We start from the raw sequence: 55436 nt of genomic DNA on the forward strand, positions 1-55436 counted from the left end.
AGGTCCGCGCGCCCCTCATCGATCTGCGCCTGGGTCTCGTCGATGAGTTCCTGCTGGGCATCGAGTTGGGCCTGCTGGGCGTCGAACTGGGCCTGAGCCTGCTCGTACACGCCCGCCGCCTGGGCTTGCGCGATCGCGGCATCCAGCTGCTCCTGACCCGCGTCGAGCTGCTCCTGCCCGGCATCGAGCTGCGCCTGCGCGTCGTCGAGTTGCTGCTCGCCGGCCTCGACCTCGGCGAGGGCATCCTCGATCTCCTGCTGCTGCGCTGCGCGCTCGGCCTCCGTCTCGAAGGGGTCGACCGTGCTATCGACGCCCTCAATGTCGGCGATGTCGGCGAGCAGGGCGCTGATCTCCTCGCGCTGCGTCTCGGTCAGGGCCTCGTCGTCTTCCGCCCGAAACACGACCGTAGCGGTTGCGCCCCCGATGCCCTCAAGGCGCTCGTTGAGTTCGTCGGTCACGCGCTCCGTCTCGGTGCCGGGGATGCTGAGGCTCGAGGTGAGCGTGCCCCCGAAGGCGAGGAACGAGCCGCCCGCGATCGCGAGCACGGCGAGCCATGACAGCAGGAATGTCCAGGAGCGGCGGCTGGCGAAGCGACCGAGCTGGAACAGGAGATTGGCCATGAAGGTGCCTTTCGGATGAGCAGGGGGAGGGCACGACATCGGGCCACAGGCCAGCCTAAACGACACGTGTCGGAAAACCGACAGCTGACGGACAACTTTGGGGAAACGCTCGGAAAGGCTGGCAGAATCAGTGTATGGACGTCCGCTCCGAGCGCACCCTGCGCAGCCTTCAGGCTGCGCTCCTCGCGCTCGCCAAGGAGCGCCCCCTCGAGGCCATCACGGTCAGCGACATCGTCGCGCAGGCCGATGTCAACCGCAGCACCTTCTACCAGCACTACTCCGACAAGGAGACGCTGCTCGCCGACGCGCTCGATGCCGCGACCGAGGATGCTGGTGCGCGGCTCCCCGACATCGACGCTCCCCTGGAGGAGCCGCCCGCCGCGCTCCGCCACTACCTCGAGCACCTCGAGGAGAACGCGGAACTCTACCGTCGTGTGCTCGGCCCCGGCGGTTCGGCTGCGGTGGCCGCGCGGCTGCGCGGCCGCATCCACAGCATCGTGCTCGAGGCGGTCGCCCGTGTCGGTGCCCCCGGTTTCGAGGGGCTCCCACTCGACGTGGTCGCGGCAGGCATCGCGGGGTCCGCGCTCAGCGTCATCGAGGCGTGGCTCGCGCGCGATCCGCTGCCCTCGGCCGACACCGCGACCGAGTGGGTCTGGCGCGTGCTCATCGGGCCGGTGGGGGTATGGATGCCGCGAGCCGACGACGACCCGAAGGAGCGCGCATGCCAGAACCGGTGACCCGCCTCGACAACCCGTTCCGCGGCAAGCGCGGCTTCTGGAACCGCGTCAACCGCATCGTGTACACCTTCACGGGCCCCGCGCAGGTCGGCATCGGGCGCCGCGAGGAGCCCTACGTCGCGCCCGCCGACCCGGCCTGCCCCGTGTGCGGCAAGCCAATGGCGAAGCACGACATCCGCCGCGGGGACGCGACGACGCGCACTCAGCTCAACTGCCCGCGCGACAGCTAATTCATCGTCCCCGGGAACGCATCCAACGAGGTGCCGCTGAGCGCCAGGGACCCGTCCTCCGCCGTCACCACCAACCCGGAGGTGCTGTCGGCCGACTTGGCCAACGTCATCAGCCACTCCTTGTTGATCTCGGGACTGCGAGACCCGGCGAACTTGAAATAGAGCGGCGTCGACGGCGAGACCCAGATCGAGCCACGCCCGTCGCCCACGCTCGGCCCGTCCTTCCATGAGACGAGGAACGACTCGTGCTTCATGAGCTTCTGCACCATCACGATCTGCAGATGCTGGAGCACCCGGTCGTCGAACTGCACTGCCGTGCCGTCGTACAGCAAATGCCCCACGTCAGTCGGCCAGCCGGTCGCGGAACTGCCGGTTGCGCAGCGCCCGCAGTCCCCGCTGCTCGATCTGCCGCACCCGTTCGCGAGAGATGCCGAACTGAACGCTCAACTCATCGAGGGTGCACGGGGCATCCCCGTCGAGTCCGAAGCGCCGACGCAGCACATCCGCGTCGCGGGTGGGCAGCTGGTCGACGCAGTCGTGGAGCGCGCGATACCGCAGCTTGCCGCTCACGATGTCGATCACCTCGGCGTCCTGCTCGTCCTCGAGCAGGTCTCCAAGGTTTGCGCCGTCATCCTCGCCGAGGGGCAAATTGAGTGAGACCGGCTGACGATCGAGCTCCAGGAACTGCCGGATCTTCGCCTCGGGCAGCCCTGTCGCGAGGGCCAGTTCGGCGTTGCTGGGGCGCCGCCCCAGCGTGCCCTCGAGCTCCCGCAGGTGCCGACGCACGGTCGCGACACTCTCGGCGACCCGCACGGGCACGCGGATGAGCTGCGCCGACTCCGCGAGCGAGCGCGTGATCGATTGGCGGATCCACCATGTGGCATACGTGGAGAACTTGAAACCCTTCGTGTAGTCATACTTCTTGACCGCGCGATCGAGGCCGATGTTGCCCTCCTGGATGAGGTCCATGAGAGGCAGTCCGAGCCCCGTATAGCGCTTGGCGACGCTCACCACGAGACGCAGGTTGGAGCGAATGAAACGGCTGTGGGCCTTCTCGCCCTCGTGCTCAAGCTGGCGGAGGAGGGCGTCATCCGGAGAATTCGGATGCGCGGAACGGTACTCGCGTGCGATCACGCCCACTTCGATCGCCCGCGCGAGTTCGACCTCCTCCTCCGGGGCGAGGAGAGGGAAGTGGCCGATGCTGCGCAGGTACTCGCCGAGAGTGTCCCGCGGGGCTGCGGTGCTGCCGAGCGGCTCAATGCTGGACATTGTGCCCTCCGCTCTGGTCGGAGTCGGCGATCAATCTGGCCTGGCCATTAAAAGACGGTGCCATGGCCATGTCCTTTCCGTTGAGGGTGAACAGATCAGACGATGAGACTGAAGTGTCTACCCCCATTAGGGGTTATCGACACCGTCTTTGGCAAGGGCTTGACAAAAAATGTCGCTTTGCTAATAAGTGACCGCGGAGTAGACAGAAGAAAACCTCCGGCGAAACGCGCTCGACGTTCCGCCGGAGGTTCACGAGAGGTTCGTCAGCCGACGAGACCGTTCTCCGCGAGCCAGTCGGCGGCGATGTCCTCGGCGGACCGCTGGTCGACCGTCGACTCCACGTTGAGGGCGACAAGACCCTCCGGGGTGAGGGCGGCGCTCACCGCATTGATCACCTCGGCGATCTCGTCCGCGATCTCCGCATTTGCGAGGGGGACGACGTTGGAGGCGAGGAACAGCCCCTCCGGGTCATCGAGCGTGACGAGATCCTCCGTCTGAATGCGCGGATCGGCGCTGTAGACATTCGCAATGTTGACCGTGCCCGCCAAGAGGTCGTCGACGGTCGTATCGCCCGTCGGCACGAAACTCACCTCGACGTCGTACGTCTCCGAGAGCCCATCGGGTCCGTAGGGGCGCTCCTCGAGTTCGGGGGCGCCACCGAGAATGAGCTCGACATCGACCTCGGAGAGGTCGGCCAAGCTTTCGAGCTCGTGCTCCTCGGCGAACTCCGCCGTCACGTTGTAGGAGTCCTGGTCGGTCGCGGGCGACTGGTCGAGCACGACAAGACCCTCGGGGAGCACGTCCTGCAGTTGCGCATAGACCTCACCCGTCTCCGTCGCCTCCGTGTCCTCGTCGTAGAACTGCAGGAGATTGCCCGTGTACTCGGGGAAGAGGTCGATGTCGCCATTCTCGATCGAGGGGATGTAGGCATCCCGCTGCCCGATGTTGAACTCGCGCTCCACATCGAAGCCGGCATCCTCGAGCGCCTGCGCGTAGATCTCGGCGATGATCTCGTTGGAGAAGTAGGCCTGCGAGCCGATCACGATCGTCTCGTCGGCTGCTGTCTCGTCATCCGTGGCCAGGGGATCCCCCGAGGCGCACCCTGACAGGGCCAATGCCACCCCGACCGCGGCTGCGCCGAAGGCGAACCGGCCCTTGTTCCTTGCTGTGTGCATCATGATTCCTCTTCGTTCTCGTGGACGTGCGGGTGTTACGGGGCGGTGGAGGTCTCCACCATCGCACGGCGCCGAGCGGGCGCGGTGCGGAGGCTGGGGGTGCGGCCGGCGGCGACACCGCGCGGCACGAAAAGACGCTGGCAGAGGGCGAGAGCCGCGTCGATGACGATCGCGAGCACGGCGACGAGGATCGAGGCGCCGAGCATCTCGTCGTAGCGACCCAGGGGCAGGCCGCGGAAGATGTAGTAGCCGAGCCCCCCGAGGCCGATGTAGGCCGCCAGGGTGGCGGTCGCCACCACCTGCAACGCTGCCGAACGGATGCCGCCGATCAGGAGGGGAAGACCCAGCGGAACCTCGACCCGCCAGAGGATCTGCCACTCCGTCATGCCGACGGCGCGCGCCGCGTTGATCGTGCGACGCTCGATCGCCTCGAAGCCGGCGTAGGCTCCCGCGAGGATCGACGGGATCGCGAGCACGACAAAGGCGGTGAAGGCGGCCGCCGGCTTGTTGGTGACGCCCATGACGAGCACGAGCAGGAGGATGAGCCCGAAGGAGGGGAGGGCGCGCGCGGCACCTGAAAGCCCGACAGCGAGCTCTCGCCCCCTGCCCGTATGGCCGATGAGGTAGCCGATCGGCACGGCGATCACGGTGGCGATCAGCACGGAGAACGCCGTGAAATAGAGGTGCTCGCCGAGTCGCACGAACAGCGAACTCGACCCCTCGAAGCGTTCAGGGGCGACAATCCAGGCGAGTGCGTCGAGGAAGAGATTCATCGGGCCGCCCTCCCCGGGCGCCGGGCCCACGGCATCGCGAGGCGGCCGAGGGCGACAAGCGCCAGGTCGATCAGGAGCGCGACGAGCATGACCATCACGACGCCGGAGAAGATCTCCTCGACGATGCGGCGCTGGTAGCCGTTCGTGAAGAGGTAGCCGAGGCTCTCGACCCCGATCAGGATGCCCACCGTGACGAGGCTCACGGTGCTGGCGGCCGCCACACGCAGGCCCGAGAGGATCACGGGCCCCGCGAGGGGCAGGTCGACCGTGAAGAAGCGGCGGAGGGCGCCGTACCCGACCGCCACCGCCGACTGCCGCACGTTCCCATCGACGGAGTCGAGGGCATCCGCCACCGACCTCGCCATGATCGCGATCACGAAGAGGGTCAGCGCGATCGTCACGTTGAGCTCGCTCAGATAGCTGATGCCGAGGATCGGCGGGATGATGACGAAGAGGGCGAGCGAGGGAATCGTGTAGAGCAGGCCCGCCGAGGTGAGCAACGCGCCGCGCGCTAGCCTGTAGCGGTGCGCGAGCCAGCCGAGCGGGATTGCGATGAGGAGCCCCGCGAGGATGGGCGTGATGCTCAGCCTCAGGTGCTCGAGAGAGAGCCGCCCGATCAGATCCAGGTTGTCGAGCACCCAGTTCACGGGAGAGATCCCTCGCTTCGACGCGCCGGAGCGGACTCCTCCACGAGCACGCCCTGAGTGCGGCCTGCGTCGTCCACCAGCACGCGCCCGTGAGGCGTCTGCTTGATCGTGAGGGCGCGGGCGCCGCGGTCCACACCGATGAAACTCGCGACGAAGTCGTTCGCAGGGTTCTCGATGATCTCGCTGGGGCTGCCCTTCTGCACGATCCGCCCGCCCTTCTCCAGGATGACCACCTGGTCGGCGAGCAGGAAGGCCTCGTCGATGTCGTGGGTGACGAAGACGACCGTCTTGTCGAGCTCGCGCTGCAACCGGATCGTCTCCTGCTGCAGCTCCGCGCGCACGATCGGGTCGACCGCGCCGAAGGGCTCATCCATCAGCAGGATGTTGGGGTCCGAGGCGAGCGCGCGGGCGACTCCCACGCGCTGCTGCTGGCCGCCCGAGAGCTGGGCCGGATAGCGGGAGGCGAGGGAGCGGTCGAGCCCGACCGTGTCGAGCAGTTCGAGGGCGCGGGCACGAGCATCCGCCCTGGAGACCCCGTTCAGGCGCGGCACCGTCGCGACGTTGTCGACGACTCGCAGGTGGGGGAGTAGACCGCCGCTCTGCAGCACGTAGCCGATGCTGCGGCGCAGGGCGACCGGGTCGCGTTCGAGCACGCTCGTGCCGTCAATCTCGACCGTGCCAGAACTCGGATCCACCATTCGGTTGATCATGCGCAGCAGAGTCGTCTTGCCGCACCCCGAAGAGCCCACCAACACGGTCGTCTTGTGGGCGGGGATCACGAGGGAGAAGTCCTCGATGACGAGGGGGCCGTCACCGAAACGCTTCGAGACGGAGGTGAACTCGATCATGCGGTGGCCGTCACTCGACGACCTCGACCTCTTTCCAGAACGCGACATACCCGGAGAAGTCCCTGCCGACCTTCTCGATGGCGCCCGGGTAGGGCTCTGGGTAACTGAAAGCGCGGTCCTTCAACTCCATGCCGCCCACCGTCACCGTGTAGTACTGGCACTCGCCCTTCCACGGGCAGGTGTAGGGGGTCGGGCTCTCGCTCAAATAGTCGCCCGTGAGGCTCGACGGGGGAAAGTACCAGTTGCCCTCGATCGAGATCAGCTCGGAGTCCTTCGCCTCCGCCAGCACAGTGCCGTCGAGTACTGCCTTCATGGGAACCTCCGGGGTTCTTGGGCCTGTGATTCCACGTTAGTCCAGACCTCCGACACTCCACAGAGGGCAAGAGAGGGCATGCACTCCCGCTTCACACCCGGCGGACGTAGCATCCGCCGCATGAGCGACCAGACGAACTACGAGAAGCCACCGGCCGACTACACCGACCTGCGGGCGATATACATCAACTGCTCCCTCAAGCCCACGCCCCAGCAGAGCCACACACAGGGCCTCATGGATCGCAGCATCAACATCATGCGCAAACAGGGCGTGCAGCTCGACGTCGTGCGCTTCGCCGACCACGACGTAGCCACGGGCGTCTATCCCGACATGCGCGAACACGGAGCCGCGACGGATGCGTGGCCAGAGGACCTGTGGCCGCGCGTGCAGGCCGCCGACATCCTCGTGGTGGGCACCCCCATCTGGCTCGGGGAGATCTCCTCGCTCGGGCGGCAGCTCATCGAGCGCCTCTATGCCATGGGGTCGATGACCAACGACAAGGGCCAGTACATCTACTACGGCAAGGTCGGCGGCGCGATCGTCACCGGCAACGAGGACGGTGTCAAAAACGTCGCGCGCCACGTGCTCTACAGCCTGCAGCACATCGGCTACACGATCCCGCCGGGGGCCGAGGCGGGCTGGATCGGGCCCGTCGGACCGGGGCCCAGCTATCTCGACCCCGAAGCAGAAGGTCCCAAGACCGACTTCACGAACCAGCACGTCACCTTCATGACCTGGAACCTCCTCCACCTGGCGAGGATGTTCAAGGACGCCGGAGGTCTGCCGTCCTACGGCAACGACGGCAACGCCTGGCAGAAGGGCGAGCGCTTCGGCTTCGAGGCCTACCCCTGATCGCTAGTCACCCAGAGGGGATCGCCTCGCCGATCGGGGTGTCGCCCCGGTTGAAGCGGATGCTGCGCCCCGCCGTCGACGGATCGGCAAGCACTGCGGCGATCACGGTGGCGACATCCTCCCGCGAGACGGAGTCCGCCTCGTCCGCTCCGACGTCGATGCGCCCCGTGCCCTCGTCGTCGCTCAGCCCACTCGGCTGCACGATCGTCCAGTCGAGCCCGCTTGAGCGCAGAGCCTCATCCGCCTGCGCCTTCGACTCGGCGTAGGCGAAGAAGGGCTCATCCTCGGGCACCCCATGGTCGGGGCCGGCGCCGAAGTACGACACCATGACGTAGCGGTTCACGCCCGCCCGCTCGGCGGCCTCGAAGGAGCGGATCGCGGCATCCCGGTCGACCGCGTAGGTGCGCGGCGGATTGCCCCCGCCGGCCCCCGCTGCCCACACGATTGCGTCGTGCCCGTCGAAGGCGTTGGCGAGGCCCGCGACGTCGAGCTGTTCGATGTCGGTGACGACGGGCGTCGCGCCGAGCTCCTCGATGTCGGCCGTCTGCTCCGGGTTGCGAATGATCGACGAGACGCCGTGCCCGTCGTTGATCAGGAGCGGGGTGAGGAGGCGGGCGACCTTGCCGTGGCCGCCGACGATCGCGATGCGCATACTGTTCCTTTCGTCGTGGGCGGCCAACGTATGACCGATGTCTGGACGAGAGCCGAGCATCCGTAACCCGGTACGTTGGTTACATGGCAACAGGGCAGTGGGTGGCCAACCCGGATGGCACACGCTGGCACTTCGACTCGGGCGCGCTGAGCCTCGACTTCGCGCTCGTGGGGGTCGACGTGCGCGAGCAGTTCGCGACGCCCGCCGACCTGCTCGAGTGGGTCGCGGAACGCTTCGAGCACCTCGACAAGACCGTCACGGAACGCGACCTGCGCGACGCCGTGCTGCTGCGCGTGGCGATCGCCCGCGTCGCTGCCGCGATCAGTGCTGGGGATGCCGCGGGGCGCGACGACATCGACACCATCAACCTCTTCGCCGCGACGCCCGACGTGCCGCCCGCGCTCGCGGGAGGCCGCCGCCGCGCCGGCGCGACCCGCATCAAGGTGTCGCAGGCGCTCTCGAGCATCGCGCGCGACGCTGTGCGGCAGTTCAGCCTGCACGGCTCGGAGCGCATCCGCTCGTGTGAGGCGGAGGACTGTTCCCACGTCTTCGTCGACGAGTCACGCGCCAACAACCGCCGCTGGTGCTCGATGCAGCGCTGCGGCAACCGCGCGAAGGTGCGGGCCCACCGGAGGCGTTCGGCCGCAGCATCCGCTCACTGACGCGCTGCGTTCGCTGGCGCTGGTGCGTGCGCTTTCCACAGCGATGTCGGTGGCGCGTTGTAGCTTTGGAAAAAAGCGGGCGACACGCCGAAAACACAACATCTAGGGGAATGACATCCGTGTGATTCCGGTTATATAGTGGGAACCCACCGCAGGCGCCGATGAGAGACTCAGCGACTGGGATCCCATATTCGAAGGCTTTGAAGGAGGTCCTCATGGACAACGACAACGTGAGTGGTTACGACGTTCCCGTCGACCCGATGGACCTGCTGCAGTGCGACTCCTGCCAGTAGGCAGCAGCGACTGACACAGTCCCCCCGAGACCCCGGCTCATGGCGAGCCGGGGTTTCGTGCGTTCGGGCGGTGCCGTGAGTTGGGGGCGGGCGCGGTACGCGCGGGGCGGGCGCGTGACACGGGGGCTGGGGTGTGGCGTGAGGGCGAGTCGCGGGGCGGCGCGTCACGCGCGGAGCGGGGTGAGCCGGGGCATCCTGCGACGCCAACCCCACTGGTCACAACAGCGCGGTGTTTTCTGCTCAACGCGGCGTTCCGAAACCGCGCGCTGAGCAGAAAACACCGCACTGTTGTGAACACGGGTGCCGCGGCCGACCCAGTGCGGATGTCGCGGCCTACCCACGCGGATGCCGCGACAGACCCACGGCGCGTGCAGCGGATGCCACGGGCAACACGTCGCACCCCGTGCATAGACTGGCGGGCGTGACTGTGAACCCCGAACTCAAGGGCCGGGCCTTCGCCCCCACCGAGCCCTACCTCGTCGGGCGAGAGAAGGTGCGCGAGTTCGCCCGCGCCGTCTCCGCCACCCACCCCGTCAACCTCGACCCCGAGGCCGCGCGCGCCGCCGGCTACCGCGATGTCGTCGCCCCGCCGACCTTCGCGGTCGTCATCCAGGAGGCGACCCTCGCGCAGCTCCTCGCCGAGCCCGACGCGGGCATCGACTTCACGCGGGTCGTGCACGGCGACCAGCGCTTCACCTACACGCGCCCAATCGTCGCGGGCGACGAGCTGACTGCGGCCCTCGCGGTCACGAGCGTCAAGTCACTCGGCGGCAACTCGATGGTGACGGCGGAATCCACGATCGTCGACGCGGAGGGCGAGCACGTCGTCACTGCCATCTCGACGCTCGTGGTGAGGGGAGACGACTGATGACCGCTCTTGAGGTCGGCCAGATCGTCGCCCAGGCCAGCTACCCGCTCACGCGGGATTCCCTCGTGCGCTACGCCGGGGCATCCGGAGACTTCAACCCCATCCACTACCGAGACGATGTCGCCCGCAATGTGGGCCTGCCCGGTGTGCTCGCTCACGGCATGCTCACGATGGGCACGGCCGTGCAGCCCGTCGTCGAGTGGTTGGGCGACCCGGGCCTTGTGCGCGACTACCAGGTGCGCTTCACCCGCCCCGTCGTCGTCGATCCCGAGATCGGTGCGGTCATCTCGGTCGTCGCGACCGTCGGTGCAGTCGACGAGGAGGGCGCGCGCATCGACCTCACCGTCAAGCACGGCGAGCAGACGGTGCTCGGCAAGGCACAGGTGAGGGTGGCGTTGCCGCGGTGACTGCGTTCTCCGAACTGACGACGACGCGCGTCGGCGGCGAGGCGAGGGAGTTCATCGAGGTCACCGACCCCGAGGCGCTGCCGGGCGTGATGCTTGACGTGTGGTCCTCCGGCGAGCCGTGGCTCGTGCTCGGCGGAGGCTCCAACCTGCTCGTCGGTGACGACGGCTTCGACGGCACGGTCGTGCGGGTGCTCACGAAGGGCATCAGGCAGACGGATGCCGCGGACGACACCGTTGTCCTCCGCGCCGAGGCGGGTGAATCGTGGGACGCCCTCGTCGCCCACACGGTCGAGGCGGGACTCGCGGGGCTCGAGGCGCTCGCGGGCATCCCCGGCTCCGTCGGCGCCTCCCCCATTCAGAACATCGGGGCCTACGGCGCGGAACTCTCGCACACGCTCGTCTCCATCGACTTCCTCGACTACCTCACGGGCGAGCGCAGCAGCATCCTCGCTGCCGAGCTCGATCTCGGCTACCGCATGTCGGCCATGAAAAAGGGGAGGCAGGGGGTTGTGCTCGCGGTCGAGCTGCGCCTGAAGCGCAGCGAGCTGAGCGAGCCCATCGGCTACGCGCAACTCGCGTCGGCGCTCGGTACCGAGCTCGGGGACCGCCGACCGATCCGCGAGGTGCGCGAGGCGGTGCTGCGCCTCCGCGCCTCGAAGGGCATGGTGCTCTCCGACAGTGACCCCGACTCGGTCAGCACGGGCTCCTTCTTCACCAACCCGATCGTGACCGGCGGCTTTGCGGCGTCACTGCCTGCGGATGCCCCACGCTGGAGTCTCGACCCGGAACCCGAAGACACGATCGTGCCGCTCGAGCAGGCTCAGCTCCTCGATGGACTCCCGCCCGCGGGACCCGCCGAGTCTCGGGTGAAACTGAGCGCGGCGTGGCTGATCGAGCGGGCGGGCATCCGTCGTGGCTTCTCCCTGCCGGGTTCACGCGCGGCGATCTCGAGCAAGCACACGCTCGCGATCGTTAACACGGGCGGAGCGCGCGCGGAGGAGATCGCGGAACTCGCGCGCTTCGTGCAGACGCGCGTGCTCGCCGAGTTCGGCGTGGTGCTGCAGCCGGAGCCGGTGTTAGTCGGCCTCGAGCTCTAGCGCGGGCGCTCGTCGCGCGCCTCGTGCGCCGCGGGCTGCTCGCCGCGCGCCGTGCCCCGCTCGCCGCGCGCCGTGCCCCGCTCGCTGCGCCCAAAACAGGCTCGGCGCGCCCGAAGTTTTGGGCGCGGCGAGCGTGTTTTGGGCGCGGGGAGCTCTCCCGCCGGTGGAGTAGCGAGCGTATCGAAACCCGCGCAGCGGCTACAGCAGCCCGAGCTCCATCGCCTTCGTCACGGCGCGCGTGCGGTCGTTCACCTCGAGCTTCTCGAAGGCGTGCAGCAGGTGCGTCTTGACGGTCGCCTCGCCGAGGTACAGGCGCTGCGCGATCGCGGGGTTGCTGAGGCCCTCGGCCACGAGCCGCAGCACCTCGGTCTCGCGAGGGCTCAGGGTCGGGGCATCCGCTCGCCTCATGCCCTTGACGAGGGCGGCCGCGACGGAGGGCGCGAGCGCGACCTCGCCCCGCATGACAGCCCGGATTCCCGCGAGGATCTCCTCCTGCGGCGCCGCTTTGAGCAGATAGCCGCTCGCGCCGGCCTCGATCGCGCGCAGAATCGTGTCGTCACTCTCGTAGGTGGTCAGCACGAGTACGCGCACCTCGGGCGCGGCAGCGAGGATGCGCGCGGTCGCCTCGTCGCCGTCGAGGCCGGGCATCCGCAGGTCCATGAGCACGAGGTCGGGCCGCAGTTCGAGCGTGCGGTCGACCGCCTCAAGTCCCGTCGCGGCCTCGCCCACCACCTCGATGTCGTCGGCGGTGCCCAGCAGGGCGACGATGCCGCCGCGCACGATCTGGTGGTCGTCGGCGACCAGGATGCGGATGCTCATGCTGTCGGCTCCTTGGCTGGGCTCACGGTGGGCAGGGTGAGTGCCGGCGGCGTGAGCGCGGGCAGGGTGACGGTGACGACGGTGCCCGACTCGTCGCTCTTGACGGTGAGACTGCCGCCCGCGAGCCTCGCCCGGTCGCGCATGCCGGCGAGGCCGACGCCCGCCGTGGGGCTCGCCGGGTCGAAGCCGTGGCCGTCGTCGCGGATGCGCAGCGTCGCGCCCTCAAGCTCGACGTGGGCCGACGACGCACCGGAGTGACGGCGGATGTTCGTGAGCGCCTCCTGCGTGCACCGCAGCAGCACGACCTCGGCATCGCGGTCAACGGATGCCGCAGCATCCGCCTGCACCGTGACGGCAATGCCCGTGTCCCGGCTAAACCGCGCGGCGACGCGCTCGATCGCCGCGGCCAGCCCCGCGTCGAGGGACGCGGGGGCGCTCGCCGCGACGAGGGCCCGCGTCTCCTCGAGCGCGTTGCGGGCGCCGTCGGCAACCTGGGCCAGCAGGGCGTCGCGAGCCGCGGCATCCGTCGTGCGCCTGGCCTGCTCGGCGAGCATGACGAGCCCCGTGAGGTCCTGAGCGACGGTGTCGTGGATGTCGCGGGCGAGACGTTCCCGCTCGGCCGCGATGCCCGCCTCCCGGCTGACGGCCACGAGCTCCTCCTGGGTCGCGCGCAGTTCGTCAAGGAGGCGCTGCCGTTCCTCGCCGAGCTCGGCGATGTGCGAGATCCACAGTCCGAAAGCGATGCTGAAGGCGAGGGAGAGGGCGGCTGTGAGCAGACTCGAGCCGATCCACTGGCCGGAGAAGGGCCCGCCGATGATGAAGCCCGCGCCGACCGCGATGGCCACCGCGGAGCTCCAGGCGACGCCGCGGGCCTTTGACGACGAGAGCACCCAGGCGAGCGGATGTGCGAAGCACTGGAAGAAGGCGAAGTTCGGGTCCGCGATGCAGCCGAGCAGGGTCGTCGCGACGAGGGCCACCCTGAGCCAGCGCGAGGCGAGGTTGCCCTCGACTGCGCGAGGGGCGAGCAGCAGCCAGCTGGCGGCGAAGAGCGCGACGGCGCCGAGCCCGAGGGTGACGTCGGCCGCGGCATCCGCGCTCCACACGACCAAGGCGGAGCACGCGGCGAGCGCTGTCGCGATCGCCGCGTGCCACCACCGATTGATCGTCATTCAGCCATCCTTGCGGATCCAGCGGAAGGTGACACGCGCGAGCACGAGTCCGACGACGAGCCAGACGATGAGGGCGATCGCGACGCCGCCGAGGTTCCAGACCTCGCCGGCCTCGAGCATCCGGTACTCCTCGGGCAGGAACGCCGCCCGCATGCCCTGCGCCATCCATTTCAGGGGGAAGACGGATGCCACGTTCTGCAGCCACTCGGGCAGCGCCGAGAACTGCAGGTACACGCCCGAGATGAACTGCAGCACGAGCACGATGGGGATGATGACCGCGTTGGCGCTCTTGGCGCTGCGCGGGATGCTGCTCAGGCCGATGCCGAGGATCGCGCTTGTCGCGATGCCGAGCAGGAACACCCACGCGAAGGTCGCCCAGCGATCCGGGTCACTCGGCAGCTCGACCCGGAAGGCGAGTGCGGCGAGCGTGAGGAGGAGCGCCGCCTGCACGACACCGGAGACGAGCACCTGCCCGATCTTGCCGATGAAGTAGCTGATGACGGGGAGGGGAGACCCCGCGAGACGTTTGAGTGTGCCGTCGCCCTTCTCCGCCGCGATGTCGAGCGCCATGTTCTGCAGGCCGCTCAGAAGCACGCCCGCCGCGAGCATCGCCGGCAGGTAGTAGTCGGCGGCCGTCACGACAGTGCCGTCCGCTGTCGTCCCGAAGTCGCCCTCGCTGAACGCGACCGAGAAGATCGTCAGCATGACGATGGGGAACAGGAAGCCGAAGAACACGGCGTCGCCCTGGCGGAAGTACGCCTTGACCTCGTAGCCGATCCGGCGGATGCCGAGGGTCAGGGTGCGGCCGGCGGGGAGGGCGGGAATCGCGATCGTGCTCATGCTGTGAGCTCCTTCTCTTCGCTCGGGGCGGCGTCCTGTGCGCCGATCAGCCGCAGGTAGATGTCCTCCAGGCTCGGGCGGATCACCTCGAGCCCCTCCGGCTCGCCCAGTCGCGCGGAGAGTTCCGCGACGAGACGGGCGGGTTCTGTCGTGCGCTGCTCGCGGGCCACGCCGTGCTCGCGCCAGCGGACGACAGGGACACGGGCATCCGCGCCACCGACCTCGTCGACCGTGCCGATGTCGACCAGCCGGCCGCCCGCGATGATGCCGACGCGGTCGCTCAGCTGCGCCGCCTCGTCGAGGTAGTGGGTCGTGAGCAGGATGCTCGTGCCCTCGCTCTTGAGACCGCGAATGACCTCCCAGAACTGGCGCCGCGCCTGCGGGTCGAAGCCGGTCGTGGGTTCGTCGAGGAAGAGGAGCTCGGGGCGGCCCACCATGCCGAGTGCGACGTCGACGCGGCGCCGCTGGCCGCCCGACAGCTTGCGGATGAGCGTGCCTGCCTTCGCTTCCAACCCGACCGCCGCGATGAGTTCGTCGATGGGGCGCGGGTTCGGGTAGAAGGCGGCGAAGTGCGTCAGCTGCTCGCGGACGGTCACGTTGCCGCTCTCACCCGAGTCCTGCAGCACGATGCCGAGCCGGGCCTTCCAGGCGAGGTTGCCGCGCTGCGGGTCGACCCCGAGCACGCGAACCTCGCCGCCGCTGCGATCGCGGTATCCCTCGAGGATCTCGATCGTGGTCGACTTGCCCGCCCCGTTGGGGCCGAGCAGGGCGAAGGTCTCGCCGCGGGCAATCTCGAAGTCCACGCCGTCGACGGCGGTGAACTCGCCGTACTGTTTGCGCAGGCCCCGCACGCTCACGGCGAGGTCGTCAGTGGTTGTCATGCCTCAATGCTGGCGATGCGGCATCCGTCGCGGCAGCCGTGCACCGGATGATTCGGCCCTCCACCGGTCGGTGGATGCGTGCCGCGCCGCCTCCCGCCCCCGCTGCCGCTCGCCGCGCCCGATCCCTGGTCCCCGCCACCGAAACAACCGGCGCGGGGAGACGGTATCGGGCGCGGCGAGCAGCATCGGCTCCTGCCCAGGCCGCCGCGTGCACCAGATGCCCACAATCACGAGAAGTCGCGGCATCCGTCACGGGATGCGGCGGCAGGCTGAGGATCATGTCTCCACTGGTCGGCTCCGAGTCACTCATCCTCAGCACGGACCTCCGCCGCGCAGGTCGCCCCGACGATCAGCTCATCCGCGCGGCGCACCGCGGCGAACTGGTTCGACTCCGGCGCGGTGCCTACTGCGACGTGTCGGAGTGGGCGGCGATGAGCGATCGCGAGCGGCACGTGCTGCGCATGCGAGCTGTGGCAGCGGCTGCGGAAGCACCACTCGTTTTCTGTGGGCCCTCGGCGGCGGCCCTTTGGGGCATGCCGAGCCTCGACGGCTTTCCCCGAGAGGTACACGTTCTCTCGGAGCCGGCATCTGGCGGCCGGTCGAGGAACGGTGTGCGACGCCACCCGCTCACGGGTAGTGTTCCGCCCGTCGAGGAGCGGGAGGGCCTGCTCGTGACCTCGCTCGCTCGCACCGCCGTCGACGTTGTGCGACTGTCTTCCTTCGCCGAAGCGGTCGGATGCCTCGACTGGGCTCTGTGGCGTCGCAACCCCCATCGCGTGACCCAGGAGGAGGTGCGACGTGAACTCGAGCGGAGCGGCATCCGCTATGGAGTTCGACACAGCAACGCCGTTCTCGACTTCGGTACGCACCTCTCTGACTCCTTCGGGGAGTCGATGGGTCGGGCGGTCAGTCACGAGCTCGGCTTTCCCACACCCGTGCTCCAAGCCCGCTTTGTCGACGCGCAGGGAGAGATGTTCACCGACTACCACTGGCCAGACGAGGGCGTCATCGGTGAGTTCGACGGGGTGGGCAAGTATCTGCGCGACAGCGGCGGCAGGGATCCCGGTGCCGTCGTGGTCGCCGAGAAGAAGCGCGAGGATAGATTGCGGCGGATGCCAGGGGTCACCGCCGTCGCCCGGATCATCTGGCGCGAGGTACGCAACCCCCGGGAGCTCGACGTGCTTCTCCGAGACACGGGGCTCCGCGCCATCCGCCGACGGTGAACGCTCCCCGCGGCCAAAACTGCTTCCCCGCTACGCAAACGTTGGGGGCGTCGAGCGTGTTTCGGGCGCGGGGAGCACGGCCCGGGGGCACACAGCAGGCTGGGCCGCCGTCAGAGGCCACCGCTAGGCTGTGCGGGTGCAGGAAATAGAGATCGGCCGCGCCAAGCGGTCACGCCGCGTGTACGCGTTCGACGACATCGCGATCGTGCCGAATCGGCGCACCCGCGACCCCAAGGATGTCTCGGTCAACTGGACGATCGACGCGTTCACCTTCGACATCCCCTTCCTCGCGGCCCCCATGGACTCGGTCGTCTCGCCGGCGACCGCCATCCGGATGGGCCAGCTCGGTGGTGTCGGCGTGCTCGACCTCGAGGGGGTGTGGACCCGCTACGAGCACCCCGAGCCACTGCTTGAGGAGATCCGCACCCTGCCCGCCGCTGAGGCGACGCGGCGCATGCAGCAGATCTACGCCGAGCCGATCAAGCCCGAGTTGGTGACGGCCCGCATCGCCGAGATCCGCGCGGCCGGCGTCGTCGTTGCGGCATCCCTTTCCCCGCAGCGCACTCAGCAGCTCTACAAGACGGTCGTGGCGGCGGGCGTTGACCTCTTCGTCATCCGCGGCACGACCGTGAGCGCCGAGCACGTCTCCCAGAATCAAGAGCCCCTCAACCTCAAGAAGTTCATCTACGAGCTCGATGTTCCCGTCATCGTGGGCGGCGCGGCCGGCTACACCCCCGCCCTGCACCTCATGCGCACGGGCGCGGCCGGTGTGCTGGTCGGCTTCGGCGGCGGCGCAGCCTCGACCACGCGGGCGAGCCTCGGCATTCACGCCCCCATGGCGACGGCGGTCGCGGATGTCGCGGGCGCCCGTCGCGACTACATGGACGAGTCGGGCGGCCGCTACGTGCACGTCATCGCCGACGGCGGCCTCGGCACGAGCGGCGACATCGCCAAGGCGATTGCGATGGGCGCCGACGCCGTCATGCTCGGTACGACGCTGGCGAGGGCGACGGATGTTCCGGGCGGCGGGTACCACTGGGGTGCCGAGTCGCACCACCCCGAGTTGCCGCGCGGCCACCGCGTCGAGGTTGGCCAGGTCGGCCCGCTCGAGCAGGTGCTCTTCGGTCCCTCCGAGACGGCGGACGGCAAGTCGAACCTCGTGGGGGCGCTCAAGCGTTCGATGGCGACGACGGGCTACTCCGACCTGAAGGAGTTCCAGCGCGTCGACGTGGTCGTCGCACCCTACGTGCCGCACTAGCCCGCGCCGGTTCAGCCTGCCGATTCCCGCGCTGGTCGGGCCTGTCAAAACCCAGCCTCCGTTCTCCCGCCCGGGCTAGCATCGGCATCACGAGAGAGCGAGGGATCGTGGCAGCACGCAAGACCGTGACGCATTCGTCCAAGCTGGGCCCGGAGGAGCGGGCGGCAGCGATCGAGGCCCTTCGCACGAAGGAGCTCGACGTGCTCGTCATCGGCGGCGGGATCGTCGGCACGGGCTGCGCGCTCGACGCCGTCACGCGCGGTCTCAGCGTCGGCATGGTGGAGGCACGGGACTGGGGCTCGGGCACCTCGAGCCGGTCGTCGAAGCTTGTGCATGGCGGCATCCGCTACCTGGAGCAGCTCGACTTCAGGCTCGTGCGCGAGGCACTCGTCGAGCGCGGCCTGCTGCTGCAGCGCATCGCGCCCCACCTCGTCAAGCCCGTGCGCTTCCTCTATCCCGTGCGCAACATCGTCGAACGCTTCTATGTCGGCGCCGGGATGCTGCTCTACGACCTGTTCGCGCGAACGGGCGACCACCCGCCCGGCGTGCCCCACCATCGTCACCACACGCGACGGCAGGTGCTGCGCGGAATCCCCAGTCTCAAAAGGAGCGCCTTCGCGGGCGGCATCACCTACTACGACGCACAGGTCGACGACGCCCGCTATGTGTCGACGCTCGCCCGCACGGCCTCGTTCTACGGGGCGAAGGTCGCGAGTCGGGTGCGGGTCGAGGGTTTTCTCAAGGTGGGTCAGCGGGTCGTCGGCGTGACGGCGCGCGATTTGCTCACCGATGAGACCTTCGAGATCCGCGCCCGCCAGGTCATCAACGCGACGGGCGTCTGGACGGATGACACGCAGCGCATGGTGGGGGAGCGCGGCACTTTCAAGGTGCGCGCGTCGAAGGGCATCCACCTGGTCGTGCCGCGCGACCGCTTCCAGTCGAAGGTGGGCCTGCTGCTCCGCACCGAGAAGAGCGTGCTCTTCGTGATCCCGTGGGGTCGCCACTGGCTCATCGGCACGACCGACACCAAGTGGGACCTCGACAAGGCGCACCCCGCCGCGACCGCCGCGGACATCGACTACCTGTTGGCGCAGGTCAACCGGGTGCTCGCGGTGCCGCTCACGCGCGACGATGTCGAGGGCGTCTTCGCGGGGCTGCGACCGCTACTGGCGGGCGAGTCTGATGAGACGTCGAAACTCTCACGGGAGCACATCGTGACCCACACCGTGCCGGGGCTCGTGGTCGTGGCCGGCGGCAAGTGGACGACCTACCGGGTCATGGCGAAAGACGCGGTGGATGCCGCATCCGCCGCTCTCGACGGCAAGGTGCCGCGCAGCACGACGGAGGACATCGCGTTGCTCGGAGCCGAGGGGTACCAGGCCGCGTGGAACAAGCGCGCCAAGATCGCCCGCGCCTTCGGGGTGCACAAGGTGCGGGTGGAGCACCTACTCAACCGCTACGGAACCCTGACGGATGAGCTGCTCGACCTCATGCGCGAGGACCCGACCCTGAACACCCCGCTGCCCGGTGCTGACGACTACCTTGAGGCGGAGGTCGTCTATGCCGCGTCCCACGAGGGCGCCCTGCACCTGGACGATGTGCTCGCCCGCCGCACGCGCATCTCGATCGAGGCGTGGGATCGGGGCGTGTCGGCGGCACCCGTCGCCGCTCGGCTGATGGCCCGAGTGCACGGCTGGAGCGAGGAGCGGGTCGAGCGGGAGGTGCAGCACTACCTGCGCCGGGTCGAGGCGGAGCGTGCCAGCCAGCAACAACCGGATGACGCATCCGCCGACCGCGTGCGGCTGGAAGCCCCCGACATCACGGCCTAGCGGCGACGGAAGCCCACAGCCACCCCCGGATAGGCTGGGGGCGTGAGCAGCATGTGGTCGGTGGCGCGTCGGCCGCGCTGGATCGCCGCGCTTGTGCTCGCGCTCGGCATCGCCGCGGCCTTCGCGGCCCTCGGCCAGTGGCAGCTGGAGCGCAGCGTCGCGTCGGGCGAGATCGTGACCCGGGTCACCGAGACGCGGGTGCCGCTTGACGAGTTGGCCGAACCGCAGATCCCCGTCGCGGCCGCGCACGACGGGCAACTCGTGTCGGTGGCCGGCACGTGGGTGCCCGGCGATGCAGTCATCCTGAGCGGGCGGCTGCACGAGGGCGAGCCGGGTTTCTGGCTCGTGGGACACCTCACCACGGTCGACGGGGCGGGGCTCGCCGTGGCGCTCGGGTGGTCCGCCGAGCGGGACGCGGTGGCGGATGCCGCAGCCGAACTTGAGGCGGCAGCATCCGCCGATCATGGCCCCGTGCAGATCGACGGGCGCTATCTGATGGGGGAGGCCCCCCAGGAGACCGATTTCGAGGCGGGGGAACTGAACTCCCTCGCGCCCGCGACCCTCGTCAACCTCTGGTCAACGCTGGACGACAGAGGCACCTACGGCGGTTATGTCGTCGCGGAGGAGCCGATCGCGGGCCTCACCGCGATCGACGCTCCGCCGCCTCCCGCGCCGCAGGAGATCAACTGGCTCAACCTTTTCTACGCGGCAGAGTGGGTGATCTTCGCGGGCTTCGCGATCTTCCTCTGGTGGCGACTTGTGAAGGACGCATGGGAGGCGGAGGAGCATGAGGCCCGCGTCAGCGCACAGGAGCCTGGCCGGTAAACTTGGCCCATGCCCCTCGGCCCGCGCCCCGCTGACGTTCCCCGCATCCGCAAGACCCTCACCGTCTACAAGGTCTCGTCGTACATCACCGGGTTCTTCCTCATCGCGCTCGTCGTGATGATGGTCACGCGCTACGGCCTGAACGGTGACATCGAGCTGGGCGGCCCCGAGGGCTTCCTGGCCTTGACACCGAAAGAGGATGTCACGGGCATCAACGTGTCAACCATCATTCTCGTGATGCACGGCTGGTTCTATGTGCTCTACCTTGCGTGCGATTTCGTGCTGTGGCGCCTCCTGCGCTTCTCGTTCACGCGCTTCCTCTTCATCGCGCTGGGCGGCGTGATCCCGTTCCTCTCGTTCTACTTCGAGCAGACTGTTCCCCGCTTCGTCGAGCATCGGCTCGCCGAGGTCGAATCCCAGGAGGTGCCCGCGTGAGCGAGACCGAGCAGAAGCCCGTCCTCGTCGTCGACTTCGGCGCGCAGTACGCCCAGCTGATCGCGCGCCGCGTGCGCGAGGCGGGTGTCTACTCGGAGATCGTGCCGCACACGATCACGGCGGAGGAGATCGCCGCGAAGGGCCCCGTCGGCATTGTGCTGAGTGGCGGCCCCTCGAGCGTGTACGAGCCGGGCGCTCCCCGTCTCGACGAGGGCATCCTCGAGCTCGGCGTCCCCGTCTTCGGCATCTGCTACGGCTTCCAGGTCATGGCGAAGCAGCTGGGCGGCGAGGTCGCCCACACGGGCCAGCGCGAGTACGGCTCGACCGAGGTCAATGTCGTCGATGGCGGCGGCGTGCTGCTCGACGGCCAGCCGGAGACGCAGACGGCATGGATGTCGCATGGCGACAGCGTCGCGAAGGCCCCCGAGGGTTTCCGCGTGCTCGCCTCGACGGTCGCGACTCCGGTCGCCGCGTTCGCGGACGACGAGCGCAAGCTCTACGGGGTGCAGTGGCATCCTGAGGTCCGTCATTCACAGTACGGCCAGGGTGTGCTCGAGAACTTCCTGCACCGTGCCGCGGGCATCGCGAACGACTGGAACACGGGCAACGTCATCCATGAGCAGGTGGAGCGCATCCGCCAGCAGATCGGCAAGGGCAAGGTCATCTGCGGCCTCTCCGGCGGCGTCGACTCGGCGGTCGCCGCGGCCCTCGTGCACGAGGCGGTGGGAGACCAGCTCACGTGTGTCTTCGTCGACCACGGCCTGCTGCGACAGGATGAGCGCCGCCAGGTCGAGGAGGATTACGTCAAGGCGACGGGTGTGCGCCTCATCACGGTCGACGCGCAGGACCAGTTCCTCGACGCCCTCGCCGGAGTGAGCGACCCCGAGCAGAAGCGCAAGATCATCGGGCGTGAGTTCATCCGTACCTTCGAGCAGGCGCAGGCGCAGCTTGTCGCCGAGTCGATGGAGGAGGACGGCGACCCCATCCGCTTCCTCGTGCAGGGCACCCTCTACCCTGATGTCGTCGAGTCGGGCGGCGGCTCCGGCACCGCCAACATCAAGAGCCACCACAACGTCGGCGGCCTGCCGGAGGACCTCACCTTCGAGCTGGTCGAACCCCTGCGCGCCCTCTTCAAGGACGAGGTGCGGATGATCGGCCGCGAGCTGGGCCTGCCCGAGGTCATTGTGGGCCGCCAGCCGTTCCCCGGGCCGGGCCTCGGTATCCGCATCGTCGGCGAGGTCACGCGCGAGCGTCTCGAGATCCTGCGGAAGGCGGATGCGATCGCCCGCGCCGAGCTGACGCTGGCCGGTCTCGACAGCGAGATCTGGCAGTGCCCCGTCGTGCTCCTGGCCGATGTGCGCTCGGTGGGCGTGCAGGGGGATGGGCGCACCTACGGGCATCCGATCGTGCTGCGCCCCGTCTCGAGCGAGGACGCCATGACGGCGGACTGGACGCGACTGCCCTACGACGTGCTCGCCCGCATCTCCAACCGCATCACGAACGAGGTGAAGGACGTCAACCGCGTCGTGCTGGATGTCACGTCCAAGCCCCCGGGCACGATCGAGTGGGAATGACTGCGCTGTAAGCAGAGGCCATTTCTGGCCTTCGCGCAGGTTCACTCCGAGGCCGTCTCGGCCGAGGTGCGCTCTATGGGGCAGAGGGCATTTCTGGCCTCTGCGCGCGATCATTCCGAGGCCGTCCCGGCCGAGGTGCGCGTGCTGAGACTCTCGGTCGCCGCTGGGGTACAAGCCTGCAGGGCGACCTGCGCGTTGTCAGTGGCAATTGGGGTACAACACCCCACATTTTGGGGGACAGATGATGTCCCCTGGGGTACAGATCGGGCAGACCTTTCGGTTTACGATTTCAGTATGAAGGGTGAAGGTGTCGACGTAAGGGGCATGTCTTGTCCCTCGTGTCGCGCCCGCACCCGCACCGTTCCGAACCCGTTCTTCGGTACGGGCCTGTCGGTGCACCGCTATGTCGTGCAATGCGTGCGCTGCGAGTGGACTCGACTCGTGAAGGATTCCGCGAGGGGCGTCACGACCCTCCGTCCCGCGCCGCCGGTTGCGGAGGACGAGCAGGCCATCGATGATCAGCGGCGCGGGGTCTTCAGCCGTCGTCGGCGGGCATGACGCAGCGTCGGTGGCTGTGACAGCAGAAGGGCCGCCCCGAGGGACGGCCCTTCGTGCGTCTAGCGGCGGCTAGTCGCTGCTCTGGAAGATCGCGATGAGGCGCAGGATCTCGACGTAGAGCCACACGACCGTGACCATGATGCCGAAGGCAGCCTGCCATCCGAAGATGCGCGGGGCGCCGCGCTCGACACCCGTCTTGACGTTCTCGAAGTCCATGACGAGTGAGTACGCGGCCAGGAGCACGATCAGGATGCCAAGGCCGATGCTGATGATGGGGTTGACGTCACGCAGGCCGAAGATGCTCTCGGTGGCCCCGAAGGCGACGAGGCCGAAGTTGATGAGCGAGAACACGGCGTAGCCGATCATGCCGACCATGAAGATCTTGGTCATGCGGGGGCTAGTGCGGACCTTGCCATTGAGGAACAGCACGAGGGTGACGCCCACGATGCCGAGCGTGCCGAAGACGGCCTGCGGCACGATGTCGAAACCGAAGCCGGTGGCGAAGAAGTTCGAGACACCACCGACGAACAGACCCTCAGCCGCGGCATACGCGAGGATGAGCCCGCGCGAGGGCTGCTTCTTGAAGATGTTCACGAGGGCGAGCACGAGACCCGCGATGGCGCCCGGGATCATGAGGAGCGGCACGAACCAGCCGACGACGGCGGTCGCGAGCAGCACGCCGAAGGCGACGAGGGTCTTGACGATCGTGTCTTCGTACGACATCCGGTCGGTGTCGACGGGGGTCGCCGAGGGGCGACCATACATGGCGTCGAGTTCCTCGGCCGAGATCGGCTTCGAGTAGTCGACGGCCTTCGCACCCGCCGCGAACGCGGGTGAGTTGCTGAATGCGGGGTTGGCCATCTGTGGTCTTCTCCTTGAGTGGTACCGGGTCTGGCGAGGCGCCGAGCCTCTGCGAGGTACAACACTGAGATTATCGGAGGTCTTCCCCAGTTTTGCTGCGAAAAGTGCTATGCGGGGCCGAAGAGCACGATCCCCATGTAGACGAGGAGCGCAACCCCGGCGACGCCGAGCACGATGCCGATGAGCAGGGGAACGTCGAGCCGTGTGCGCGGACGCTCGTCCGGGGCATCCGCGGCTCTGATGGCGCCCGGCACCGCCGCGGGGGCGAGGGCGACGCCGCAGTAGATGCAGTACTTCCACTCGGTATCGAGGTCCGCGCCGCAGCTCGGGCAGGGGGGCATGGAGGCATGCTAGCAACGGCGACCCCCGCGTGGGGGTTATACACAGCGGCATCTCGCGTAGCGTGGCCCCGTGACATCCGGTACCCACCCGACGCCGCTCGTGATCGCACATCGCGGGGCGAGCGGGCATCGGCCCGAGCACACCATCTCGGCCTACCAGCTCGCGATTGCGCTCGGCGCCGACGCGATCGAACCCGACATCGTTCCCACGCGCGACGGGGTGCTGGTGCTGCGGCACGAGAACGAGATCTCGGGGACGACGGATGTCGCGGAGCGGCCCGAGTTCGCCGAGCGGCGCACCACCAAGACGATCGACGGCATGCGACACACGGGCTGGTTCACAGAGGACTTCACATGGGCGGAACTCGCGACCCTGCGCTCGCGCGAGCGCCTGCCGCAGCTGCGCCCGCACAACACTGCCTTCAACGGGCTCGACGGCATCCTCCGCCTGAGCGACCTCCTCGCCCTGCTCGATGCCTCGGACCGCCCCGTCGGACTCGTCGCCGAGATCAAGCACGCCACCTACTTCGCCTCGCTCGGACTGCCGCTCGATCGCCTCGTGGCGGAGGAGCTGCGGGCTGCGGGTTGGCACGACGACCCGCGGCTGAGCGTCGAGAGTTTCGAGCTCGAGGTGCTGCACGGCATCCGCGCTCACGGCGTCTCGGCGCCCCTTGTCTACCTGCTGGAGGCGAGCGGCGCGCCCGCGGACCGGGTCGCGCGCGGGGGCCGATCGGCGCGCCCCTACTCCGCCGACCTCACCCCCGATGGGCTCACCGAGCTGCGGGCTTCGGGCATCGCGGGCATCAGCGTCGACAAGCGGCTGCTGCTGCGAGCGGATGCCGCGGGCAACACGCTCGGCGTGACATCCGTCGTCGACCGCGCCCACGCTGCCGGGCTCACCGCATTCTGCTGGACGCTCCGCCCCGAGAACCGCTTTCTCGGCCGCAACCTGCGGCGGGAGGGCGGCTCGGCAGGGCACGGCAACTGGTTGGAGGAGTTCCAGCTCGTCATGTCCTCCCGTATCGACGGTGTCTTCGCCGACCACCCCGACCTCGCGATCGAGGCGCGCTCCCGCTTGTGAGTGCACACTTGTGAGGACGTCACAATTCGCGTGGGGTGGCATCCGGCCGAACCGTGCAAGATCGGCATCACGCGGCATCCGTCGCTCACGCCGTGTTGGAATGGCCCCAGACCCCCAGAACACGACGGAGTGAAGCCATGAGAGAAGCAGTCATCGTCTCGACCGCCCGCACGCCCATCGGGCGCGCCTACCGCGGTGCGTTCAACAACACGGAGGGCCAGGCCCTCGCCGGTCACGCCATCGCCGCCGCTGTCGAACGAGCGGGCATCGAAGGCGCCGAGGTCGAGGACCTCGTGCTCGGCGTCGCCCTGCAGGAGGGCAACACGGGCATGAACGTCGCCCGCCAGTCGGCCCTGCGCGCGGGCCTGCCGACAAGCGTTCCGGGCATGACCATCGATCGCCAGTGCGGCTCCGGCCTCATGGCGATCGCGACCGCCGCCAAGCAGATCGTGCTCGACGGCCAGCAGATCGCCGTCGGCGGCGGCCTCGAGTCGATCTCGCTCGTGCAGAACGAACACCGCAACACCTTCCGGATGCTCGACCCCTGGCTGAAGGAGAATCAGCCGGGCGTCTACATGCCGATGCTCGAGACGGCGGAAATCGTCGCCCAGCGCTACAACGTGAGTCGCGAATACCAGGACGAGTACTCGCTCACCTCCCAGCAGCGCGTCGCCGCCGCCCAGCGCGCCGGCCTCTACGCCGACGAGATCGTGCCGTTCACCGCGACGATGGGCGTGCAGGACAAGGAGACGGGGGAGATCTCGTTCAAGGAGGTCACCCTCGAACTCGACGAGGGCAACCGCCCCGAGACCACGATCGAGGGTCTCGCCGGCCTGCGCACGGTGCTCGCCGACGGCATCGTCACGAAGGACGGCACCACGATCGAGACGACCACGATCACGGCCGGCAACGCCTCGCAGCTCTCGGACGGGGCATCCGCCTCGGTGCTCATGGAGGCGGGGGAGGCCAGCCGGCGCGGGCTGCAGCCGCTCGGCGTCTACCGCGGCATGGCTGTCGCGGGTGTCTCGCCCGAGGAGATGGGCATCGGGCCCGTGCTGGCCGTGCCGAAGCTGCTCAAGCAGCACGGCCTCACGGTCGATGACATCGACCTGTGGGAGCTCAACGAAGCCTTCGCCTCGCAGACCCTGTACTGCCGCGACAAGCTCGGCATCGACCCCGAGAAGTTCAACGTCAACGGCGGCGCCATCTCGATCGGCCACCCCTACGGCATGTCGGGGGCCCGGATGACCGGCCACGCGCTGCTCGAGGGCAAGCGCCGCGGCGCCAAGTACGTCGTCGTGACGATGTGCGTCGGCGGCGGAATGGGCGCGGCGGGTCTCTTCGAGGTCGCCTAGCCGCGAGCCGTTGTCGGGGGCGCCGCCTAGACTTAAGAGGACATGACCTTCATCCTCGACGCCGACGGCGCCCCCGCAAATCCTCTCCTCGATGGCCTCAATCCGCAGCAGCGGGAGGCGGTCGAGTATCGCGGGCAGTCGCTCCTGATCGTCGCGGGCGCCGGCTCGGGCAAGACGAGCGTGCTGACCCGCCGCATTGCGGGTCTCCTCTACAGCCAGGAGGCGTGGCCGAGCCAGATCCTCGCGATCACCTTCACCAATAAGGCGGCCGCCGAGATGCGCGAGCGTGTCGAGGGGCTGATCGGCCAGGCGGCCGAGGGCATGTGGATCTCGACATTCCACTCGGCGTGCGTGCGCATCCTGCGGCGCGAGGCCGAGAACTTCGGTTTCACCAAGAACTTCACGATCTACGACTCCGCGGACTCGCGCGCGCTGATCAAGCGCATCATCAAGGAGCAGGAGGCGGATGCCTTCGGCTTCACGGTCAGCTCGGCCGCGGCCAAGATATCCCGGCTCAAGAACGAGCTCAACGATGTCGAGTCCTACGCCCGCAATGCCAACTTCAACGACCCTGCCGAGCGGGTCTTCGCCGAGATCTTCCGCGCCTACACGCGCGAGCTGCAGCGGGCGAACGCCTTCGACTTCGATGACCTCATCGGCCAGACGGTCTTTCTCTTCCGTGCCTTCCCGCACGTCGCGGCCGTGTACCAGCGGCGCTTCCGGCACATCCTGGTCGACGAGTACCAAGACACCAACCATGCGCAGTACTCACTCATCCGAGAACTGACCCGGCCGGTGGAGTCGGATGTCGCGGACGCCCTCGAGGCGGGCGAAACCTACCGTTCGAGCCAGCGCGACGGCTCGGGACGCATCCCGGGCGCAAGCCTCACGGTTGTCGGCGACTCGGATCAGTCGATCTATGCCTTCCGCGGCGCGGACATCCGCAACATCGTGGAGTTCGAGCGTGACTTCCCCAACTCGAAGGTGATCCTGCTCGAGCAGAACTACCGCTCGACCCAGAACATCCTCGACGCGGCCAACGCCGTCATCTCCAACAACTTCGACCGCAAAGACAAGAAGCTCTTCACGACGGTCGGCTCGGGCGAGAAGATCGTCGGCTACACAGGGTACAGCCAGCACGACGAGGCCCAGTTCATCGCGGATGAGATCACGACCCTCCACGAGAGCGGGCTCGACTACAAGGACATCGCCGTCTTCTACCGCACCAACGCCCAGACGCGTGCGCTGGAAGAGATCTTCATCCGCTCCGCCATTCCCTATCGCGTGCTGGGTGGCACCAAGTTCTATGAGCGGGCCGAGATCAAGGATGCGATGGCCTACCTCATCGCGATCGCCAACCCGGCCGACCCCATCGCCTTGCGCCGCATCATGAATGTGCCGAAGCGCGGCATCGGGCCGGCGACGGAGGCGGCAATGCAGCTCTGGGCCGACAAAAACGACACGACGCTTCGCGAGGCGATGCGCAACGTCGACGAGCTCGGCCTCGGCCCCAAGGTGCGCGGGGCGATCACGGACCTCGCGCGGCTGCTTGATGAGCTCAGCGCCCAGGCGGACCCGCCGGAGGGTGCCGGCGCCCCAGCCAAGGTCGGCGACCTGCTGGAGGCCGTGCTCAAGCGCACCGGCTATGTCGACCTGTTGCGAGCATCCCGAGACCCGCAAGACGAGGCGCGCGCAGAGAACGTCGAAGAACTTCTCGCCCAAACGCGCGAGTACGCGACGCGCAACCCCGACGGCACCCTCATCGACTTCCTCACCGAGGTGAGCCTGGTCGCCGCCGCAGACGAACTGGATGACTCGAGCGGCACCGTCTCGCTCATGACGCTCCACACTGCCAAGGGCCTTGAATACGACTCCGTGTTCCTCACGGGCGTCGAGGAGGGGTTGCTGCCCCATGAGATGTCGGCGGGAGAGCCGGGCGGCCCGGCCGAGGAGCGGCGGCTCTTCTATGTCGGCATCACGCGGGCGCGCCGCCGCCTCTACCTCTCCCTCGCGATGACGCGCGCACAGTTCGGCGACGTCAACGTTGCGATGCCGAGTCGCTACCTGCAGGAGATCCCCGGTGAGCTGATCGACTGGCGGCAGTCGCCGGGCACGGCCACGAGCCGCGGCGGCACCCAGCCGCGGGCACTCAACGCGCGCCGCGACGCGATCGGCAGGCCCGGCGGCGGCTTCGACCGCGGCGGAGGTTCGGGCTACGGCTTCTCCTCCGGTCCGAGCGCGACAGCTCTCGCGCGGGCGCAGCGCAAAGCCGAGGCGGGCGAGAAGACCCAGTGGGCCAACAAGGTCTCCGGCACCGTGCGCGACAACGGCGACCTGAAGCTCGCCGTCGGAGACCGGGTGCGGCACGACGACTTCGGCGAGGGCCGCGTGAGCGCCGTCACCGACAACGGGGCGAAGAGCATCGCGGAGATCCAGTTCGACACGGCGGGCCGCAAACGCCTCCTCGTGAAGATTGCTCCTATCGAGAAGCTGTAGCTTCGCCCACCTGTCTGTTCGCCGCTTCGCGACGAACCCGATCGAGAAGCTCTAGCTCTGCGCACCACTTCTCAATAGGATTCAGCCGTGTTGTCGCCCGAGCTCTCCGAATCCACCGGTTTTCTTGTGCGCCGTGTTCAACACCTGCACTCGCAACTGTGGCTTCACGGCGGAGATTCGGACGTCTCGCCCGTCCAGTTCGGGGTGTTGAGTCTGCTCGAGACCAACCCGGGGGTAGATCAGCGTGAGCTCGGAGACATTCTGGAACTTGACCGCTCCACCGTCACGGAAATCGTCACGCGGATGGAGCGGCGAAACTACCTCAAGCGCACACGCGACGACGCCGATCGGCGCCGGAAGATCCTCACCCTCACCGATCAAGGCCGGAGGTTGCTGGTGGAGCTTCGGCCTCATGCAAACAAGGTGGCGGCAGCATTTGTCGGCCACTTGAGGCAAGCGGATCGCGAGGAACTCAACCGCCTGCTGCGTCTCGTCCTCGAGGGTGGGAGAGCCGAGACATCCGAAGATTCCGCGGTTCTTTCACCGCCATTGAATGGCTCCCGGGCGGAAGGGCCGAAAAGCAGCGGGTAGAGTCTTGGGTGGCAACTTCTCCGGACTCGGGCTTCCGGTCCGCTTCAGAAATCTCGCCATCTCACACACCATTACGCGCGGATTGGAATGAGCAGCGTGGATCTATTTGAGTACCAGGCCAGGGACCTTTTCGAGTCCTACGGCGTGCCCGTACTTGCCGGCCTGATCGCCGACACCCCAGAAGAGGCGAAGGCCGCCGCCGAGAAGATCGGTGGCACCGTCGTCGTCAAGGCTCAGGTGAAGACCGGTGGTCGCGGCAAGGCCGGCGGCGTCAAGGTCGTCCACAATGCGGATGACGCGTACGCCGCCGCCGAGCAGATCCTCGGCCTCGACATCAAGGGCCACGTTGTCAAGCGCGTCATGATCGCCCAGGGCGCTCGTATCGCGCAGGAGTTCTACTTCTCGGTGCTCCTCGACCGCGCCAACCGCTCCTACCTCTCCCTCTGCAGCGTCGAGGGCGGCATGGAGATCGAGGAGCTCGCAGTCGAGCGTCCCGAGGCCCTCGCCCGGGTCGAGGTGAACCCCGCGCAGGGCATCGACAAGGCGAAAGCGGTCGAGATCGCGAAGGAGGCGAACTTCCCCGAGGAGCTCGTAGAGAAGGTCGCGGATGTCTTCGTGAAGCTCTATGACGTATACAAGGGTGAGGACGCGACCCTCGTCGAGGTCAACCCGCTCGTGTTGACGGAGGACGGCGAGATCATCGCCCTCGACGGCAAGGTCTCGCTCGACGAGAACGCCGGCTTCCGCCACGAGAACCACGAGGCGCTCGAAGACAAGGATGCCGCGGACCCCCTCGAGGCGAAGGCGAAGGCCAACGACCTCAACTACGTCAAGCTCGACGGTGAGGTCGGCATCATCGGCAACGGCGCGGGACTCGTCATGTCGACGCTCGACGTCGTCGCCTACGCGGGTGAGAAGCACGGCGCCGTGAAACCCGCCAACTTCCTCGACATCGGCGGCGGGGCATCCGCCACCGTCATGGCGAACGGCCTCGACGTGATCCTCGGCGACCCCCAGGTCAAGAGCGTCTTCGTCAACGTCTTCGGCGGCATCACGAGCTGCGACGCCGTCGCGAACGGCATCGTCAAGGCCCTCGAGATCCTCGGCGACTCGGCTGACAAGCCCCTCGTGGTGCGCCTCGATGGCAACAACGTCGACGAGGGCCGCCGCATCCTCACCGAGGCCAACCACCCGCTGGTGACCCTCGCCGCCACCATGGACGAGGGCGCCGACAAGGCCGCCGAGCTCGCCAACGCCGCTCGCTGATCGTCAAGGAGTAACGCAATGTCTATCTTCCTCAACAAGGACTCCAAGGTCATCGTGCAGGGCATCACGGGTGGTGAGGGCACCAAGCACACCGCCCTCATGCTCAAGGCCGGCACGCAGGTCGTCGGCGGCGTCAACGCGCGCAAGGCCGGCACGACCGTCTCGCACACCGACAAGGACGGCAACGCCGTCGAGCTCCCCGTCTTCGGCTCGGTCGTCGAGGCGATGGAGAAGACGGGCGCCGACGTGTCGATCGCGTTCGTGCCCCCCGCCTTCACCAAGGATGCAATCGTCGAGGCGATCGACGCCGAGATCCCGCTCCTCGTGGTCATCACGGAGGGCGTGCCCGTCGGCGACACGGCCGAGGCGTGGGCCTACGCCAAGGAGAAGGGCGGCAAGACCCGCATCATCGGGCCGAACTGCCCCGGCATCATCACGCCCGGCGAGTCGCTCGTCGGTATCACGCCCGCCAACATCACGGGCAAGGGCCCGATCGGTCTCGTCTCCAAGTCGGGCACGCTGACCTACCAGATGATGTACGAGCTGCGTGACCTCGGCTTCTCGACCGCGATCGGCATCGGCGGCGACCCCGTCATCGGCACGACGCACATCGACGCGCTCGAGGCCTTCGAGGCCGACCCCGAGACGAAGGCGATCGTCATGATTGGCGAGATCGGCGGCGATGCGGAGGAGCGCGCGGCCGACTTCATCAAGGCGAATGTCACGAAGCCCGTCGTCGGCTACGTCGCGGGTTTCACCGCCCCCGAGGGCAAGACGATGGGCCACGCGGGCGCGATTGTCTCCGGCTCGGCCGGCACGGCGCAGGCCAAGAAGGAGGCCCTCGAGGCAGCTGGAGTCAAGGTCGGCAAGACGCCGTCCGAGACCGCCAAGCTCATGCGCGAGATCTTCGAGACGCTCTAGTCTCCTCCTGCGAAGGGCCCGCCTCGGCGGGCCCTTCGTCGTTTCCGGAGCGTCTCACGCAGGCGGGGCGGATGACTAGGCCGCCGTGAAGTGCCCGTGGTAGCCGAAGACCTCGCCGAGTGCGGGCACGCACACCCGCACGTCGATCGTGTGGCGCGAGGCATCCGTGTTCCAGGCGTGACGGAGTTCGACGCGCGGCGAGGGCACCGGCAGAGGGTAGCGGCCGAGCATGATGCGGGCGCGGGCCGAGCGGGCGACGAGGGCGCCGTCGATGACGTCGGGAATCATCTCCACCTGCAGCCGCCCGCGCGCGTGCACGTCGATGAGCCGACCGCGGGCGACGCGGGTCGTGTCGGCCAGCACACGGTCGCCGCTCGCAAAGTGCAGCACGCGGCGCGTCGCGACGGTGCTCGCCCCCGCGGGCTCCATGGTGGCGTCGAAGGGTACGTCGCGGCCGTATTCGGGCATGAGCAGCCCGGCGCCGGCGAGGGCCGACCAGGCGGGCCGAAGCCAGCGGAGGCGCGACCCCGCCTCGTCGAAGACACCCTGCGCCCGCACGGTGGTTGTGCTGCCGAACCAGCGCTGAAGCTCCGGATGCAGCATCCCGAAGCGTTCCCCGAGGGCGCGGGCGTAGACGGAGGCGGTCACCCCTCCACTCTTCACGGAAATTCAGGAAAAGCGGGGTGAGAGCCGCGGATTCTCAGCAGTTGTTGCGGGCGGATGCCGCGTGCTTCCTGAATTTCCGCGTGGGGGCGGGTGTCTCGCTTTCGACGCAGACAGATCTTCCTGAGTTTCCGGCGGGGGAGCGCGAGGCGAGCCGACGGGAGGGATGGCCGCCGGTAGGGTCGGTGCGGTATGAATCGTCCGCTGACCGCCGTCTTCTCCGCCCTTGAGGCGCTCCTCGTCGTGGGGATCGGCATCGGCATACCACTCGTGCCGCTGACGATCGTGTGGGGTTTCCAGTACGAGTTGCAGGTCGACTGGCTGGTGTTCTGGCGCGCGGCGGTCGACACCTGGCTGCTCGGTCACGGTGCCGCCATGCGGGTGACGGTCGACGAGGCGCTCGCGGCGGGGCTCGGGCTGCCCGGGCTGGGCGAGCCCTTCGTGCTGTCGCTCGCGCCGCTGGGTTTCGGCCTGCTGACGTTCCTGCTGGGTCAGCGCGCAGGCCGCCGCATCGCGGAGACACCACACCACCTCGTGGGTCTGGGGGTGGCGGTGACGACGTTCGGGCTGCTCGCTTTCACGGCGGTCGTCACATCGCTGCACGAGCTGGCGCGGCCCTCGATCGTGCAGGGCACGATCTTCTCAACGCTGATCTTCTCGGCTGGTCTCGCGCTGGGTGCCGGCCTCGCCCGTCATCGTCTGGCGGGCTCGCGTCCCCGCGATTTCGTGGATGCCGCGTGGGATCGCATGACGGATTGGCCGGCGGGGGTGCGCACGGTCGTGGGCGGCGCGCTTCGGGCGGGCGCAGCATCCGTCGCGGCGATCGCTGCGGTCGCGGCGGTGCTCGTCGCGGTGCTCGTGGCGGTGAACTATGGCGGCATCATCGCCCTGTATGAGGCGTCGCAGGCGGGTGCGCTGGGCGGTGCGGTGCTGACGGTGGCGCAGCTGGCCTTCGTGCCGAACCTGGTGGTGTGGGCGGCGGCGTGGCTGGTCGGCCCGGGCTTTGCGATCGGCGCGGGTTCGGCGGTCTCCCCGCTTGGCACGACGCTGGGCCCGCTCCCTTCCGTCCCGGTGCTGGGGGCGCTGCCGACGGGTGACCTCGCGTGGGGCTTCCTGGGGCTGCTGGTGCCGGTCGTCGCGGGCTTCCTGGTGGGCGTGCTCCTGCGGCTGCGGGATCCTCGGATGCTTCCCCTCCCGCTCACGGTTGCGACGGGTTCGCTCGGGGGCGTGGTGGCGGGGCTCCTGTTGGGGCTGCTCGCGTGGTGGTCTGGCGGCAGCGGGGGTCCCGGCCGGTTGGAAGTGATCGGTCCCGACGCCCTCGTGGTGGGCCTGTGCGTCGCGCTCGAGGTCGGCGTGGCGTGCGTGCTGGGGCTTCTCGTGGCCGGGAGGCGCGGCGCCGGATCGGAGTAGGCTTGGCGGGTGCTGAAACTCGTCGTGCTCATCTCCGGCGGCGGTTCGAATCTCCGCTCCCTTCTTGAGGCGTCGGAGGACGCCGAGTTCCCGGCCCGTGTGGTCGCGATCGGTGCCGACCGTGACGCGGATGGCCTCGCGCACGCGGAGGAGTTCGGGATCCCGTCGTTCGCGGTCGTCTACTCGAACTACCCCGACCGGGAGTCGTGGGGGCAGGCGCTGCTGGAGCAGGTGCAGCGCTGGGAGCCGGATCTGGTGATCTTGAGCGGGCTCATGCGCCTGCTGCCACGGTCGGTCGTCGATGCGCTTTCCCCCAACCTGATCAACACGCATCCGGCATACCTGCCGGAGTTTCCGGGCGCGCACGGGGTGCGTGATGCGATCGCGGCGGGCGTCGCTGAGTCGGGCGCGAGCGTGATCGTCGTGGACAACGGGATCGACAGCGGACCGATCATCTCGCAGCGTCGGGTTCCCGTGTTTCCTCACGACACTGAGGGCACGCTGCATGACCGCATCAAGGTGGTCGAGCGGGAACTGCTGGTGCAGGCCGTGCTCGACATTGCCAATGGAAAGATCAACCTGAAGGAGCTTGTCGCATGAGCGGCCCCAGCCACGACGCATCCCTGTACCGCCACCGCGACGCGATTCCGCTCAAGCGCGCCCTCATCTCGGTGAGCGACAAGTCGGGCCTGCTGGAGCTTGCCGAGGCTCTTGTGGGCGCCGGAGTGGAGATCGTCTCGACGGGTTCGACGGCGAAGATGATCGCGGGGGCGGGGCATCCGGTCACCGAGGTGTCGACCGTGACGGGCTTCCCGGAGGCACTCGACGGGCGCGTGAAGACGCTGCACCCGTTCATCCACGCGGCAGTGCTCGCCGACCTGCGGCTCGAGTCGCACGAGCGGCAACTGGCGGAGATGGGCGTCGAACCCTTCCAACTCGTGGTCGTGAACCTCTACCCCTTCGTGGAGACGGTCGCCTCGGGAGCCGAGGGCGACGCCGTCGTCGAGCAGATCGACATCGGTGGGCCCGCCATGGTGCGCGCCGCCGCCAAGAACCACGCGAATGTCGCGATCGCCGTCTCACCCGAGAGCTACCCGCAGATCATCAAGGCGGCGACGCTTGGCGGCACGACGCTGGCGCAGCGGCAGCGTCTCGCGGGTGAGGCCTTCGCGCACACGGCGGCCTATGACACTGCGGTGGCCGAGTGGTTCGCCGAGTCGGTGGGCGTGCGCGCGGAGCACGAGGCGTCCCAGGAGAGCATCACCCTGAAGGTCTCCCTCAAGCAGCAGCTGCGCTATGGCGAGAACTCGCACCAGTCGGCGGCGCTCTACGTCGAGAACGGCGGGCACGGCATCGCGCAGGCGACGCAGCTGCACGGCAAGGAGATGTCGTACAACAACTACGTCGACGCGGATGCTGCGGTGCGGGCCGCCTACGACTTCGACGAGCCTGCCGTGGCGATCATCAAGCACGCCAACCCCTGCGGCATCGCGGTCGCCCGCGGCACGGGTGACGCGATCGCGTCGGCGCACGCCCGCGCCCACGACTGCGACCCCGTCTCGGCGTTCGGCGGAGTGATCGCGGCGAACCGGCCCATCACGCGGGCGGCGGCGATCTCGATCAAGGACATCTTCACGGAGGTCATCGTCGCGCCCGGCTTCGAGCCGGAGGCGCTCACCGTGCTGCAGGCGAAGAAGAACCTGCGCCTCATCGAGCTCCCCGGCGATTACGCGCGCGCCGATCGCGAGCTGCGCCAGATCTCGGGCGGCCTGCTCGTGCAGAGCCCCGACACCTACGACGACCTGTCGACGGAGACCTGGCAGCTTGTGACGGGCGAACCCGCGGATGCCGCCACCCTCGCCGACCTGGAGTTCGCGTGGCGTGCGGTGCGCTCCGTCAAGTCCAACGCGATCCTGCTGGCCAACGATGGGGCTTCCGTCGGTGTCGGCATGGGACAGGTCAATCGCGTGGACTCGTGCCACCTTGCGGTGAGCAGGGCGGGCGATCGCGCAAAGGGGAGTGTCGCGGCATCCGATGCCTTCTTCCCCTTCGCCGACGGGCTCGAGGTGCTCATCAAGGGCGGCGTGCGCGCCGTCGTGCAGCCGGGTGGTTCGGTGCGCGACGAGGAGGTCATCACGGCGGCGAAGGCGGCGGGCGTGACGATGTACTTCACGGGCGAGCGCCACTTCTTCCACTGACGTCGCCGCGCGGGTAGGCTGGTTGCCCGTTTGTGCGCTGACCCGCACGGCGATCGTAGAAACGAGCCACCCCTTGTTCTCCCCGAACGTGGCGCCCACGAAGCGCCTTTCGACGGCGCGCGCCATCCTGCGCATCCTTCCGTACGTCCGGCCTGCCCTGCCGCGCATCACGTTGGGCGCCGTCGCGGCGCTCGTCGGCGCCGTCGTCGCGCTGCTGATCCCACAGGTGCTGCGTTCGCTCGTTGACGGCCCGCTCGGGGAGGGCGACCTCTCGGGCCTGTGGTGGGCGGTCGGCGCGGTGCTGGCGTTGGGCGCGCTCGAGGCGGGCATGATCTGGCTCCGGCGCTGGTTCGTGCTCGTGCCGGGCACTCACGTCGAGGCCGACATGCGCAACGCCCTCTACGCGCGCCTGCAGGACCTCCCGGTCGCCTTCCACGACCGCTGGCCGAGCGGGCAGCTGCTCTCGCGCATGTCGACCGACCTCAGCCTGATCCGCCGCTGGTTGTCGTTCGGCATCGTGCTGCTCGTCGTCAACGTCGTGACGGTCGCGATCGGTTTCGTCTTTCTGCTGAACCTGAGCTGGCAGCTGGGCGTGCTCTTCATCATCTGCTCGATTCCGTTGTGGATCTACACCTTCGTCTTCGAGAACAAGTACTCGCGTGTTGCCCGCCTCAGCCAGGATCAGGCGGGCGATCTGGCGACAAGCGTCGAGGAGTCGGTTCACGGCATCCGGGTGCTCAAGGCCTTCGGTCGCGGCCACCACGCGCTCGAGAGCTTCACGAAGCAGGCGGAGGAGCTGCGCACGACCGAGATCGAGAAGGCGCGCGCGATCGCGGGCATCTGGCTGTGGTTGCTGCTGGTGCCGGATGTCACGTTCGCCCTGTCTCTCCTCGGCGGCGTGCTGCTCGCCGCGAACGGCGCCCTCACGGTGGGCGGGCTTGTCGCGTTCTTCGCGACCGCGGCGGTGCTACGCTGGCCCGTCGAATCGATCGGCTTCCTGCTCTCCATGACGTTCGACACCCGCACGGCGGTCGACCGCTTCTTCGAGGTCATGGACGAGACGAACCCGATCGTTGACCCCGAGCATCCGTCGGAGGCCTCTCGCGGTGAGGGGCGACTCGTCTTCGAGAACGCGCACTTCCGATACCAGGACGCCCACGCGGGCTCGCGCGACATTGTCGACGGGGTCGACCTGGAACTGCTCCCGGGCGAGACGATGGCGCTCGTCGGTCTCACAGGCTGCGGCAAGACGACCCTCACGGCTCTCACGACGCGCCTCTACGACCTGACCGAGGGGCGCATCCTGCTCGACGGCGTCGACATCCGCGAGCTCACGCGCGAGCAGTTGCGCGAGCGCATCGCGATGGGCTTCGAGGAGGCGATCCTGTTCTCGTCGACCGTGCGCGACAACGTGCTGCTGGGGCGACCGGATGCCTCGGAGAGCGAGCTCGCGGAGGCCCTCGAGATCGCGCAGGCCGACTTCGTGCACGCGTTGCCCGAGGGGCTCGACACGACGGTCGGCGAGGAGGGCATGAGCCTTTCGGGTGGACAGCGGCAGCGACTGGCGCTTGCGCGCGCGGTTGCGGCGAAGCCGAGCGTGCTCGTGCTCGACGACCCCCTGTCGGCTCTCGATGTCGACACGGAGGCGGCGGTCGAGGCGGGGCTGCGGCGCGTGCTCTCGAGCACGACCGCGCTGATCGTGGCCCACCGACCCTCGACCGTGCAGCTCGCCGACCGGGTCGCGCTCATGCGCGACGGGCGAATCGTGGACGTCGGCACGCACTCGGAACTGCTTGCCCGCAGCGAGCACTACCGCTTCGTCATCTCGTCCCTGGAGGTGGAGTCGTGAGCCGGCTCGATGTGGAGGAGGAGCGCGACGACCTTTCGCGCGCCGAGAACAAGCTGCTGCAGGGCCGCTCGGTGCGTCTGCTCGGTTCCCTCGTGCGTCCGCTCGGCCGTACCGTCGCGCTGACGGCGGTCGTGATCCTCGTCAGCACGGTCGCGCAGGTCGCGGGTCCCGGGCTCATTGCGCTCGGGATCGACAACGGCCTGCCCGCCGTGCTGGAGGGGGACTGGTGGCCGCTCGGGCTCACCGTTGCCGCCTACATCGCGACGGGCATCCTGGGAGCCGTGCTCGTGGCGTGGTACACGATCCTCACGGCGAAGCTCAGCCAGACGATGCTCATCGACCTGCGCAAGCGCGTGTTCCTGCACACGCAGCGGCTGAGCCTGGAGTTCCACGAGAATTACACCTCGGGGCGCATCATCTCGCGCCAGACGAGTGACCTCGAGTCGATCAAGGAGCTGCTCGCCAACGGGCTCAACCAGCTCGTGCAGGGCGGCCTCTACATGGTCTTCATCGCGATCGCGCTGCTCGTCGTCGACTGGGTGAGCGGGCTCATCCTGCTGCTTTCGCTCGTGCCGCTCGCGATCCTGACCCGCTGGTTCCAGGTGAGCTCGCAGCGGATGTTCCGGCGCACGCGCGTCGCATCCGCCCGCATGATCGTGCACTTCGTCGAGACGATGACGGGCATCCGGGCGGTGCAGGCGTTCCGCAAGGAGCGGCGCAACGAGCGGGAGTTCGGCGCGCTCGTCGAAGACAACCGCGACGCCAACGCGAAGGTCATTCAACTCTTCGGCACCTACGAGCCCGTGCTGATCCTCATCGGCAACGTCACGCTCGGCGTCGTGCTGCTTGTCGGCGGCTTCCGGGTCGCTGATGGCTCGCTGCCCGTCGGCGCGCTGCTCGCGGCGCTGCTCTACACGCGCAACTTCTTCGCGCCCGCGGAGGAGATGGCGATGTTCTACAACTCCTACCAGTCGGCCGCCGCCGCGCTCGAGAAGATCTCGGGCGTGCTCGAGGAGCTGCCGAGCGTGCCGGACCCGGTCAAGCCCGTCGAGCTGTCCGAGGCCAAGGGGGCCGTCTCCTTCGACGATGTGACCTTCGCCTACACGCCCGAGCGCGTCATCCTGCCGTCGTTCACCCTGGACATCCCCGCGGGGCAGACACTCGCCCTGGTCGGCACGACGGGTGCCGGCAAGTCGACGCTCGCGAAGCTCATCGCCCGCTTCTACGACCCGAGTGATGGCGCCGTCACGCTCGACGGGGTTGACCTACGCGAGTTGAGCCCCGCCGATCTTAGGCGTGCGATCGTCATGGTCACGCAGGAGGCCTACCTCTTCAGCGGCACGATCGCCGACAACATCGCGCTCGGTAGGCCGGGCGCGGATCTCGCCGAGATTCAGGATGCCGCGAAGGCCGTCGGGGCGCACGACTTCATCTGCGCGCTCCCCGACGGCTACGGCACCGACGTCAACAAGCGTGGCGGGCGGGTCTCGGCGGGCCAGCGACAGCTGGTGTCGTTCGCGCGCGCCTTCCTCGCCGACCCCGCCGTGCTCATCCTCGATGAGGCCACAGCGTCGCTCGACATCCCGAGCGAGCGGGCCGTGCAGCGCGGGCTGCAGACCCTCCTCGCGGATCGCACGGCCGTCATCATCGCCCACCGCCTCTCGACGGTCGAGATCGCCGACCGCGTGCTCGTCATGGAGCACGGGCGCATCGTCGAGGATGGCGCCCCCGCAGAACTCATCGCGGGCGACGGCCGCTTCTCGCGCATGCACGCCGCGTGGCGTCAGTCCCTCGTGTAGCGGATCCCGCGCCTGAAGCCCTCGAATGCATGAGCTACAGGAGGGGTCAAAAAACGCGCCCACCGCGAACGGGAGGCGCGTTTTCTGACCTTTCACGTGCAGCAGCTCCGACAGGGCTGCCGCAGGGAAGCGCTGACCTACGGCAGGAAGGCGTCCAGGTCGGGCATCTCGGTGAGCACCCCGTAGTCGACGGCCGCCTGCGCGAGCTTCTCGGTACCTTCAGCCGACATCTCTGTGGGGAAGGTCGGGAGGACGATCTCTGCAAGCACCTCCGGCGGCGTCTTCGTATACGTCGCGATGATGCGGCGCACCTCGTCGGGGTTCTCCTGCGCGTACTCGAGCGACTTCGTCATTGCCGCTTGGAAGCGCTCGACGATGTCGGCGTTCTCCGCGACGAATGCGTTCGAGGCGAAGTAGGCGGCGACATCGAGTTTCGGGTCGAAGGACGCGTAGGTGTAGGTGAGCACCTGGAGCCCGGCCTCCTGTGCCGAAGTCACAAAGGGCTCGACGACGAATGCTGCGTCGACCTGATTTGCTTCGACCGCAGCGATTGCGTCGGGGAAGGGCACCTCAGAGAACTCGATGGTGGACGAGTCGGCTCCGGCGTCATCGACGAGGGTGCGCACGATCGTGTCGTTGATGTTGCCGGTGCTGTTGCTGGAGACTCTCTTGCCTTCCAGGTCACTCACGTCGGCGATACCAGAGTCACTCCGCACGATGAGAGCGCCAAAGTCGGACTCGGGGTCGCCCGAGGAGGCAACGGCGGGGGCGACGGTCTCGATGGGGAGGCCCTTCTCGATTCCGATCATGAGCGAGAGGGTATTGCTGAAGCCGAACTCGTAGTCGCCCGCGACGACGGCGGGCACGATGGCTGCTCCGCCCGAGGCCGTCTCAATCGTGAGGTTGACGCCCTCGTCCTCGAAGAATCCCTGCTCGACTCCGAGGTAGAGGGGGGCTGTGTCGGCAATGGGGATGACGCCGATCGTGGCGTCGACCATGCCGTTCTCGTCAGGTTCCGCAGTGTTGCCGCCGTTGCTGCACCCGGCAAGCAAGAGGGCGAGCGCGGATGCTGTGGCGATGCCTGTGAAGGTCTGCTTTCTCATGTCACTCCGTCGTGATCGTGGAATAGAAGGAGGCCCGAGGTGCACGTGGACCGATTGTTGACAATTCTGTCGACAGTTCCTATGTTTGTCCAGTATCCAACGTCAGGAGCACCGCATATGACCGAATCACGCACCACCCTCGTCGTCAGCGCACACCCCGGAGACTTCGTCTGGCGAGCGGGCGGCGCGATCGCCCTCGCGGCACACCGCGGCGAACGCGTCGTCATCGCCTGTCTCAGCTACGGTGAGCGCGGTGAGTCGGCGGCGCAGTGGCGAGCTGGCAAGACGCTCCAGGAGATCAAGCAGATCCGGCATGAGGAGGCGGAAGCCGCAGCAGCGATCCTCGGAGCGGAACTGCGCACCTTCGACGGGGACGACTACCCGCTCGAGGAGACCCCCGAGCTTCGTCAGCGTCTCATCGACCTGTATCGAGAAGTGCAGCCCGACGTCGTGCTCACGCACGCAGCATCCGACCCCTACAACATGGATCATCCGAAGGCTGCCGAGATCGCCCTCAAGGCTCGCGTGCTTGCCCAGGCGCCCGGCGTCTCCGGTCCCGGCGACGTCATCGGCGCGCCTCCTGTCTTCTGCTTCGAGCCCCACCAGAGCGAGGTCTGCGGCTTCGTGCCCAACGTGCTGCTCGATATCACGGAGGTGTGGGAGACCAAGGTCGCGGCCATGAACAGCCTCGGCGCATCGCAGGGCCACCTCGTGGACTACTACAGCGACCTGGGCCGACGGCGAGGGGTGCAGGCCAAGCGGAACAGCGGACCCAATCTCGGTCTGCCGGTGACGACGCTCGGCGAGGCATACCAGCGCGTCTATCCGCAGGTCACGAGCGAACTGGCATAGACGGATGCCGCACTACGTTGTCAGACAGATCGACCGGGCCGACACGTCCGTCGTCGACGCCCTTGCCGAGTATGGTGTCGCGACCGTGCACGAGGCGGCGGGTCGCACGGGTCTCGTGGGCGCGAGCGTGTTGCCGAGGCAGGATGGCGCGGCGGTCTCCGGCAGCGCCGTCACCGTCTCCTCGCATCCGGGCGACAACCTCATGATCCACGCCGCCGTCGAGGTCTGCCAGCCTGGCGATGTGCTCGTCGTGACCACGACCTCGCCCTCCGTGCACGGCATGTTCGGCGACCTCCTCGCGACCTCCCTCATGTCGAGGGGAGTGCGCGGGCTCGTGATCGATGCGGGGGTGCGAGACATTGCCACCCTGCGGGAGATGGGTTTTCCCGTCTGGAGCCGCGCCGTGCACGCTCAGGGCACGGTCAAGGCGACGCCCGGCTCGGTCAATGTCCCCGTCGTGTGCGACGGGCAGCTCGTGAACCCGGGCGACGTGGTCGTCGCTGACGACGACGGCGTCATGATCGTGCCGCGTGCGGATGCTGCGACGGTGCTGGCCGCGGCGGAGAAGCGCACCGCCAACGAGGAGTCGAAGCGCGAGAGGCTCGCGGGCGGCACCCTCGGCGTCGACATGTACACGCTGCGCCCACTGCTCTCCGACCTCGGTGTCGAATACGTGGACCGCCTGCCCGAGGGGCGATGAGCCGGATGGTACGGATCGCCGTGTTGGGCCTGGGGGCCGCCGGTCGCGTCTATGCCGAGGACCTCGCGCGCGTCGCAGCCGTCGTCGGACACGACCCGTTCCTGTCGCAGGAGTCGGGGGCCTTCGCCGTGGCGGAGAGCGCCGCGGATGCGGTGAAGGATGCCGAGATCATCCTCGCCATGACCCCGTCGACCGCCGCTCGCGCAGCCCTCGACTCCGTGCTCGGGCATGCGGCCCGTGGGGCCGTCTACGCGGACCTGTCGAGTTCGGGCCCCGCTGACAAGGCCGCATCGGCCGCCGCAGCCGAGAAGGGAGGCCTCCTCTTCGCAGACGCAGTGCTCATGGCCCCCGTGGCGCACAAGCGCATTGCGACCCCCGTCGTCGCGTCGGGGCCCGGTGCTGCGCGGATGGATGAGCTCCTCACGCCGCTCGGGATGCCCGTCGAGGTGCTCGATGGCCCCGCCGGCGAGGCCGCGGCCCGCAAGCTGCTGCGCAGCATCGTCGTCAAGGGCATCACGGGGCTCATGATCGAGTCGCTTCGGGCCGCGGAGCAGCAGGGGCTGCTCGAGTGGTTTGGCGACCACGTGACGGAGACGCTCACGCACCTGACGCCCGATTTCCTCCGGGGCCTGCTCGAGGGCACCATGCAACACAGTGCCCGTCGAGTGCACGAGATGGAGGCCGCCGCCGAGATGATCGAGCAGGGCGGCGACGCGGCCGCGATGGCGCGCGCGACGATGGCGGTACTTGAATCGATCGGCGAACGGGGAATCCCCAGGGGAGGAGCGCTGCGGTGAGCGACGGGGTTCGGTGCATGCTCATGCGGGGCGGCACGTCCAAAGGCGCCTACTTCCTCGAGAGCGACCTGCCGAGCGACGCGGCGGAGCGCGACGATGTGCTGCTGAGGATCATGGGCTCGCCCGATGAGCGTCAGATCGACGGCATCGGAGGCGCGCACCCCCTCACGAGCAAGGTCGCGGTGGTGGCCCCCTCAACGCACCCCGACTGCGATGTCGACTACCTCTTTCTCCAGGTCGTGGTCGACCAGGCGATCGTGAGCGACGCCCAGACCTGCGGCAACCTGCTGGCAGGCGTCGCTCCATTTGCGATCGAGCGGGGGCTCGTGGCGGCGGAGGAGGAGTCGACGCGGGTGCGCATCCGCATCCTCAACGGAGGCGGTGGCGAAGCGGTTGCCACCGTGGAGACACCCGGTCGCCAGGTCAGCTACGAGGGCGACGTCATGGTCTCGGGCGTTCCGTTCGGGGCGGCGCCCATCGAGCTCGAGTTTCCCAGCGAGGGGGGCGCCCTGTTCCCCACCGGCAGGCTGACGGATGTTTTCGCCGACACCGCCGTCTCCTGCGTCGACGCTGGTATGCCGGTCGTGCTGATTCGCGCAGCCGACCTTGGGCTGGAGGGTGACGAATCTCCAGAAGAGTTGGAAGCCGACGGAGCGCTGCGAGAGCGCCTTGAGCGGATCAGGCTCGAGGCGGGCCGAGCGATGGGCTTTGGCGATGTCACCGACACGACAGTGCCCAAGCTCAGCATCGTCTCGCCGCCGCGCCACGGCGGCACCATCACGACCCGCACCTTCATCCCGCACCGCGTGCACACCTCGATCGGAGTGCTGGGCGCCGTGTCGGTCGCCGTCGGAGTTGCGGTCCCCGAGACGGTCGCGTCGTTCGCCGTGGGAACAGAAGAGGATGCTGCGCTCCGCATTGAGCACCCCACCGGCTACTTCGACGTCGAGCTCGAGCTCGATGAGTCTGGCCGCACCCTCAGGAGGAGCGCTGTGATTCGCACGGCGCGCAAACTGTTCGACGGCGTCGTCTGGCCCCGCCCCGCCGCCGCAGTGAAAGGAACCACTCCATGACCGAGATCCCACACCGGCAGCTCACGCACGACCCGAACCGGCTCCGCGACATCGCTCACGTCGGACCCATCGAGCTCTTCACCCCAGTGCTGGAGGAGACCCGGGACTTCTTCGTCGACCTGATGGCGCTGACCGAGGTTGACCGCGATGGCGACTCGGTCTACCTGCACGCCTGGGACGACTACCAGGGGTACACGATTCGTCTCGTTCAGCGCGAGCAGGCCGGCATCGGTTGCACCTTCCTTCGTGCCGCGAGCCCAGCTGCGCTCGAGCGCGAGGTCGCAGACATCGAGGCGAGCGGATTCGGCCGCGGTTGGGTCGATGATGTGCGCGGGCTGGGGCGCACCTACCTCTTCGACGATCCAGACGGGCACCCCATGGGGATCTACTGGGATGTCGAGAAGTACGTTCCGATGGATGACGCGCCCTCTCTCAAGAACCAGGCGGCCAAATTCCCGGGGCGCGGCGCGAACGTGCGCCGCCTCGACCACGTCAACTACCTCACGCGTGAGGTGCCCGCGGTATCCGACTTCCTGCGCGACACGCTCGGGGCGCGCTGCACAGAGCGCATCGTCACGGACGAGGGGGCAGATGCCGCCATCTGGTTCTCCGTCGGGCAGAAGTCTTACGACCTCGTCTACACGAAGGACTGGACGGGGGCCAACGGGCGCCTTCACCACATCGCCTTCGCAACCGACACCCGCGAGGACATCCTGCGTGCCTGCGACGTGTTCCTCGACGCCGGGGTTCACATCGAAACAGGCCCGCACAAGCACGCCATCCAGCAGACGTTCTTCCTCTACGTGTGGGAGCCGGGCGGCAACCGCATCGAGCTCTGCAACGCGGGCGCGCGCCTCATCCTCGACCCGGACTGGCAGACGGTGAACTGGACCTCGGCCGAGCGGGCGAAGGGCCAGGCGTGGGGCCTCAAGACGATCGAGAGTTTTCACACGCACGGCACGCCCGTGATCGAGGGGGTCTGACGCTCGCGGCGTCAGTCGATGGGCGGGGGGATCGGTTCCGCAAGGGTCGCCGTGAGGGCCAGCATGTGCGCGCGCATCGCCGACTCCGCGGCATCCGGATCTCTGGCGATGATCGCCTCGACGATTGCCGCGTGCTCCTGGTAGGAGAGTTTGGCGCGCCCGGGATGCAGGATCGTGCGGTAGTGATAGCGCACGAGGTGTGAGTTCAGGCCAGCGAGCAGCCGCCCCGCCGTGTCATGCCCGGCGATCTCCACGATGACGGCATGGAGTTCGACGTTGCGCTCTGACGCCGTCATCAGGTCGCCCGCCTCAAGCAGGGCGCCGATCGCGGCAAGTCGTGCCCGCAGGTCTTCGGCCGCCGAGTCGCTCAGGTTCTCTGCCGCCTTGCGCGCGGTAAGCCCTTCGAGCAGGGCGCGCACCTCGTAGATCTCTGTCGCCTCGTGTGCGCCCACGAGACGCACGCGAGCACCGCGATTACGCTCATGCTCTACGAGGCCGTCCTGGACCAGGCGCACCAGCGCCGTCCTGACGGCCGAGCGGCCGACGGCGAAACGCTCGGCGATCTCCGTCTCCACGAGCCGCTCATTCGGGTGCATTTCGCCCGTGACAATGGCGCGGCGCAGGCCCTCATATACCGTCTCTGCGCTCACCCGGCGATTCTACCCGTCGGCTCATTAGGCCTCTCAGGCGTCTCATCGGCAATAGGCTCGAGGTATGGCGTACCCCTCCCCGCACGTGTCCCTGTCCCGTCGCATCCTGGGTGCGCTTGCGACGGGGGCATCGGTCGCGCTGTCGGCCCATGTCGCAACAGTCTTCGCCTTCTTCGTCGCGGCGGGCGCCAACCCCGAGGTCTTCGCCTCGCTCGGAGCGTTCTTCCAGAACAGCGCTCTGCTCGCCTTCGTGCTCCTCAGCCTCGCGGGAGCGCTCGAAGCCTTCGCACGCTGGTACATTGCGCTGCCGGTCGCGCTCGCCGTCGCGACCGCCTCCGCCTACTTCGGCACGCTGCTCGGGGTGCTGGCGGAGGGGGCGACACTGAACGGCGCCACCACGGACTACCTCGCGGCGAGCCTCGTGGGCCCCAACCTCGTCTTCATCATCGCCTCCGGCATCTTCGGTAGCACGCTGGGTGTTGCCGTCTGGCGCGCCGTCTCCGGCGCTCCCGTCGAGCGCACCGAGCGACGGATCGCCCTCGTGCGGCTCCCCGCGAGCACGCTCGCGGAGGGGCAGGTGACCCATATCGAGCGCAGCGAGGTCGACCCCGAGCGTGCAGACCGGCAGTGGGAGTCGTATGTCGGCGCCCTCGATTCGCTCGGCTGGGAGGTCGTCGAGGTGCCGGTGGCTGAAGGTTACGCTGACTCCGTCTTCGTTGAGGACACCGTCGCTGTCTTCGGCGACGTTGCCGTGATCGGTGCCGCCGGGCATGAGTCGCGGGTGGGTGAGCCGGAGGCGGTCGAGACCGTGTTGCGCGGGCTCCGGCTTCACATCGAGCGCATCGAGTCCCCCGGCACCCTTGAGGGCGGCGACGTGCTCAAGGTCGGCAACACCGTGTATGTCGGCAGCAGCGGGCGGACCAATGCGGAGGGCATCCGTCAGCTTCGGCGGATCGTCGAGCCTCGCGGCTACCAGGTGGTAGCGGTGCCGGTCACGAAGGCACTGCACCTCAAGACAGCTGTCACGGCGCTTCCCGACGGCACCATCATCGGCTATCCGCCGTTCGTCGACGAGCCCTCGCTCTTCTCCCGGTTCCTGCCTGTGCCCGAGGCGGAGGGCGCCGCCGTCGTCGTGCTCGATCGCGAGACGGTGCTGATCTCGGAGTCGGCGCAGCAGACGGCGACGTTGCTCGAGGGGCTCGGCTACACGGTTGTCACTGTCGACATCTCCGAGTTCGAGAAGCTCGAGGGTTGCGTCACCTGCCTCTCGGTGCGCATCCGCTGACGCTGCTTATTGAGCTCAGTCGATGATGAGGGCGTCGAAGTCCGGCTCCGACTTGAGCACCAGGTACTTGACGGCGCTGCGTGACAGGTGTGCGGCAGCATCCAGGTCGAAGCTCGTGGTGTAGCGGGGGAGCACGGCGGCGGTGCGCTCGTTCCACTGGGTTTCGGCGTACGAGGTCATGACGGAACGCACCTCACTGGGATTCTCCGCCGCATACTCGATCGATCGCTCCAGGGCGGCCATGAAGCGCTCCAACACCTCGGGTCGTTCGTTCGCAAAGCGGGCCGAGGTGAAGTAGGCATTGACGTCGAGGGACGGGTCGAACGCCGAGTAGGTGTAGCTGAGCACACGCTTGTCGCCGTTGAGGGCCCGCGTCAGGTAGGGCTCGACGAGGAAGGCGGCGTCGACCGTTCCGTCGCTGAGGGCGGATGCAGCGGACTGGAACGGTACTTCCTTCCACTGCACCGTGTACGAGAAGCCGGCCTCGGCATCCATGATGGCCCGCAGCACCGTGTTGTTGGTGTCGCCCGTGCTGTTGCTTCCGACGAAGGCGCCCTCGAGATCGGAGAGGGTCGTGTAGGTCGAGTCGTTGTTGACGACGAGCGCCCCGAAATCAGCTGTCGGGTCGCCCGTGGCCGAGCCGGCGGGCGCGAGGAGCCGCAGGTCTGCGCCATCCTCCTGGGCTGAAAGGATGGAGAGCATGTCGCTCACCGCGATGTCGTATGTTCCCGAGACGACGGGGTCGATCAGCATCCCGGTGCCCGAGGCGAGGGCGGCGATCCGGATGTTCAGGCCCTCGTCAGCGAAGAAACCCTCCTCCTGGCCGAGGAAGAGCGGGGCGCTTTCCACGCTTGGCAGGGCGCCGATCGTCAGCTCGGTTGTGCCGTTGGCGCCCACCCCCTGCGGCGAGCATGCGGTGACAGATGCCGCGGCGACGCCGATGACGACGATGGCGCGCGCGATGGCAGAGGTCTTCATTGACTAGCTCCACAAGTGAAGGTGGGTAAAGCTCGGGCTGGCTGTCTATGGTGCCAGATTCGAGGCTCCTTCGATATCACCCCTCTGGGGGTCAGGCGCGGTGCCGCGCCCGCCGCAGGTCAATGCGGTACGTCCCATCCGACGACCAGTGCAGAGGGGTGTCCTCCTCGCGATAATGCTCGAGGGCGCGTTCCTCGTGGGCGGCGGGTGGCAGGCCGTTCGCCCGGATGACGCGCCACCACGGGACATCCGCCCCATAGCGCGACAGGATGCCGCCCACTGACCGGGCTGCGCGTGAGCCGAGCACGGCTGCGACGTCGCCGTAGGTCATGACGCTGCCGGGCGGGATCGCGGCGACCACGTCGAGCACGGCCGAGGTGAAATCGTCGCCGGCGCGCATCACGTCTCGATCGCGCCGATCTTCTCCCCGTACTGGGTCTCGCCCATCACCCGGAAGCCAATGTGAAGGAAGAACTCCTCTGGCCCCTCGTCGCCCGACTCCCAGATGACGGTGAGCCGCTCGAAGCCGCGGCGTCGCGCCTCCGCCACCGCCTCATTGACGATGAACCGCCCGACACCGCGCCCCTGGGCCTCGGCCGCGACGTTCATGCGCCAGATGCAGCTGCGGAACTCCTCGTCCATCGCGTCCGGATCGAAATTGGCAAGGAGGAAGCCCACGACGTCGCCCTCGCTGTCGATCGCGACACGCGACCACGTGGTGGTCGGATCCAGGAACGGGTCGGCCATCGCGTAGGTCACGGGAGCGATGAATTGCTCCTGGCCAGGCTTGAGGGTGAGGCTGTTCGCGGCGACGACATTGCTGGCCGACAGCTCTTCCATTCTGAATTCGCCCATGCCTCAGGCTAACCCGCACCGCACCGGCCGCACAGCGGTATGTTGCGCATCCCTGTTTTCGTGAGAATGTGGCATCCCGGTTTCGGTGTCACGGCAGGAGGTTTCAATGAAGATCACCGGTGCAGTTCTCGAGGAGATCGGTCGCGAGCGGCCCTACGCGGCGTCGAAGCCCATTACGGTGGGCGAGCTCGAGCTCGACGCTCCGCAGGCGGGCGAGCTGCTCGTGCGTATCGAGGCGGCGGGCCTCTGCCATTCAGACCTTTCCGTCGTCGACGGCAACCGCGTGCGGCCCGTGCCCATGCTGCTCGGTCACGAGGCGGCGGGCCGTGTCGAGCAGGTGGGCGAGGGCATCGATGACATCGAGGTGGGGCAGCGCGTCGTCATGACCTTCCTGCCTCGCTGCGGCGAATGCGCCGGATGCCGCACCGAGGGTCGCCTCCCGTGTGAGGTCGGCACGCGCGCCAACAACGCGGGGGAACTCGTGGGCGGCGCGCACCGGTTGCACCGCGGCGGGGACGACGTGCACCACCACCTCGGGGTCTCAGGGTTTGCGACGCACGCCGTCGTCAACCGCCACTCAGTCGTGCCGGTCGACGACGACGTGCCGGCGGAGGTCGCGGCCGTCCTCGGCTGCGCGGTGCTGACCGGCGGGGGTGCCGTCATCAATGCGGGCCGTCCGCAGGAGGGCGACACGATCATCGTGGTGGGGCTCGGGGGCGTGGGAATGGCCGCCGTGCTTGCCGCCGTGTCGCTGGGTCACACCGTCATCGGCGTCGATGGGGTGCAGGAAAAGCTTGACCGGGCGCTCGAGCTCGGGGCGTCGACCGTCTACTTGCCGCAGGAGCTCGCCGAGCAGGGCGTGCGGGCGCCCGTCGTCATCGAGGCGGCGGGGAATGCGCGAGCCTTCGAGACGGCGATCGCAGCGACTGCGCCGGGCGGCACCACGGTCACTGTGGGTCTTCCGGCGCCGACGGCGTCGGCATCCGTCTCGCCGCTGGGGCTTGTCGCGGAGGCGCGCACGATCGTCGGCAGCTACCTCGGCTCGGCGGTTCCTGAGCGGGACATCCCTCGTTACGCCCAGTTGTGGCGGGAGGGCCGCCTTCCCGTCGAGAAGCTCATCTCCTCGCGGATCTCGCTCGAGGAGATCAACTCGGGGATGGATGCTCTCGCGGAGGGCGCCGCGATCCGTCAGGTGATCATGTTCGACAAGTGATCTCGCGGTTGCAATACATACCGGCCAGTCGGTATCGTCGTCCCGTGAGCGAAGATGCGAGCGGGACGACGACGACCGGCGGCAGGGCGATTCCCGGCCTTGACCTCGACGCACTCGAGACGTGGCTCTCGACGAACGCTCCCGAACTGCTCACGGGCACGCCGCTCAGTGCGACCATCATCGCGGGGGGTCGCAGCAACCTCACCTACGCGCTCGACGGGGCGCGCGAGCCGCTCGTGCTTCGCCGCCCGCCCCTTGGTCACGTGCAGAAGACGGCCCACGACATGGCGCGCGAGTTCCGCGTGATCTCGGCGCTCGCCGACTCCGCCGTTCCCGTGCCCCGCACCGTGCTCTTCATCGACGACGCGAGCGCGGGCGTCGAAATGCCCTGCTACCTCATGCAGCGCGTCGAGGGTCGAGCGCTGAAATCGCAGCGCGACAACGCCGACTTCACGGGCGAGCAGCTCACCCGGCTCAGCCACGATCTCGCGAGGGTGCTCGCGAAACTCCACACGATCGACCCCGCCACGGTGGGGCTTGCCGACTTCGGCCGCCCCGAGGGCTTCCTCGTGCGTCAGCTCGACCGCTGGGGTCGTCAGTACGAGGGTTCCCGCAACCGCGACCTCCCCGAGCTCGACGCACTGCAGCGGGAGCTCGGCGAGCGCTTCCCCGAGACTCTCTACACCTCGATCGTGCACGGCGACTTCCGCCTTGACAACGCTCTCGTCGCGATCGACGCGGCGGGCGAGCCACATATCCAGGCGGTGCTCGACTGGGAGATGGCAACCCTCGGTGACTCGCTCACCGACCTCGGTCTCTTCGGGCTCTACTGGGACATCAACTCCTTTGAGGGAATGCCGCAGGGCGTCGTGGCGACCTCGGTCGCCCCCGGCGAGGGCTATCCGCCTTTCGCCGAGCTCATCGAGGTCTATGCGGATACCGCGGGCATCGAGATTCCCGATATGTCCTGGTATCTCGCCTTCGCCGCCTTCAAGCTCGCGGTCATCCTCGAGGGCATCCACTACCGCTATCAGGCGGGCCAGACGGTGGGGGAGGGCTTCGAGCACATGGGCTCGATCGTGCTGCCTCTCGCGAGGGCCGGCCGCCGCTACCTCACAGGAGAGGCGTGACATGCAGTTCGACTACGACGACACGACCAAGCAACTCCTCGCCCGCGTCGAGCGGTTCATGACGGAGCATGTGTACCCGGCAGAGTCGGTGCTGGAGGAGCAGCTCGCTGCCGAGCCAGAGCGGTGGTCGGCTCCGCCGGTCGTCGCGGAGCTTCGCGAGGAGGCGCGCAGGCAGGGCCTGTGGAACCTCTTCCTTCCCGCCTCGGCGCAGGGAACGGATGGCGGCGCCGGCCTCAGCAACCTCCAGTACGCGCCGCTGTGCGAGGTGCTCGGTCGCAGCCCCAAGCTCGGCCCCGCCGCCATGAACTGTGCCGCCCCCGACACGGGCAATATGGAGATCCTCCGCGAGTTCGGCACGCCCGAGCAGAAGGAGCGCTGGCTGACCCCGCTCCTGAACGCGGAGATCCGCTCCGCCTTCTGCATGACGGAGCCCGAGGTGGCGTCTTCGGATGCGACGAACATCGCCACGAGCATCCGTCGCGAGGGTGACGAGTACGTGATCAACGGACGCAAGTGGTGGTCGACGGGGGCGATGAACCCCGACGCCGCGATCTTCATCGTCATGGGCAAGACCGACCCGGATGCCGAGCGTCACCGCCAGCAGAGCATGGTGCTCGTGCCGCGAGACACCCCCGGCGTCACGGTCGTGCGCGCCCTCACCTACTTCGGCTTCGACGACCGCGACCACGGCGGCCACGCGGAGGTGCTTTTCGAGGATGTGCGTGTGCCTGTCGGCAACATCCTCAAGGGGGAGGGCGAGGGTTTCGCCATCGCACAGGCCCGCCTCGGCCCCGGGCGCATCCACCACTGCATGCGCGCGATCGGGCTCGCGGAGCGCGCGCTCGATCTGGCCCGGGAGCGCGCGAACTCGCGCACCGCGTTCCACCGCACGCTCGCCGAGCAGGGGGTCATCCGCGAGTGGATGGCGGAGGCGCGCATCGCGATCGAGGCCAACCGCCTGCTCGTGCTCAAGACCGCCTGGCTCATGGATACGGTCGGCAACCGCGCTGCCCACGCGGAGATCCAGGCCATCAAGGTGGCAGTGCCGCGGATGCTCGAGACCATCGTCGACCGCGCCATCCAGATCTTCGGGGCCGCCGGCGGCTCGCAGGACTTTCCCCTCGCCGAGATGTATGCGACGGCGCGCGCGCTCCGCATCGCCGACGGCCCCGACGAGGTCCACCTCAGTGCTCTCGGCAAGGCCGAGCTGCGCCGCACCGCCTGAATCGCACCACGACTGAGACAGAGGAGAACAACCGAATGACTGACACCCGCACCGCGATCGTCACGGGCTCGGGCCGAGGAATCGGCGCCGCCGTCGCCCTGCGCCTCGCCAAGGACGGCCACAAGGTCGCCATAATCGACCTGCGCGAGGAGGACACGGCGAACACCGTCGATGCCATCCGCAGCGCCGGTGGCGACGCCATCGGCATCGGCGCCGACGTCTCCAAGTCCGAGGATGTCACGGCCGCCGTCTCCCGCGTCACGGAGGAGCTCGGCGCCCCCACGATCCTCATCAACAACGCGGGCATTCTGCGCGACAATCTGCTCTTCAAGATGAGCGACGACGACTGGGATGCCGTCATGAACGTGCACCTGCGCGGTTCCTTCCTCATGTCTCGCGCGGTGCAGGTGCACCAGGTGGAGCAGAAGTGGGGCCGCATCGTGAACCTCTCGAGCACGTCGGCCCTCGGCAACCGCGGCCAGGCGAACTACTCGACCGCGAAGGCCGGCCTGCAGGGCTTCACCAAGACCCTCGCGATCGAGCTGGGGCGCTACAACGTGACGGCGAACGCGATCGCCCCCGGCTTCATCGCGACCGACATGACCCGCGCGACGGCGGAGCGTGTCGGCGTGAGCTTTGAGGACTTCATGGCCCACGCGGCATCCGAGATTCCCGTCGGCCGTGCCGGCACGCCCGACGACATTGCGGCGGCCGCATCCTTCTTCGTGAGCGAGGAGGCGTCGTTCGTCTCCGGCCAGGTGCTCTACGTCGCCGGCGGGCCGAAGGCCTGAGCCATGACCAGCTACGCGAACATCGATGAGGTCGAGGCGGCCATCGGGGCCGAGTCCGTCAGCGACTGGTTCACGATCGACCAGGAGCGGGTCAACACCTTCGCGGATGCGACGGATGACCACCAGTGGATCCATGTCGACCCCGAGCGGGCGAAGGCGGGCCCGTTCGGTGCCCCCATCGCGCACGGCTACCTGACCCTCTCGCTACTGCCCGGTCTTGCCGCGGACGCCGTCAACATCGAGGGCACCCTCATGGCGGTCAACTACGGCCTCAACAAGGTGCGCTTCGTCAACCCGGTCGCGGTCGGCAGCCGCATCCGTGCCCGGTCGACGATCGCCGCCGTGGAGCGCGTGCCCCAGGGGGCGCGCATCACCAGCTCGACCGTCGTCGAGATCGATGGTGTCGAGAAGCCCGCCGCCATCGCCGAGACGATCGCGCTCTTCGTCCTCGGCTCTCCCACCAGCTGACCCGTCACCCCGACAAGGAGGTCAATGATGACCAGCACCGCCGCACCCGCCAGCACCGCCGCACCCGCCAGCACCGACGCATCCGCCCTCACGTCGTCCGGTTTCGCCTCGCTCTCCGTCGCGGCGATCCTCGCCGACACAGCGCACCGCTTCCCCGAGCGCACGGCGCTCATCATCGGCGACCAGAAGGTCAAGTACGGCGAACTGTGGCAGCAGACGCTCGCGTATGCGGGCGCGCTGCGGGCTCGCGGCATCGGCAAGGGTGACCGCGTCGCGCTGCTCATCCCCAACGTGCCCGACTTCGCCCGTGCCTACTACGCCGTCCTCTCGCTCGGGGCCGTCGTGGTGCCCGTGCACCTGCTGCTCAAGGCGGAGGAGATCGAGTACGTGCTGCGCGACAGCGGCGCCAAGCTGCTCATCGCCGCCGCCCCCATGCTCGCGGAGGGCGGCAAGGGCGCGGCGATGGCGCAGGTGCCGACCGTGAGTGTGCTCCTGCCCGAAGAGATGGTCGAGCAGGTGCCCGTGCCGCGGCTCGAGGACGAGGCGAAGGCCGCGACCCCGCTCGAGCGCTACGAGTCGACCGCGCCGCTCGACCCCGCCACGATCCTCTACACGAGTGGCACGACAGGGCGACCCAAGGGCGCGGTCGGATGCCACATGTCGCTCGTCGAGCAGGTCCACGTGACCCTCATCGACCTCTTCGACGTGAGGCCCGACAACGTGCTTTTCGGCGGTCTGCCGCTATTTCACACCTTCGGGCAGACGGCAGTGCTCAATACGGCCTTCCGCCGTGGTGCCGCGATCATCCTGCTGCCCAAGTTCGATGCAGACGAGGCGCTCGCCCTCATGGTCAAGCACAAGGCGACCTCCTTCGTGGCCGTGCCGACCATGTTCATCGGGCTCCTCGAGGCCGCAGCGCGGAACCCCGAGCGCCCCCCGCTCGAATACGGCATCTCCGGCGGCGCGTCACTGCCGGTCGCGGTGCTCGAGAAGTTCAGCGAAGTGTTCGGCGCCCGGGTGCACGAGGGCTACGGCCTCACCGAGACCTCGCCCATCGCGGCGACGAATCACCAGCGTGACGAGCCCGTCGCCGGAACGGTCGGGCGCCCCATCTGGGGTGTCGACGTCGAGATCGCGAACGCTGACATCGACGACCGCATCGAGTTTCTGCCGCGCGGCGAGCTCGGTGAGATCGTCATCCGCGGCCACGCCCTCTTCAAGGGCTACCTGGGCCGCCCGGATGCGGACGCGGAGGCGATTGTGGACGGCTGGTTCCGCACGGGCGACCTCGGTTGCAAGGGAGACGACGACCGCATCACGATCGTGGACCGCAAGAAGGACATGATCGTGCGCAACGGCTACAACGTCTACCCCAACGAAGTCGAGCAGGTGCTCTCTCGCCTCGACGGGGTCGCGCAGGTCGCCGTCTTCGGTGTGCCGGACGAGCGTCACGGCCAGGAGGTCGCGGCGGCCATCATCCGCACCCCCGGTTCGTCGCTGTCGGTCGAGGATGTCACGGCCTACGCTTCGGAGCACATGGCGGCCTACAAGTTCCCGCGCGTCGTCCACTTCGTGGACGAGCTGCCCCTCGGCCCGAGTGGCAAGGTGCTCAAGCGTGAGCTCTCGGCGCAGTACGCGTCGGAGGCCT

The 55436-nt window shown here is 68.2% G+C and carries 59 protein-coding genes (2 of these 59 only partly in view); 38 read left to right on the forward strand and 21 right to left on the reverse strand.

Going from position 1 to position 55436, the window contains the following annotated elements; all coding sequences use genetic code 11:
• A protein-coding gene (locus OH146_RS09445) for an MMPL family transporter (protein ID WP_265159758.1) crosses the window boundary here: on the reverse strand, positions 1-620 show its beginning. Its footprint begins 1897 nt before the window's first position; only the first 620 of its 2517 coding nucleotides appear in the window; the start codon lies at positions 618-620; its stop codon lies beyond the left edge, outside the window.
• 134 nt (positions 621-754) lie between these two features.
• Here OH146_RS09445 and OH146_RS09450 point away from each other — a divergent pair, with 134 nt between their 5' ends.
• Both OH146_RS09450 and OH146_RS09455 read left to right on the forward strand, forming a co-directional pair.
• A complete protein-coding gene (locus OH146_RS09450) occupies positions 755-1357 on the forward strand; it encodes a TetR/AcrR family transcriptional regulator (protein ID WP_265159760.1) in 603 nt (200 codons plus the stop codon).
• Positions 1342-1587, forward strand: coding sequence for a hypothetical protein (locus OH146_RS09455; protein ID WP_265159762.1), 246 nt, complete (start codon positions 1342-1344; stop codon positions 1585-1587). The genes OH146_RS09450 and OH146_RS09455 overlap by 16 nt, the downstream gene beginning before the upstream one ends.
• Here OH146_RS09455 and OH146_RS09460 read toward each other — a convergent pair.
• The 7 genes from OH146_RS09460 to OH146_RS09490 all read right to left on the reverse strand — a co-directional run bounded on the left by OH146_RS09460 (position 1584) and on the right by OH146_RS09490 (position 6612).
• On the reverse strand, positions 1584-1928 hold the full coding sequence (locus OH146_RS09460) for a DUF7882 family protein (protein ID WP_265159764.1): 345 nt from the start codon (positions 1926-1928) through the stop codon (positions 1584-1586). The two genes, OH146_RS09455 and OH146_RS09460, sit on opposite strands and share 4 nt — an antisense overlap.
• A gap of 1 nt (position 1929) precedes the next feature.
• Positions 1930-2856, reverse strand: a complete 927-nt coding sequence (locus OH146_RS09465; RefSeq protein ID WP_265159766.1) for a sigma-70 family RNA polymerase sigma factor — start codon at positions 2854-2856, stop codon at positions 1930-1932.
• Positions 2857-3119: 263 nt separating this feature from the next.
• Complete coding sequence (locus tag OH146_RS09470; protein WP_265160737.1) at positions 3120-4031, reverse strand: ABC transporter substrate-binding protein; 912 nt, start codon at positions 4029-4031, stop codon at positions 3120-3122.
• 35 nt (positions 4032-4066) lie between these two features.
• On the reverse strand, positions 4067-4804 hold the full coding sequence (locus tag OH146_RS09475) for an ABC transporter permease (protein ID WP_265159768.1): 738 nt from the start codon (positions 4802-4804) through the stop codon (positions 4067-4069).
• Positions 4801-5451 (reverse strand): ABC transporter permease, encoded by a 651-nt coding sequence (locus OH146_RS09480; RefSeq protein WP_265159770.1) that lies wholly within the window; start codon positions 5449-5451, stop codon positions 4801-4803. Before OH146_RS09480 ends, OH146_RS09475 begins: the two co-directional genes overlap by 4 nt.
• Positions 5448-6299 (reverse strand): ABC transporter ATP-binding protein, encoded by an 852-nt coding sequence (locus OH146_RS09485; protein ID WP_265159772.1) that lies wholly within the window; start codon positions 6297-6299, stop codon positions 5448-5450. The genes OH146_RS09480 and OH146_RS09485 overlap by 4 nt, the downstream gene beginning before the upstream one ends.
• Positions 6300-6309: 10 nt before the next feature.
• Positions 6310-6612, reverse strand: a complete 303-nt coding sequence (locus OH146_RS09490) for a DUF427 domain-containing protein (RefSeq protein ID WP_265159774.1) — start codon at positions 6610-6612, stop codon at positions 6310-6312.
• A gap of 120 nt (positions 6613-6732) precedes the next feature.
• On the opposite strand from OH146_RS09490, the gene OH146_RS09495 reads away from it, so the two are divergent.
• Positions 6733-7464 carry a flavodoxin family protein gene (locus OH146_RS09495; protein WP_265159776.1) on the forward strand — a complete coding sequence of 244 codons (732 nt, stop codon included), beginning with the start codon at positions 6733-6735 and terminating at the stop codon, positions 7462-7464.
• Between the two features lie 7 nt (positions 7465-7471).
• On the opposite strand, the gene OH146_RS09500 is transcribed toward OH146_RS09495, so the two are convergent.
• Positions 7472-8116 carry an SDR family oxidoreductase gene (locus OH146_RS09500; protein ID WP_265159779.1) on the reverse strand — a complete coding sequence of 215 codons (645 nt, stop codon included), beginning with the start codon at positions 8114-8116 and terminating at the stop codon, positions 7472-7474.
• An 83-nt stretch (positions 8117-8199) separates the two neighbouring features.
• Here OH146_RS09500 and OH146_RS09505 point away from each other — a divergent pair, with 83 nt between their 5' ends.
• From OH146_RS09505 to OH146_RS09525, 5 genes are all read left to right on the forward strand, one after another.
• Entirely contained in the window at positions 8200-8778 is a 579-nt protein-coding gene (locus OH146_RS09505) for a CGNR zinc finger domain-containing protein (protein ID WP_265159781.1), read from the forward strand.
• Positions 8779-8978: 200 nt separating this feature from the next.
• Positions 8979-9071 (forward strand): ribonucleotide-diphosphate reductase subunit beta, encoded by a 93-nt coding sequence (locus OH146_RS09510; RefSeq protein ID WP_240792240.1) that lies wholly within the window; start codon positions 8979-8981, stop codon positions 9069-9071.
• A gap of 421 nt (positions 9072-9492) precedes the next feature.
• The gene (locus tag OH146_RS09515) at positions 9493-9939 is read left to right on the forward strand and encodes a MaoC family dehydratase N-terminal domain-containing protein (RefSeq protein ID WP_265159786.1); all 447 of its coding nucleotides are present in this window, start codon (positions 9493-9495) and stop codon (positions 9937-9939) included.
• A complete protein-coding gene (locus OH146_RS09520; protein ID WP_265159789.1) occupies positions 9939-10346 on the forward strand; it encodes a MaoC family dehydratase in 408 nt (135 codons plus the stop codon). Before OH146_RS09515 ends, OH146_RS09520 begins: the two co-directional genes overlap by 1 nt.
• Positions 10343-11443: a UDP-N-acetylmuramate dehydrogenase gene (locus tag OH146_RS09525; protein WP_265159791.1), complete on the forward strand. Its 1101-nt coding sequence runs from the start codon at positions 10343-10345 to the stop codon at positions 11441-11443. Before OH146_RS09520 ends, OH146_RS09525 begins: the two co-directional genes overlap by 4 nt.
• 198 nt (positions 11444-11641) lie before the next feature.
• On the opposite strand, the gene OH146_RS09530 is transcribed toward OH146_RS09525, so the two are convergent.
• The 4 genes from OH146_RS09530 to OH146_RS09545 are packed head-to-tail and all read right to left on the reverse strand — an operon-like array spanning position 11642 to position 15152.
• Complete coding sequence (locus tag OH146_RS09530) at positions 11642-12262, reverse strand: response regulator (protein ID WP_265159793.1); 621 nt, start codon at positions 12260-12262, stop codon at positions 11642-11644.
• The gene (locus tag OH146_RS09535) at positions 12259-13431 is read right to left on the reverse strand and encodes a sensor histidine kinase (protein ID WP_265159795.1); all 1173 of its coding nucleotides are present in this window, start codon (positions 13429-13431) and stop codon (positions 12259-12261) included. Before OH146_RS09535 ends, OH146_RS09530 begins: the two co-directional genes overlap by 4 nt.
• Positions 13432-14271: an ABC transporter permease gene (locus OH146_RS09540; protein WP_265159796.1), complete on the reverse strand. Its 840-nt coding sequence runs from the start codon at positions 14269-14271 to the stop codon at positions 13432-13434.
• A complete protein-coding gene (locus OH146_RS09545) occupies positions 14268-15152 on the reverse strand; it encodes an ABC transporter ATP-binding protein (protein WP_265159798.1) in 885 nt (294 codons plus the stop codon). The genes OH146_RS09540 and OH146_RS09545 overlap by 4 nt, the downstream gene beginning before the upstream one ends.
• A 278-nt stretch (positions 15153-15430) precedes the next feature.
• Between OH146_RS09545 and OH146_RS09550 the strand changes: the two genes are divergently transcribed.
• From OH146_RS09550 to OH146_RS09580, 7 genes are all read left to right on the forward strand, one after another.
• Positions 15431-16375: a type IV toxin-antitoxin system AbiEi family antitoxin domain-containing protein gene (locus OH146_RS09550; protein ID WP_265159800.1), complete on the forward strand. Its 945-nt coding sequence runs from the start codon at positions 15431-15433 to the stop codon at positions 16373-16375.
• 136 nt (positions 16376-16511) lie between these two features.
• On the forward strand, positions 16512-17633 hold the full coding sequence (locus tag OH146_RS09555) for a GuaB3 family IMP dehydrogenase-related protein (protein WP_265159802.1): 1122 nt from the start codon (positions 16512-16514) through the stop codon (positions 17631-17633).
• A gap of 107 nt (positions 17634-17740) precedes the next feature.
• Positions 17741-19462: a glycerol-3-phosphate dehydrogenase/oxidase gene (locus OH146_RS09560; RefSeq protein ID WP_265159804.1), complete on the forward strand. Its 1722-nt coding sequence runs from the start codon at positions 17741-17743 to the stop codon at positions 19460-19462.
• Between the two features lie 51 nt (positions 19463-19513).
• Positions 19514-20287: an SURF1 family cytochrome oxidase biogenesis protein gene (locus tag OH146_RS09565; RefSeq protein WP_265160738.1), complete on the forward strand. Its 774-nt coding sequence runs from the start codon at positions 19514-19516 to the stop codon at positions 20285-20287.
• Between the two features lie 9 nt (positions 20288-20296).
• On the forward strand, positions 20297-20722 hold the full coding sequence (locus OH146_RS09570; protein ID WP_265159806.1) for a DUF3817 domain-containing protein: 426 nt from the start codon (positions 20297-20299) through the stop codon (positions 20720-20722).
• The gene (gene guaA / locus OH146_RS09575) at positions 20719-22296 is read left to right on the forward strand and encodes a glutamine-hydrolyzing GMP synthase (RefSeq protein WP_265159808.1); all 1578 of its coding nucleotides are present in this window, start codon (positions 20719-20721) and stop codon (positions 22294-22296) included. Before OH146_RS09570 ends, guaA begins: the two co-directional genes overlap by 4 nt.
• 324 nt (positions 22297-22620) lie before the next feature.
• Positions 22621-22854, forward strand: a complete 234-nt coding sequence (locus tag OH146_RS09580) for a hypothetical protein (RefSeq protein ID WP_265159810.1) — start codon at positions 22621-22623, stop codon at positions 22852-22854.
• A gap of 69 nt (positions 22855-22923) precedes the next feature.
• Here the strand turns inward: OH146_RS09580 and OH146_RS09585 are convergent, their stop codons facing one another.
• On the reverse strand, positions 22924-23715 hold the full coding sequence (locus OH146_RS09585) for a Bax inhibitor-1/YccA family protein (protein WP_265159812.1): 792 nt from the start codon (positions 23713-23715) through the stop codon (positions 22924-22926).
• A gap of 107 nt (positions 23716-23822) precedes the next feature.
• Positions 23823-24056: a zinc ribbon domain-containing protein gene (locus OH146_RS09590; RefSeq protein ID WP_265159814.1), complete on the reverse strand. Its 234-nt coding sequence runs from the start codon at positions 24054-24056 to the stop codon at positions 23823-23825.
• A 70-nt stretch (positions 24057-24126) separates the two neighbouring features.
• On the opposite strand from OH146_RS09590, the gene OH146_RS09595 reads away from it, so the two are divergent.
• From OH146_RS09595 to sucD, 6 genes are all read left to right on the forward strand, one after another.
• Positions 24127-25137 carry a glycerophosphodiester phosphodiesterase family protein gene (locus tag OH146_RS09595; protein ID WP_265159817.1) on the forward strand — a complete coding sequence of 337 codons (1011 nt, stop codon included), beginning with the start codon at positions 24127-24129 and terminating at the stop codon, positions 25135-25137.
• Positions 25138-25274: 137 nt separating this feature from the next.
• Positions 25275-26492, forward strand: coding sequence for an acetyl-CoA C-acyltransferase (locus OH146_RS09600; RefSeq protein ID WP_265159819.1), 1218 nt, complete (start codon positions 25275-25277; stop codon positions 26490-26492).
• A gap of 42 nt (positions 26493-26534) precedes the next feature.
• Positions 26535-28988, forward strand: a complete 2454-nt coding sequence (locus OH146_RS09605; protein WP_265159821.1) for an ATP-dependent helicase — start codon at positions 26535-26537, stop codon at positions 28986-28988.
• An 87-nt stretch (positions 28989-29075) separates the two neighbouring features.
• Positions 29076-29579, forward strand: a complete 504-nt coding sequence (locus OH146_RS09610) for a MarR family winged helix-turn-helix transcriptional regulator (protein WP_265159823.1) — start codon at positions 29076-29078, stop codon at positions 29577-29579.
• Positions 29580-29675: 96 nt separating this feature from the next.
• The gene (gene sucC, locus OH146_RS09615; RefSeq protein ID WP_265159825.1) at positions 29676-30845 is read left to right on the forward strand and encodes an ADP-forming succinate--CoA ligase subunit beta; all 1170 of its coding nucleotides are present in this window, start codon (positions 29676-29678) and stop codon (positions 30843-30845) included.
• 18 nt (positions 30846-30863) lie between these two features.
• Positions 30864-31766 carry a succinate--CoA ligase subunit alpha gene (gene sucD / locus OH146_RS09620; protein WP_265159828.1) on the forward strand — a complete coding sequence of 301 codons (903 nt, stop codon included), beginning with the start codon at positions 30864-30866 and terminating at the stop codon, positions 31764-31766.
• A 75-nt stretch (positions 31767-31841) separates the two neighbouring features.
• Here sucD and OH146_RS09625 read toward each other — a convergent pair whose 3' ends face one another.
• A complete protein-coding gene (locus OH146_RS09625) occupies positions 31842-32414 on the reverse strand; it encodes a DUF4166 domain-containing protein (RefSeq protein ID WP_265159831.1) in 573 nt (190 codons plus the stop codon).
• Between the two features lie 207 nt (positions 32415-32621).
• Here OH146_RS09625 and OH146_RS09630 point away from each other — a divergent pair, with 207 nt between their 5' ends.
• The 5 genes from OH146_RS09630 to OH146_RS09650 all read left to right on the forward strand — a co-directional run bounded on the left by OH146_RS09630 (position 32622) and on the right by OH146_RS09650 (position 39685).
• A complete protein-coding gene (locus OH146_RS09630; RefSeq protein ID WP_265159834.1) occupies positions 32622-33839 on the forward strand; it encodes a cell division protein PerM in 1218 nt (405 codons plus the stop codon).
• A gap of 9 nt (positions 33840-33848) precedes the next feature.
• Positions 33849-34439, forward strand: a complete 591-nt coding sequence (purN, locus tag OH146_RS09635; RefSeq protein ID WP_265159836.1) for a phosphoribosylglycinamide formyltransferase — start codon at positions 33849-33851, stop codon at positions 34437-34439.
• Positions 34436-36037, forward strand: a complete 1602-nt coding sequence (purH, locus tag OH146_RS09640) for a bifunctional phosphoribosylaminoimidazolecarboxamide formyltransferase/IMP cyclohydrolase (RefSeq protein WP_265159839.1) — start codon at positions 34436-34438, stop codon at positions 36035-36037. Before purN ends, purH begins: the two co-directional genes overlap by 4 nt.
• Before the next feature lie 73 nt (positions 36038-36110).
• Positions 36111-37886: an ABC transporter ATP-binding protein gene (locus OH146_RS09645; protein ID WP_265159842.1), complete on the forward strand. Its 1776-nt coding sequence runs from the start codon at positions 36111-36113 to the stop codon at positions 37884-37886.
• Complete coding sequence (locus OH146_RS09650; RefSeq protein ID WP_265159844.1) at positions 37883-39685, forward strand: ABC transporter ATP-binding protein; 1803 nt, start codon at positions 37883-37885, stop codon at positions 39683-39685. The genes OH146_RS09645 and OH146_RS09650 overlap by 4 nt, the downstream gene beginning before the upstream one ends.
• Positions 39686-39822: 137 nt before the next feature.
• On the opposite strand, the gene OH146_RS09655 is transcribed toward OH146_RS09650, so the two are convergent.
• Positions 39823-40788 carry an ABC transporter substrate-binding protein gene (locus OH146_RS09655; RefSeq protein WP_265159847.1) on the reverse strand — a complete coding sequence of 322 codons (966 nt, stop codon included), beginning with the start codon at positions 40786-40788 and terminating at the stop codon, positions 39823-39825.
• Positions 40789-40905: 117 nt separating this feature from the next.
• On the opposite strand from OH146_RS09655, the gene OH146_RS09660 reads away from it, so the two are divergent.
• The 5 genes from OH146_RS09660 to OH146_RS09680 are packed head-to-tail and all read left to right on the forward strand — an operon-like array spanning position 40906 to position 45193.
• Complete coding sequence (locus OH146_RS09660; RefSeq protein WP_265159849.1) at positions 40906-41640, forward strand: PIG-L deacetylase family protein; 735 nt, start codon at positions 40906-40908, stop codon at positions 41638-41640.
• 4 nt (positions 41641-41644) lie between these two features.
• Positions 41645-42340, forward strand: a complete 696-nt coding sequence (locus OH146_RS09665; RefSeq protein ID WP_265159851.1) for a 4-carboxy-4-hydroxy-2-oxoadipate aldolase/oxaloacetate decarboxylase — start codon at positions 41645-41647, stop codon at positions 42338-42340.
• Entirely contained in the window at positions 42337-43137 is an 801-nt protein-coding gene (locus OH146_RS09670) for an NAD(P)-dependent oxidoreductase (protein WP_265159853.1), read from the forward strand. Before OH146_RS09665 ends, OH146_RS09670 begins: the two co-directional genes overlap by 4 nt.
• Entirely contained in the window at positions 43134-44210 is a 1077-nt protein-coding gene (locus tag OH146_RS09675) for a 4-oxalomesaconate tautomerase (protein ID WP_265159855.1), read from the forward strand. Before OH146_RS09670 ends, OH146_RS09675 begins: the two co-directional genes overlap by 4 nt.
• Positions 44207-45193, forward strand: coding sequence for a VOC family protein (locus tag OH146_RS09680; protein ID WP_265159857.1), 987 nt, complete (start codon positions 44207-44209; stop codon positions 45191-45193). The genes OH146_RS09675 and OH146_RS09680 overlap by 4 nt, the downstream gene beginning before the upstream one ends.
• Positions 45194-45204: 11 nt before the next feature.
• Here the strand turns inward: OH146_RS09680 and OH146_RS09685 are convergent, their stop codons facing one another.
• The gene (locus tag OH146_RS09685; protein WP_265159859.1) at positions 45205-45843 is read right to left on the reverse strand and encodes a GntR family transcriptional regulator; all 639 of its coding nucleotides are present in this window, start codon (positions 45841-45843) and stop codon (positions 45205-45207) included.
• Positions 45844-45907: 64 nt separating this feature from the next.
• Between OH146_RS09685 and ddaH the strand changes: the two genes are divergently transcribed.
• Positions 45908-47128: a dimethylargininase gene (gene ddaH, locus OH146_RS09690; protein ID WP_308214952.1), complete on the forward strand. Its 1221-nt coding sequence runs from the start codon at positions 45908-45910 to the stop codon at positions 47126-47128.
• Positions 47129-47143: 15 nt separating this feature from the next.
• Here ddaH and OH146_RS09695 read toward each other — a convergent pair whose 3' ends face one another.
• The 3 genes from OH146_RS09695 to OH146_RS09705 all read right to left on the reverse strand — a co-directional run bounded on the left by OH146_RS09695 (position 47144) and on the right by OH146_RS09705 (position 48961).
• Positions 47144-48106: an ABC transporter substrate-binding protein gene (locus OH146_RS09695; protein WP_265159862.1), complete on the reverse strand. Its 963-nt coding sequence runs from the start codon at positions 48104-48106 to the stop codon at positions 47144-47146.
• 91 nt (positions 48107-48197) lie between these two features.
• On the reverse strand, positions 48198-48506 hold the full coding sequence (locus OH146_RS09700; RefSeq protein WP_265160743.1) for an MGMT family protein: 309 nt from the start codon (positions 48504-48506) through the stop codon (positions 48198-48200).
• Positions 48506-48961 carry a GNAT family N-acetyltransferase gene (locus tag OH146_RS09705; protein ID WP_265159864.1) on the reverse strand — a complete coding sequence of 152 codons (456 nt, stop codon included), beginning with the start codon at positions 48959-48961 and terminating at the stop codon, positions 48506-48508. Before OH146_RS09705 ends, OH146_RS09700 begins: the two co-directional genes overlap by 1 nt.
• A 106-nt stretch (positions 48962-49067) precedes the next feature.
• Between OH146_RS09705 and OH146_RS09710 the strand changes: the two genes are divergently transcribed.
• The 6 genes in view from OH146_RS09710 to OH146_RS09735 are tightly spaced (at most 44 nt apart) and all read left to right on the forward strand, a layout consistent with a single transcriptional unit that may run on beyond the window.
• Entirely contained in the window at positions 49068-50174 is a 1107-nt protein-coding gene (locus tag OH146_RS09710) for an alcohol dehydrogenase catalytic domain-containing protein (protein WP_265159866.1), read from the forward strand.
• 44 nt (positions 50175-50218) lie between these two features.
• On the forward strand, positions 50219-51304 hold the full coding sequence (locus OH146_RS09715) for a phosphotransferase family protein (RefSeq protein ID WP_265159868.1): 1086 nt from the start codon (positions 50219-50221) through the stop codon (positions 51302-51304).
• A gap of 1 nt (position 51305) precedes the next feature.
• Positions 51306-52529, forward strand: coding sequence for an acyl-CoA dehydrogenase family protein (locus OH146_RS09720; protein WP_265159869.1), 1224 nt, complete (start codon positions 51306-51308; stop codon positions 52527-52529).
• A gap of 35 nt (positions 52530-52564) precedes the next feature.
• Positions 52565-53320, forward strand: a complete 756-nt coding sequence (gene fabG, locus OH146_RS09725; protein WP_265159871.1) for a 3-oxoacyl-ACP reductase FabG — start codon at positions 52565-52567, stop codon at positions 53318-53320.
• A 3-nt stretch (positions 53321-53323) separates the two neighbouring features.
• Positions 53324-53788 (forward strand): MaoC family dehydratase, encoded by a 465-nt coding sequence (locus OH146_RS09730; protein ID WP_265159874.1) that lies wholly within the window; start codon positions 53324-53326, stop codon positions 53786-53788.
• 27 nt (positions 53789-53815) lie between these two features.
• Positions 53816-55436, forward strand: the 5' portion of a protein-coding gene (locus OH146_RS09735; RefSeq protein ID WP_265159877.1) for a long-chain-fatty-acid--CoA ligase. Its footprint extends 14 nt past the window's final position; the window shows 1621 of its 1635 coding nt (coding positions 1-1621); its start codon is at positions 53816-53818; its stop codon lies off the right edge, out of view.

Origin of the sequence: Homoserinimonas sedimenticola (assembly GCF_026094475.1) — a bacterium.
GTDB classification, from domain to species: domain Bacteria; phylum Actinomycetota; class Actinomycetes; order Actinomycetales; family Microbacteriaceae; genus Homoserinimonas; species Homoserinimonas sedimenticola.

Coding starts and splice junctions, on each gene's coding strand:
- OH146_RS09450 (WP_265159760.1), top strand. CDS start 755: ATGGACGTCCGCTCCGAGCGCACCCTGCGCAGCCTTCAGGCTGCGCTC.
- OH146_RS09455 (WP_265159762.1), top strand. CDS start 1,342: ATGCCAGAACCGGTGACCCGCCTCGACAACCCGTTCCGCGGCAAGCGC.
- OH146_RS09465 (WP_265159766.1), bottom strand. CDS start 2,856: ATGTCCAGCATTGAGCCGCTCGGCAGCACCGCAGCCCCGCGGGACACT.
- OH146_RS09470 (WP_265160737.1), bottom strand. CDS start 4,031: ATGCACACAGCAAGGAACAAGGGCCGGTTCGCCTTCGGCGCAGCCGCG.
- OH146_RS09475 (WP_265159768.1), bottom strand. CDS start 4,804: ATGAATCTCTTCCTCGACGCACTCGCCTGGATTGTCGCCCCTGAACGC.
- OH146_RS09485 (WP_265159772.1), bottom strand. CDS start 6,299: ATGATCGAGTTCACCTCCGTCTCGAAGCGTTTCGGTGACGGCCCCCTC.
- OH146_RS09490 (WP_265159774.1), bottom strand. CDS start 6,612: ATGAAGGCAGTACTCGACGGCACTGTGCTGGCGGAGGCGAAGGACTCC.
- OH146_RS09495 (WP_265159776.1), top strand. CDS start 6,733: ATGAGCGACCAGACGAACTACGAGAAGCCACCGGCCGACTACACCGAC.
- OH146_RS09500 (WP_265159779.1), bottom strand. CDS start 8,116: ATGCGCATCGCGATCGTCGGCGGCCACGGCAAGGTCGCCCGCCTCCTC.
- OH146_RS09505 (WP_265159781.1), top strand. CDS start 8,200: ATGGCAACAGGGCAGTGGGTGGCCAACCCGGATGGCACACGCTGGCAC.
- OH146_RS09520 (WP_265159789.1), top strand. CDS start 9,939: ATGACCGCTCTTGAGGTCGGCCAGATCGTCGCCCAGGCCAGCTACCCG.
- OH146_RS09530 (WP_265159793.1), bottom strand. CDS start 12,262: ATGAGCATCCGCATCCTGGTCGCCGACGACCACCAGATCGTGCGCGGC.
- OH146_RS09535 (WP_265159795.1), bottom strand. CDS start 13,431: ATGACGATCAATCGGTGGTGGCACGCGGCGATCGCGACAGCGCTCGCC.
- OH146_RS09540 (WP_265159796.1), bottom strand. CDS start 14,271: ATGAGCACGATCGCGATTCCCGCCCTCCCCGCCGGCCGCACCCTGACC.
- OH146_RS09545 (WP_265159798.1), bottom strand. CDS start 15,152: ATGACAACCACTGACGACCTCGCCGTGAGCGTGCGGGGCCTGCGCAAA.
- OH146_RS09550 (WP_265159800.1), top strand. CDS start 15,431: ATGTCTCCACTGGTCGGCTCCGAGTCACTCATCCTCAGCACGGACCTC.
- OH146_RS09565 (WP_265160738.1), top strand. CDS start 19,514: ATGTGGTCGGTGGCGCGTCGGCCGCGCTGGATCGCCGCGCTTGTGCTC.
- OH146_RS09570 (WP_265159806.1), top strand. CDS start 20,297: ATGCCCCTCGGCCCGCGCCCCGCTGACGTTCCCCGCATCCGCAAGACC.
- OH146_RS09580 (WP_265159810.1), top strand. CDS start 22,621: ATGTCTTGTCCCTCGTGTCGCGCCCGCACCCGCACCGTTCCGAACCCG.
- OH146_RS09585 (WP_265159812.1), bottom strand. CDS start 23,715: ATGGCCAACCCCGCATTCAGCAACTCACCCGCGTTCGCGGCGGGTGCG.
- OH146_RS09590 (WP_265159814.1), bottom strand. CDS start 24,056: ATGCCCCCCTGCCCGAGCTGCGGCGCGGACCTCGATACCGAGTGGAAG.
- OH146_RS09600 (WP_265159819.1), top strand. CDS start 25,275: ATGAGAGAAGCAGTCATCGTCTCGACCGCCCGCACGCCCATCGGGCGC.
- OH146_RS09605 (WP_265159821.1), top strand. CDS start 26,535: ATGACCTTCATCCTCGACGCCGACGGCGCCCCCGCAAATCCTCTCCTC.
- sucD (WP_265159828.1), top strand. CDS start 30,864: ATGTCTATCTTCCTCAACAAGGACTCCAAGGTCATCGTGCAGGGCATC.
- OH146_RS09630 (WP_265159834.1), top strand. CDS start 32,622: ATGAATCGTCCGCTGACCGCCGTCTTCTCCGCCCTTGAGGCGCTCCTC.
- purH (WP_265159839.1), top strand. CDS start 34,436: ATGAGCGGCCCCAGCCACGACGCATCCCTGTACCGCCACCGCGACGCG.
- OH146_RS09655 (WP_265159847.1), bottom strand. CDS start 40,788: ATGAGAAAGCAGACCTTCACAGGCATCGCCACAGCATCCGCGCTCGCC.
- OH146_RS09660 (WP_265159849.1), top strand. CDS start 40,906: ATGACCGAATCACGCACCACCCTCGTCGTCAGCGCACACCCCGGAGAC.
- OH146_RS09665 (WP_265159851.1), top strand. CDS start 41,645: ATGCCGCACTACGTTGTCAGACAGATCGACCGGGCCGACACGTCCGTC.
- OH146_RS09670 (WP_265159853.1), top strand. CDS start 42,337: ATGAGCCGGATGGTACGGATCGCCGTGTTGGGCCTGGGGGCCGCCGGT.
- OH146_RS09680 (WP_265159857.1), top strand. CDS start 44,207: ATGACCGAGATCCCACACCGGCAGCTCACGCACGACCCGAACCGGCTC.
- ddaH (WP_308214952.1), top strand. CDS start 45,908: ATGGCGTACCCCTCCCCGCACGTGTCCCTGTCCCGTCGCATCCTGGGT.
- OH146_RS09695 (WP_265159862.1), bottom strand. CDS start 48,106: ATGAAGACCTCTGCCATCGCGCGCGCCATCGTCGTCATCGGCGTCGCC.
- OH146_RS09700 (WP_265160743.1), bottom strand. CDS start 48,506: ATGCGCGCCGGCGACGATTTCACCTCGGCCGTGCTCGACGTGGTCGCC.
- OH146_RS09705 (WP_265159864.1), bottom strand. CDS start 48,961: ATGGGCGAATTCAGAATGGAAGAGCTGTCGGCCAGCAATGTCGTCGCC.
- OH146_RS09710 (WP_265159866.1), top strand. CDS start 49,068: ATGAAGATCACCGGTGCAGTTCTCGAGGAGATCGGTCGCGAGCGGCCC.
- OH146_RS09720 (WP_265159869.1), top strand. CDS start 51,306: ATGCAGTTCGACTACGACGACACGACCAAGCAACTCCTCGCCCGCGTC.
- fabG (WP_265159871.1), top strand. CDS start 52,565: ATGACTGACACCCGCACCGCGATCGTCACGGGCTCGGGCCGAGGAATC.
- OH146_RS09730 (WP_265159874.1), top strand. CDS start 53,324: ATGACCAGCTACGCGAACATCGATGAGGTCGAGGCGGCCATCGGGGCC.